The organism is Lentibacillus kimchii (genome assembly GCF_042666895.1).
GTDB lineage: Bacteria > Bacillota > Bacilli > Bacillales > Amphibacillaceae > Lentibacillus > Lentibacillus kimchii.
The window spans coordinates 55588-113258 of sequence record NZ_JBHTGR010000001.1 but is presented as its reverse complement, the minus strand read 5'-3'; the positions used below and the strand labels follow the sequence as shown (position 1 = coordinate 113258).

At 43.1% G+C, this 57671-nt stretch carries 57 protein-coding genes and 1 pseudogene (2 of these 58 only partly in view); 7 read left to right on the top strand and 51 right to left on the bottom strand.

Going from position 1 to position 57671, the window contains the following annotated elements; all coding sequences use genetic code 11:
* Positions 1–1595, top strand: partial view of an Rqc2 family fibronectin-binding protein gene (locus ACFQU8_RS00620; protein WP_382357215.1) — the 3' portion only. The gene continues 112 nt to the left of window position 1, outside the view; 1595 of the gene's 1707 nt are visible here — the last part of the coding sequence; its start codon lies beyond the left edge, outside the window; its stop codon occupies positions 1593–1595.
* Positions 1596–1701: 106 nt separating this feature from the next.
* Here ACFQU8_RS00620 and ACFQU8_RS00615 read toward each other — a convergent pair whose 3' ends face one another.
* From ACFQU8_RS00615 to ACFQU8_RS00465, 31 genes are all read right to left on the bottom strand, one after another.
* Positions 1702–2562: a LysR family transcriptional regulator gene (locus ACFQU8_RS00615; RefSeq protein WP_382357214.1), complete on the bottom strand. Its 861-nt coding sequence runs from the start codon at positions 2560–2562 to the stop codon at positions 1702–1704.
* Positions 2563–2637: 75 nt separating this feature from the next.
* Positions 2638–4026 (bottom strand): solute carrier family 23 protein, encoded by a 1389-nt coding sequence (locus ACFQU8_RS00610; protein ID WP_382357213.1) that lies wholly within the window; start codon positions 4024–4026, stop codon positions 2638–2640.
* Positions 4027–4163: 137 nt separating this feature from the next.
* Positions 4164–4706 carry a bifunctional pyr operon transcriptional regulator/uracil phosphoribosyltransferase PyrR gene (gene pyrR / locus ACFQU8_RS00605; protein ID WP_382357212.1) on the bottom strand — a complete coding sequence of 181 codons (543 nt, stop codon included), beginning with the start codon at positions 4704–4706 and terminating at the stop codon, positions 4164–4166.
* 171 nt (positions 4707–4877) lie between these two features.
* Positions 4878–5795: an RluA family pseudouridine synthase gene (locus ACFQU8_RS00600; protein ID WP_382357211.1), complete on the bottom strand. Its 918-nt coding sequence runs from the start codon at positions 5793–5795 to the stop codon at positions 4878–4880.
* Positions 5764–6258, bottom strand: a complete 495-nt coding sequence (lspA, locus tag ACFQU8_RS00595) for a signal peptidase II (RefSeq protein ID WP_382357210.1) — start codon at positions 6256–6258, stop codon at positions 5764–5766. Before lspA ends, ACFQU8_RS00600 begins: the two co-directional genes overlap by 32 nt.
* 124 nt (positions 6259–6382) lie before the next feature.
* Entirely contained in the window at positions 6383–9139 is a 2757-nt protein-coding gene (gene ileS / locus ACFQU8_RS00590; RefSeq protein WP_382357209.1) for an isoleucine--tRNA ligase, read from the bottom strand.
* A gap of 326 nt (positions 9140–9465) precedes the next feature.
* Positions 9466–9993 (bottom strand): DivIVA domain-containing protein, encoded by a 528-nt coding sequence (locus tag ACFQU8_RS00585; protein WP_382357208.1) that lies wholly within the window; start codon positions 9991–9993, stop codon positions 9466–9468.
* Between the two features lie 134 nt (positions 9994–10127).
* Positions 10128–10904, bottom strand: coding sequence for a YlmH family RNA-binding protein (locus ACFQU8_RS00580; RefSeq protein ID WP_382357207.1), 777 nt, complete (start codon positions 10902–10904; stop codon positions 10128–10130).
* Between the two features lie 12 nt (positions 10905–10916).
* Positions 10917–11180: a YggT family protein gene (locus ACFQU8_RS00575; RefSeq protein ID WP_382357363.1), complete on the bottom strand. Its 264-nt coding sequence runs from the start codon at positions 11178–11180 to the stop codon at positions 10917–10919.
* A 6-nt stretch (positions 11181–11186) separates the two neighbouring features.
* Complete coding sequence (locus tag ACFQU8_RS00570; RefSeq protein ID WP_382357206.1) at positions 11187–11621, bottom strand: cell division protein SepF; 435 nt, start codon at positions 11619–11621, stop codon at positions 11187–11189.
* 15 nt (positions 11622–11636) lie between these two features.
* Positions 11637–12308 carry a YggS family pyridoxal phosphate-dependent enzyme gene (locus ACFQU8_RS00565; protein WP_382357362.1) on the bottom strand — a complete coding sequence of 224 codons (672 nt, stop codon included), beginning with the start codon at positions 12306–12308 and terminating at the stop codon, positions 11637–11639.
* A gap of 23 nt (positions 12309–12331) precedes the next feature.
* Positions 12332–13126: a peptidoglycan editing factor PgeF gene (gene pgeF / locus ACFQU8_RS00560; protein ID WP_382357205.1), complete on the bottom strand. Its 795-nt coding sequence runs from the start codon at positions 13124–13126 to the stop codon at positions 12332–12334.
* A 50-nt stretch (positions 13127–13176) separates the two neighbouring features.
* Positions 13177–13449, bottom strand: coding sequence for a YlmC/YmxH family sporulation protein (locus ACFQU8_RS00555; RefSeq protein ID WP_382357204.1), 273 nt, complete (start codon positions 13447–13449; stop codon positions 13177–13179).
* A 197-nt stretch (positions 13450–13646) separates the two neighbouring features.
* Positions 13647–14426 carry an RNA polymerase sporulation sigma factor SigG gene (sigG, locus tag ACFQU8_RS00550; RefSeq protein ID WP_382357203.1) on the bottom strand — a complete coding sequence of 260 codons (780 nt, stop codon included), beginning with the start codon at positions 14424–14426 and terminating at the stop codon, positions 13647–13649.
* 120 nt (positions 14427–14546) lie between these two features.
* A complete protein-coding gene (sigE, locus tag ACFQU8_RS00545) occupies positions 14547–15266 on the bottom strand; it encodes an RNA polymerase sporulation sigma factor SigE (protein WP_382357202.1) in 720 nt (239 codons plus the stop codon).
* A gap of 78 nt (positions 15267–15344) precedes the next feature.
* Positions 15345–16265, bottom strand: coding sequence for a sigma-E processing peptidase SpoIIGA (gene spoIIGA / locus ACFQU8_RS00540; RefSeq protein WP_382357201.1), 921 nt, complete (start codon positions 16263–16265; stop codon positions 15345–15347).
* A gap of 305 nt (positions 16266–16570) precedes the next feature.
* Positions 16571–17725: a cell division protein FtsZ gene (gene ftsZ, locus ACFQU8_RS00535; RefSeq protein WP_382357200.1), complete on the bottom strand. Its 1155-nt coding sequence runs from the start codon at positions 17723–17725 to the stop codon at positions 16571–16573.
* A 103-nt stretch (positions 17726–17828) separates the two neighbouring features.
* Positions 17829–19112, bottom strand: coding sequence for a cell division protein FtsA (ftsA, locus tag ACFQU8_RS00530; RefSeq protein ID WP_382357199.1), 1284 nt, complete (start codon positions 19110–19112; stop codon positions 17829–17831).
* 223 nt (positions 19113–19335) lie between these two features.
* Positions 19336–20199, bottom strand: a complete 864-nt coding sequence (locus ACFQU8_RS00525; RefSeq protein WP_382357198.1) for a cell division protein FtsQ/DivIB — start codon at positions 20197–20199, stop codon at positions 19336–19338.
* 155 nt (positions 20200–20354) lie between these two features.
* The gene (gene spoVE / locus ACFQU8_RS00520; protein ID WP_382357197.1) at positions 20355–21467 is read right to left on the bottom strand and encodes a stage V sporulation protein E; all 1113 of its coding nucleotides are present in this window, start codon (positions 21465–21467) and stop codon (positions 20355–20357) included.
* 106 nt (positions 21468–21573) lie between these two features.
* Positions 21574–22923 carry a UDP-N-acetylmuramoyl-L-alanine--D-glutamate ligase gene (murD, locus tag ACFQU8_RS00515; RefSeq protein WP_382357196.1) on the bottom strand — a complete coding sequence of 450 codons (1350 nt, stop codon included), beginning with the start codon at positions 22921–22923 and terminating at the stop codon, positions 21574–21576.
* On the bottom strand, positions 22920–23885 hold the full coding sequence (gene mraY, locus ACFQU8_RS00510) for a phospho-N-acetylmuramoyl-pentapeptide-transferase (RefSeq protein WP_382357361.1): 966 nt from the start codon (positions 23883–23885) through the stop codon (positions 22920–22922). Before mraY ends, murD begins: the two co-directional genes overlap by 4 nt.
* 60 nt (positions 23886–23945) lie before the next feature.
* Positions 23946–25310 (bottom strand): UDP-N-acetylmuramoyl-tripeptide--D-alanyl-D-alanine ligase, encoded by a 1365-nt coding sequence (locus ACFQU8_RS00505; RefSeq protein WP_382357195.1) that lies wholly within the window; start codon positions 25308–25310, stop codon positions 23946–23948.
* Positions 25310–26791, bottom strand: coding sequence for a UDP-N-acetylmuramoyl-L-alanyl-D-glutamate--2,6-diaminopimelate ligase (locus tag ACFQU8_RS00500; protein WP_382357194.1), 1482 nt, complete (start codon positions 26789–26791; stop codon positions 25310–25312). Before ACFQU8_RS00500 ends, ACFQU8_RS00505 begins: the two co-directional genes overlap by 1 nt.
* Before the next feature lie 147 nt (positions 26792–26938).
* Complete coding sequence (locus tag ACFQU8_RS00495) at positions 26939–28873, bottom strand: stage V sporulation protein D (RefSeq protein WP_382357193.1); 1935 nt, start codon at positions 28871–28873, stop codon at positions 26939–26941.
* Between the two features lie 128 nt (positions 28874–29001).
* Positions 29002–31185: a penicillin-binding protein gene (locus ACFQU8_RS00490; protein ID WP_382357192.1), complete on the bottom strand. Its 2184-nt coding sequence runs from the start codon at positions 31183–31185 to the stop codon at positions 29002–29004.
* Between the two features lie 15 nt (positions 31186–31200).
* The gene (ftsL, locus tag ACFQU8_RS00485; protein ID WP_382357191.1) at positions 31201–31578 is read right to left on the bottom strand and encodes a cell division protein FtsL; all 378 of its coding nucleotides are present in this window, start codon (positions 31576–31578) and stop codon (positions 31201–31203) included.
* Complete coding sequence (gene rsmH, locus ACFQU8_RS00480) at positions 31575–32555, bottom strand: 16S rRNA (cytosine(1402)-N(4))-methyltransferase RsmH (protein WP_382357190.1); 981 nt, start codon at positions 32553–32555, stop codon at positions 31575–31577. The genes ftsL and rsmH overlap by 4 nt, the downstream gene beginning before the upstream one ends.
* Positions 32556–32586: 31 nt before the next feature.
* On the bottom strand, positions 32587–33018 hold the full coding sequence (gene mraZ, locus ACFQU8_RS00475) for a division/cell wall cluster transcriptional repressor MraZ (RefSeq protein ID WP_382357360.1): 432 nt from the start codon (positions 33016–33018) through the stop codon (positions 32587–32589).
* 239 nt (positions 33019–33257) lie between these two features.
* On the bottom strand, positions 33258–34883 hold the full coding sequence (gene bshC / locus ACFQU8_RS00470; protein ID WP_382357189.1) for a bacillithiol biosynthesis cysteine-adding enzyme BshC: 1626 nt from the start codon (positions 34881–34883) through the stop codon (positions 33258–33260).
* A gap of 118 nt (positions 34884–35001) precedes the next feature.
* The gene (locus ACFQU8_RS00465) at positions 35002–35382 is read right to left on the bottom strand and encodes a DUF3397 domain-containing protein (RefSeq protein ID WP_382357188.1); all 381 of its coding nucleotides are present in this window, start codon (positions 35380–35382) and stop codon (positions 35002–35004) included.
* Positions 35383–35542: 160 nt separating this feature from the next.
* Between ACFQU8_RS00465 and ACFQU8_RS00460 the strand changes: the two genes are divergently transcribed.
* Complete coding sequence (locus tag ACFQU8_RS00460) at positions 35543–36013, top strand: N-acetyltransferase (RefSeq protein ID WP_382357187.1); 471 nt, start codon at positions 35543–35545, stop codon at positions 36011–36013.
* A gap of 108 nt (positions 36014–36121) precedes the next feature.
* On the opposite strand, the gene ACFQU8_RS00455 is transcribed toward ACFQU8_RS00460, so the two are convergent.
* From ACFQU8_RS00455 to ACFQU8_RS00445, 3 genes are all read right to left on the bottom strand, one after another.
* Positions 36122–36607, bottom strand: a complete 486-nt coding sequence (locus ACFQU8_RS00455) for an RsfA family transcriptional regulator (RefSeq protein WP_382357186.1) — start codon at positions 36605–36607, stop codon at positions 36122–36124.
* Positions 36608–36799: 192 nt separating this feature from the next.
* Positions 36800–36976, bottom strand: coding sequence for a 50S ribosomal protein L32 (gene rpmF, locus ACFQU8_RS00450; protein ID WP_382357185.1), 177 nt, complete (start codon positions 36974–36976; stop codon positions 36800–36802).
* Between the two features lie 35 nt (positions 36977–37011).
* The gene (locus ACFQU8_RS00445) at positions 37012–37542 is read right to left on the bottom strand and encodes a YceD family protein (RefSeq protein ID WP_382357184.1); all 531 of its coding nucleotides are present in this window, start codon (positions 37540–37542) and stop codon (positions 37012–37014) included.
* 171 nt (positions 37543–37713) lie between these two features.
* On the opposite strand from ACFQU8_RS00445, the gene ACFQU8_RS00440 reads away from it, so the two are divergent.
* Positions 37714–38925, top strand: coding sequence for a nucleotidyltransferase (locus ACFQU8_RS00440; protein ID WP_382357183.1), 1212 nt, complete (start codon positions 37714–37716; stop codon positions 38923–38925).
* A gap of 42 nt (positions 38926–38967) precedes the next feature.
* Here ACFQU8_RS00440 and ACFQU8_RS00435 read toward each other — a convergent pair whose 3' ends face one another.
* Entirely contained in the window at positions 38968–39990 is a 1023-nt protein-coding gene (locus tag ACFQU8_RS00435) for a SepM family pheromone-processing serine protease (RefSeq protein WP_382357182.1), read from the bottom strand.
* 224 nt (positions 39991–40214) lie between these two features.
* On the opposite strand from ACFQU8_RS00435, the gene ylbJ reads away from it, so the two are divergent.
* Positions 40215–41423, top strand: coding sequence for a sporulation integral membrane protein YlbJ (gene ylbJ / locus ACFQU8_RS00430; protein ID WP_382357181.1), 1209 nt, complete (start codon positions 40215–40217; stop codon positions 41421–41423).
* Between the two features lie 44 nt (positions 41424–41467).
* Here the strand turns inward: ylbJ and coaD are convergent, their stop codons facing one another.
* The 8 genes from coaD to ACFQU8_RS00390 all read right to left on the bottom strand — a co-directional run bounded on the left by coaD (position 41468) and on the right by ACFQU8_RS00390 (position 45556).
* Entirely contained in the window at positions 41468–41947 is a 480-nt protein-coding gene (gene coaD, locus ACFQU8_RS00425) for a pantetheine-phosphate adenylyltransferase (protein WP_382357180.1), read from the bottom strand.
* A 15-nt stretch (positions 41948–41962) separates the two neighbouring features.
* Positions 41963–42517, bottom strand: a complete 555-nt coding sequence (rsmD, locus tag ACFQU8_RS00420) for a 16S rRNA (guanine(966)-N(2))-methyltransferase RsmD (RefSeq protein ID WP_382357179.1) — start codon at positions 42515–42517, stop codon at positions 41963–41965.
* Between the two features lie 52 nt (positions 42518–42569).
* Entirely contained in the window at positions 42570–42722 is a 153-nt protein-coding gene (locus tag ACFQU8_RS00415) for a hypothetical protein (RefSeq protein WP_382357178.1), read from the bottom strand.
* Between the two features lie 212 nt (positions 42723–42934).
* Entirely contained in the window at positions 42935–43195 is a 261-nt protein-coding gene (locus ACFQU8_RS00410) for a YlbG family protein (RefSeq protein ID WP_382357177.1), read from the bottom strand.
* Positions 43196–43240: 45 nt separating this feature from the next.
* On the bottom strand, positions 43241–43675 hold the full coding sequence (locus ACFQU8_RS00405) for a YlbF family regulator (RefSeq protein ID WP_382357176.1): 435 nt from the start codon (positions 43673–43675) through the stop codon (positions 43241–43243).
* A 55-nt stretch (positions 43676–43730) separates the two neighbouring features.
* A complete protein-coding gene (locus ACFQU8_RS00400) occupies positions 43731–43964 on the bottom strand; it encodes a YlbE-like family protein (RefSeq protein WP_382357175.1) in 234 nt (77 codons plus the stop codon).
* A 9-nt stretch (positions 43965–43973) separates the two neighbouring features.
* Positions 43974–44390, bottom strand: coding sequence for a YlbD family protein (gene ylbD, locus ACFQU8_RS00395; protein WP_382357174.1), 417 nt, complete (start codon positions 44388–44390; stop codon positions 43974–43976).
* A 101-nt stretch (positions 44391–44491) separates the two neighbouring features.
* On the bottom strand, positions 44492–45556 hold the full coding sequence (locus ACFQU8_RS00390) for a CAP domain-containing protein (RefSeq protein ID WP_382357173.1): 1065 nt from the start codon (positions 45554–45556) through the stop codon (positions 44492–44494).
* A 342-nt stretch (positions 45557–45898) separates the two neighbouring features.
* Here ACFQU8_RS00390 and ACFQU8_RS00385 point away from each other — a divergent pair, with 342 nt between their 5' ends.
* A complete protein-coding gene (locus ACFQU8_RS00385) occupies positions 45899–46264 on the top strand; it encodes a YugN family protein (protein ID WP_382357172.1) in 366 nt (121 codons plus the stop codon).
* Between the two features lie 197 nt (positions 46265–46461).
* On the top strand, positions 46462–47520 hold the full coding sequence (gene ytvI, locus ACFQU8_RS00380; RefSeq protein ID WP_382357171.1) for a sporulation integral membrane protein YtvI: 1059 nt from the start codon (positions 46462–46464) through the stop codon (positions 47518–47520).
* A gap of 26 nt (positions 47521–47546) precedes the next feature.
* Here ytvI and ACFQU8_RS00375 read toward each other — a convergent pair whose 3' ends face one another.
* From ACFQU8_RS00375 to cyoE, 7 genes and pseudogenes are all read right to left on the bottom strand, one after another.
* A complete protein-coding gene (locus ACFQU8_RS00375; protein WP_382357170.1) occupies positions 47547–48002 on the bottom strand; it encodes a DUF420 domain-containing protein in 456 nt (151 codons plus the stop codon).
* Positions 48003–48110: 108 nt separating this feature from the next.
* Positions 48111–49040 (bottom strand): cytochrome c oxidase assembly factor CtaG, encoded by a 930-nt coding sequence (gene ctaG, locus ACFQU8_RS00370; RefSeq protein WP_382357169.1) that lies wholly within the window; start codon positions 49038–49040, stop codon positions 48111–48113.
* Positions 49041–49229: 189 nt separating this feature from the next.
* Complete coding sequence (gene ctaF, locus ACFQU8_RS00365) at positions 49230–49553, bottom strand: cytochrome c oxidase subunit IVB (RefSeq protein WP_382357168.1); 324 nt, start codon at positions 49551–49553, stop codon at positions 49230–49232.
* Between the two features lie 3 nt (positions 49554–49556).
* Complete coding sequence (locus ACFQU8_RS00360) at positions 49557–50180, bottom strand: cytochrome (ubi)quinol oxidase subunit III (RefSeq protein WP_382357167.1); 624 nt, start codon at positions 50178–50180, stop codon at positions 49557–49559.
* Position 50181: 1 nt separating this feature from the next.
* Positions 50182–52035: a cytochrome c oxidase subunit I gene (gene ctaD / locus ACFQU8_RS00355; RefSeq protein ID WP_382357166.1), complete on the bottom strand. Its 1854-nt coding sequence runs from the start codon at positions 52033–52035 to the stop codon at positions 50182–50184.
* A 15-nt stretch (positions 52036–52050) separates the two neighbouring features.
* Complete coding sequence (gene coxB, locus ACFQU8_RS00350) at positions 52051–53118, bottom strand: cytochrome c oxidase subunit II (RefSeq protein ID WP_382357165.1); 1068 nt, start codon at positions 53116–53118, stop codon at positions 52051–52053.
* A 133-nt stretch (positions 53119–53251) separates the two neighbouring features.
* Positions 53252–53943: pseudogene (cyoE, locus tag ACFQU8_RS00345) on the bottom strand (heme o synthase).
* A gap of 631 nt (positions 53944–54574) precedes the next feature.
* Here cyoE and ACFQU8_RS00340 point away from each other — a divergent pair.
* Positions 54575–55498: a COX15/CtaA family protein gene (locus tag ACFQU8_RS00340; protein WP_382357164.1), complete on the top strand. Its 924-nt coding sequence runs from the start codon at positions 54575–54577 to the stop codon at positions 55496–55498.
* Between the two features lie 16 nt (positions 55499–55514).
* On the opposite strand, the gene pyc is transcribed toward ACFQU8_RS00340, so the two are convergent.
* On the bottom strand, positions 55515–57671 hold the 3' portion of the coding sequence (gene pyc, locus ACFQU8_RS00335; RefSeq protein ID WP_382357163.1) for a pyruvate carboxylase. The gene runs 1287 nt beyond the window's last position; 2157 of the gene's 3444 nt are visible here — the last part of the coding sequence; its start codon lies off the right edge, out of view — the gene reads right to left on this strand; the stop codon is at positions 55515–55517.

Here is a 57671-nt window from a genome sequence, read left to right as displayed (position 1 = left end):
CCATACGCAGTCAAGGGCAGAACCATTCACTTCTGTTGTCCGTTCATTCGGTATATGCCCGCATGCACGTGACACATGAGACCTATCAAAATCCAAAAGAACCTCCAATGTTCTGCATGCTGCTCCGGAAGCACCTGTCTGGTGCCGTCATTGAATCGCTTGAACAATATGGCATGGAGCGGATTATTACACTTTCAGTCCAGTCCCGGAATGAGATAGGGGATATGACGAGCAAGAAACTGGTTATCGAATTGATGGGCAAACACAGTAATATCACGCTTGTTGATGGTGATAGAGGGCATATTTTAGACAGTCTGAAACACGTGCCGGCCTCACAAAATCGTTACCGGACCATTTTGCCGGGGCATACCTATCGACTGCCGCCTAGCCAGAACAAAGCTGACCCATTGCAAATCAGCAGTGAAGCATTTATTCAAAAACTGGACTTCAACAGCGGGAAAGTAGGCAATCAGATTGTCGGAACAATCATGGGCTTCTCGCCTTTTCTCGCCGAGGAAATTGCTTATCAGGCAAAACTCGGGTCGATTGAGGCGTATCAGAACGCATTTGCCAATATGCAAGAAGCCATAAAGACGAACCGCTATTCACCCGGCATTTACAGGAACGGGAAAGAAGACTTTCATGTATTGCCGATCACACATGCAAACGGTGAAGCAGACGTGTTTAGCGATCCAAATTCAATGCTTGATGCTTTCTTTTCCGGTAAAGCTGAACGCGACCGGGTGAAGCAGCAGGCAAAAGATTTATACCAGTTCCTAAAAAATGAGAAAGACAAAAACAACCGGAAATTGAAAAAACACGAAAAAACATTAAAAAAAGCAGAACATGCCGCTACCTATCAGCGTCTGGGTGAGCTTTTGACCGCTCATATGCATCAGGTTAAACAAGGTGACAAGGACGCTCAGGTGATCGACTACTATGACCCGGAACAAAACACGATAACCATCGATTTGGATCCGAACAAAACGCCAAGTGAAAATGCCCAGAATTTCTTTAAAACGTATCAAAAATTAAAAACATCAAAAGACAAGGTGCAGCAGGAAATAGTTAAGGCCCAACAGGAGATCACTTACCTGGATCAGCTGCTGCAGCAAATTGATACCGCGCGTCTGGCTGATATAGAAGAAATCCGTGATGAACTAAGAGAAGAAGGCTATTTGAAGAAACAAAAGCAGGGAAAGCGCAAAAAGAAACCGGCAAAGCCCAGTCCGGAACGGTTCACCACATCCGACGGGACGCCCGTTTTGGTTGGTAAAAATAATAAACAGAACGACTATGTAACTATGAAGATGGCAAACCGTGATGACATCTGGCTGCATACTCAAAACATCCCTGGATCACATGTCGTTATCCGCGGCCAGGATCCTGCCGATGAGACATTACAGGAAGCAGCCCAGCTGGCAGCTTACTTCAGCAAATCATCCCAGTCATCATCTGTTCCTGTTGATTACACCAGAGTACGGCATGTATGGAAACCAAATGGCTCCAAACCAGGCTTTGTTACGTACAATAACCAGAAAACATTATTTGTCACACCGGAAAAACGGCTGATTGAAGCATTGAAAGATGGATGACCAGCTATCCATCTTTCAATGCTCCTGAAACGTCGTGCAAAACGCTATCCTCTGTCCTGACACAGAAAATCAGTCACAGCGCTTGAATAAGTCTCGTGATAGATGCTTAAATAAATGTTTCATTCGAGACTGCCTTCAAAAACTGATCAACTTGCGGTAAACGGCGCACTCCTTCCTGATAACAGACCCAAGTAGCGCGGGTAATGGTCTTACCATCCAGCATAAGCGGAATATGCGGATAATCATTCATTAACGAAGCCGAAACACTTCCGGGTAAAACAGCCATTCCCAGCCCCTGTTTCATAAATTGCTTACATGTTTCAATCTGGTCCACATGAAGCATCTTAATTGGCTGAATTTGCGCCTGGTGATGATAAAGCCAATTATCAACGAGTTCATGCATACTATCATCACTTTTGAATGAGATCAGCGGCCGTTCCTTTAGTTTATCTACAGGAAAGGGCTGGGTATCAAACATGTATAAGGGATCGTCAAACAATAAGTCATTAACGGTTTCCTTCAGCTTTTCTCCCCGTATAATACAGACATGATAGTTTTTATATTCCCGTTTAATCGACTCGCTGAGACCGGTTACCAAATCAACAGCCACTTTTGGATAGGCTGCTGTAAATTTACCCAGAATCGATGGAAGAAAACGCTGACTGACAAGTGATGAACAAGCAATTGACAAGCGTCCCTGGACATCGCCGCTTGATTCAGCAAGTGCATTCATGATGGTGTTTTCCTCATCCATTACTTTCCGGGCGTGCTGCAGAATCATTTCACCAGCCGGTGTCAGCAGTAGACTTTTGGATGTGCGGATAAAAATCGCCCCTCCAAAATAGTCCTCAATATATTTGAGTCGCTGCGTCACTGCCGGCTGGGAGATTAAGACAGCCTTTGCCGTCCCGCGAATTGTCCCGACTTCATTTAATTTCAGCAGTAAAGCATAATCATCTATCTTCATCATGAAACGCCCCAATTAATAAGGATAGTTAATATAACCATTATTATAACGCATTGGTTTCATAATGACTATGACTTACGCCGCACTGTCATCATGATCAGATTCGGCTGTGTCCATGTCAGCAAACATCGTGCCATTGCCATAACCTTTTTCTTTACCCGGCAGAACGAGATTGAGCAAGACCCCAATAATGGCTGACAAAGCCATGCCAGCAATTTGCAAGTTATCTGTCAGCTGAATGAAGGCACCACCTACACCAATAACGAGAATGACAGAAGCAATCACCAGATTTCGCTTATCACTTAAATCAACCTGATTATCAATCAGCATTCGCAGCCCATTTGACGCAATAATTCCGAATAAGAGAATCGAGATTCCGCCAATCACAGCAGAAGGGATGGAACTGATTAAAGCCGTAATGAGACCAATAAATCCAAAACAGATGGCAAAGACAGCAGCTCCTCCGACGACAAAAACACTGAACACGCGTGTTATCGACAAAACACCAATATTTTCACCGTATGTGGTATTGGGCGGTCCTCCCAAAAGAGATGCAATAATGGTTGCCGCACCATCACCCATAATGGAGCGGTGTAAGCCTGGTCTTTCCAGGAAGTTGCGGCCAGCTACTTTGGAAAGTACCATTTGATCACCGATATGCTCAGCAATGGTGACCAGAGCAACAGGTGCCATTAACAGGACGATGTCACCACTGATTATTTCAAACGGTGAATAGTCAACAAATGGTACGACGAATTCCGGTAATTTAAATAAAGCCTGGAAAAATTCACTTATCGATCCTGAAGAAGTGATAGCAGCCCACTCCGTTTCAACTTCTGCTGTATCGACAATTCCCTGAACAAGAGCAAAGCCATAGCCTGCCACAATGCCGATTAAAATCGGAATCAAACTGAAGAAGCCTTTAAAATAAATGGACGCGATAATCGTAACCGCCAGCGTAAAGAGTGCCACACTGAAATGCGTTATACTATAAACATCTTCATCCGGTCCTGGCAGGTACATGGACATATCAATCGCTGTTGACGCGAGTCCCAGACCAATAACGATAATAACAGGCCCAACAACGACCGGCGGTAACAGCCTCATCAGCCAGTTCATGCCTGACAAACGAATAAGCAGTGCGACAGCACCATAAACCACACCCGCCAGAAACGTTCCAATCATGGCACCAGCTGGGCCGCTTGCAGCACTTGCCCCAACAATTGGTGCGATAAACGCAAAACTTGATCCCAGATAAGCTGGAATCTTCCCTTTTGTAATCACCAGGTATGCCAGTGTCCCCAAGCCGCTTGAGATCAAGGCTACTGCGGGTGATAAACCAGTCAGAAACGGAACCAGAATGGTTGAACCAAACATAGCAAATAAATGCTGCAGACTGAGAATGATCCACCTTCGCAGTCTCGGTATTTCATGAACATCCATCACCATTTTTTGCTCGCTCATCTAATCGCCTCCTGTTTATGTTCAAGTCACAAAAAAACCTCTTTGCAAAAGGCTGCAAAGAGGTAAACGCATCCGTGACGACGCATCCTGTAAGCAACCTTTTAAATCTCTCGGGATTTAATTAAAGGTCAGCTGATTTAGTTTTCATATAGGCTGACATCATCCTGTCCGTCCACTTCCTGGAGCTGCACACTGACCACTTCTTCACGAGATGTCGGAATGTTTTTCCCGACATAGTCGGCTCGTATTGGCAACTCCCGGTGACCCCGGTCAACCAGTACGCCCAGCTGGATCTGTGAGGGCCTGTCAATATCCATAACAGCATCCAGCGCGGCCCGGACTGTCCTGCCCGTATAAAGCACATCATCGAGCAGGATTACTTTTTTATTATATAAGGATGTATTAATCAATGTTTCCTTTAAAGCTGGCTCCCGGTCGTCAGTCACTTCAGTCAAATCATCACGGTATAGCGTAATGTCCAGTTCACCTGTCGGCACCGTGACACCTTCAATCTGCTGGATCTTGCCCTGCAGCCGTTTTGTCAGCGGAATACCGCGTGTTTTGATACCGGTCAGCACAAGATCGCCGCCTCCCTTATTTTTTTCAAGAATTTCATGGGCTATCCGTGTTAGTGAACGATCCACGCCAGCCTGATCAAGCAAAACTGTTTTTTTCCGCAATTATCATCACTCCTCCCTAAAACTGAAAAATCCCTTTCACCAATGAGGTAAAAGGGATTTTGTGCGTCATCTGTGTCTGTTGAACAGACGGCACGCTACCGCTACCTTTTAAGCCTCACCGGACCAAAATTAAAGGTGCATTATGACATTAAGCATAGTTTGGCAGACCTTTCAGCTCCTGTCAACATCTTTTTTTAATTGGGCTAACAATTCCTGAAAGTATTCCGGTGCTGCGACATCGAAATAAAGCGGCTCGGCTGTTCTCGGATGATTAAACTGCAGCGATTTCGCATACAGCACCTGCCCACCGGTATCCAGAGTCTTTCGAGGCCCGTACTTCGGGTCTCCTGCAATCGGATAACCACTATATTTCATATGAACACGAATCTGATGTGTGCGGCCGGTTTCCAGCCGGCAGGATACATGCGTAAAACCATTAAACCGTGCCAGCACGCGAAAATGTGTAACAGCATCTTTGCCAGTCTCAACAATGCCCATCCTTTTCCGATCATTTGGATCCCGGCCAATTGGCGCATCAATCAAACCTGTTTCATGATTTATCACGCCATGAACAACGGCTTCATACTGCCGTTCCATTGTTTTCGTCGATAGCTGCTCTGCAAGATTGATATGAGCCTGATCATTTTTGGCCACAGCTACCAGCCCGCTTGTATCCTTATCGATACGGTGAACAATGCCCGGCCGATTGGGGCCATTAATCTCAGATAGATGATCACAATGATGCAACAGCGCATTTACCAGTGTGCCGTTGCTGTGTCCCGCTGATGGATGAATGACCATTCCCCTTGGCTTGTTAACAACGAGCAAATCGTCATCCTCATAAACAATTGACAGCGGAATGGCCTCCGGTTCAATCGCCGTTTCCTCCGTTTCAGGCAGGGACCATTCAATCATATCCTCCGCCTGACACTTATAATGTGCTTTAACACGGCCATTATTAACATGGACATGCCCATCCGCGAGCCAGGTTTGCACTTGAGAACGCGAGATGTCACCTATCAGCTCCGTAAGCAATTTATCGACGCGCTTATTCTGTTCATTTTCTGTCACCATGTGCTGATTTGTCATGTCGCTTTTTTTCCTTTCTTTCGTCATTAATAGTTATGATAATAACCAGAATAACACCAACGACCAGGGCTGAATCGGCAATGTTAAATATAGGATAGTCGTAGCTGAAGATTATAAAGTCAAAAAAGTCTACCACTTCATGCCGGAATAACCGGTCTATAAAATTCCCAATAGCCCCTCCGAGAATGACACTCAGCGCAATTGCCAGCAGCCTGCTATCTTTAGCATAGTGCTGCATAAAGTAAATGATGCCAGCAACAACGATGACGGTGATGATATAAAAAAGCCCCATTTGTCCTTGCAGAATGCCCCAGGCTGCCCCGCTATTACGATGTGACGTTAAATAGAAAAAATGCTCAATAACGGTTATCTGGTCACCCATTTCCATCGTTTTAACGACTGCCCATTTGGTCAGCTGATCAACGGCAATCACCACTAATGCCAATATGTAATATAAATACATGTAAGTTCCTCCGAGTCATGTCTTCGTTACTGCCAAACGATCTGCAGTTTATAACAATGCTGAAAAGGGTCTGACTTCTGGAACGGGATCGTAAAAGTCAGACACCTTTTCAGATTTTAATCAATTACACACTGTAATGCTCTTTTACAATACCGGCACACCGGGAGCATAAATCCGGATAATCCGTGTCGTTGCCAACAGATTCATCAGCTGTCCAGCAGCGTGCACATGTCTCACCAGGATGCTTTTCAACTTGAACATTAACAAATTGGTAATCGCCGGCCTCAGGGGCGTTGTCCGTTAAGACAGCCTCTGAAACAATGAACAGCTGGTGCAGATTGTTAATACTTTCAAGCACATGTTTAGTCTGATCATCTTTAGGGACAATGGTGATTCTGGCTTCCAATGGTTTACCGATAACTTTCTTTTCCCGAGCTTCCTCCAATGCCTTCAAAACGTCATCCCGGATGTCCATGAAGTGATCCCACTTCGCTTTTTGATCACCAAAACCGATAATTTCCCTTGGCTCTGGAATGTCCGTGAGCTGTACACTTTCTTCTGCAGCACCAGGGATATAATCCCACATCTCATCAGCTGTATGTGGAATGATCGGTGTCAGCAATTTCACCAGGGTTGTTATGATTTCATAATAGGCAGTCTGGATGCTCCGGCGCCGGGGACTATCTGCTGCTTCGATATACAGAATATCCTTGGCAAAATCGAGATAGAAAGAACTTAAGTCACCAGCACAGAAATTATGAATCGCCGAATACACCGGTGAAAACTCATAGATGTCATAGTTGTCGCGAGCCCGTTTCAGCATTGTTTGCAGACGGTGCAGCATATAACGGTCAGCTTCTTCCATTTCCGCTTCCGGAACGATGTCTTTTTGCGGGTCAAAGTCAGCTAAATTGCCCAGCATAAAGCGGACGGTATTACGGATTTTGCGGTAACCCTCGGACACTTGTTTCAAAATCTCCTGAGAAATACGCACATCGGACTGATAATCGACGGATGACACCCAGAGACGGAAGATGTCGATCCCCAATTGTTTCTGCAGTTTTAGCGGATCCATAACATTCCCGAGTGATTTGCTCATTTTTCGGCCATTGCCATCCAGTGTAAAACCGTGACTGATAACAGCTTCATATGGTGCTCTGCCAGTAACAGCCACAGCTGTGGAGATAGATGAATTGAACCAGCCGCGGTACTGATCACTGCCTTCAAGATAAACATCAGCTGGACGCTGCTGATCCGTTCGTTCGTTTAAGACAGCTTCATGGGAAGAACCTGAGTCAAACCAGACATCCATAATATCCGTTTCTTTGGTGAATATCCCATTTGGACTGTGTTCCGACGTAAATCCATCAGGCAGCAAATCGCCTGTTTCCCATTCAAACCAAATATTTGAGCCATGTTCCGCGAATAATTGTGAAACATGCTGGATGATATCATCCGTAATCAGTGGCGTTCCATCTTCAGCATAAAAGACAGGAATAGGTACGCCCCATGTGCGCTGACGGGAAATACACCAATCAGCACGGTCGCGAACCATATTATAAAGCCGTGCCTGACCCCATGATGGATACCATTGAATACGGTTAATCTCCTCAAGAATGTCCTGACGAAAATCTTTAATCGAGGCAAACCACTGTGACGTTGCACGGAAAATCGTCGGTTTTTTCGTACGCCAATCGTGCGGATACGAATGGGTGACAAACGCCAATTTGAGCAGCGAACCGGACGCCTCCAGTTTTTCAGTCACCAGTTTATTTGCTTTATCATAAAACACCCCTTCAAAACCAGGTGCTTCATCTGTGAAACAGCCTTTGTCATCAACAGGGGACAACGGTTCGATACCATAGGAGCGTGACATATAGAAGTCATCTCCCCCATGTCCCGGCGCTGTATGCACGCAACCAGTCCCGGCATCAGTTGTCACATGTTCGCCCAGCATGACCAGTGAATCACGGTCATAAAACGGATGCTTTGCTACAACACGCTCGGCGCGGTCGCCTTTAAATGTTTTAATGACGTCTGGTGTTTCCCATCCCAGTTCGTTTGCGATGGTTTCCAGCAGCGCCTCAGCGACTATATATTTTTCACCATTAACAGCAGCCACCACATATGTCAGTTCCGGGTTCAGTGCAATCCCAAGATTAGCCGGAATCGTCCATGGTGTTGTTGTCCAAACGATGAATTTTTCGTCACCATCAAGTACATCGTTGCCATCTTTGACGTCAAAAGCCACATAAATGGATGGCGAGCGTTTATCGTAATATTCAATTTCTGCTTCAGCCAATGCTGACTCAGATGATGGTGACCAGTAAACCGGTTTAAGTCCCCGATAAATATATCCTTTTTTGGCCATCTCACCGAACACCCTGATTTGTGCGGCCTCATAGTCATTTGTAAGCGTGATATACGGATTTTCCCAGTCACCCCGAACACCCAGCTTTTTGAACTGTTCACGCTGATTATCGAGCTGCTTCATGGCATAGTCGGCGCACTTTTGCCGAAATTCCGCGATACTCATTGTTTTATGGTCAACATTTTTCTTTTTCTTCAAAGCCGTTTCAATTGGCAGGCCATGTGTGTCCCAGCCAGGCACATAAGGAGCGTGATAGCCGCTCATGGACTTATAGCGGGTGATAAAATCTTTCAATACCTTATTAAGTGCATGTCCGATATGCAGATCGCCATTAGCAAATGGCGGACCATCGTGCAAAATAAACAACGGACGGTCTTTAGTACGTTCCATATCTTTTTCATAAATATGGTCGCTCTCCCACTTTTTTTGCCGTTCTGGTTCTTTATTAGGCAAGTTTCCGCGCATTGGGAACGCTGTATTTGGCATTAATAGCGTGTCTTTATAATCCATTTTGTCACTCCTTCGTGTAATTCGTTAAAAATAAAAAATCTTCTCATCCAAAAAGGAACGAGAAGACCCGCGGTACCACCCTTATAAACTTAAAAATGATTTATAGCTATTTTTAAATTCACTTGAGGATTCGTAACGTGAATAAGCCGTTCATTCCTACTTCGATTCAGAATAAATACTCGGGAGTGATGGTCAGGATACACCACTGCTTCAGGCTTCCACCATTTCCTGATTCGCTGGACAGATCAGTATCCCTCATGTCTCCGTCTTCATATGGCATATTAGTTTATAAGCATTATATGTAAAATAGCCGTAAACGTCAAGGTCTAGCTTTTGGTTTCTGCATATTTCGACGCGTCTTCGCTGTAGTCCGGATTTTCCTCGTCTTCTTTCTCAGTGAATAAATCATCCCAGTCACCTGAATCAATGACATCGAGCTGTGCTTGCACGAGCGATTTCAATCGCGTTCGGAAAACATTTGCCTGTTTTTTCAGTTCCTCTATATCCATTTCAATCCGTCGTGACTTATTCAACGATTCATTGACGATCCGGTCAGCGTTTTTCTCAGCTTCCTTAATGATAAGTTTGGATTCTTTCTGGGCATTGCCTTTCAAATCCTCCGCCGTTTCCTGGGCGGCCAGAATCGAATTATTAAGTGTGCTCTCAATACTCGTGAAATGACTCAGTTTTTCATTCAGTTCATCCACTTTTTCCTGCAATTCTTTCTTCTCGCGAATCGTAACTTCATAGTCTTTAATAACCTGGTCCAAAAATTCGTTCACTTCATCTTCATCATAGCCTCGAAAACCTCTTGTAAACTCTTTATTATGAATGTCCAGCGGTGTTAATGACACGCAGGGCACCTCCTTCAATGCTTCCCGATTATTAAAAGATGCGGGTTCATCCAACCATCCGGTTCCGTTTTACATTCGCCTTCTAAAGACAGTAATTTCGACAGAAACACTAAAAATCCTGCTATTTCAGCCAATTATTTTAAAATTGCAGCGGTAATACTGACCTTATCTTTTTTCGTATAACCGTTAAAGCTAACCAGCCTGCTCCGACCTTTCCCCCGGATCGAAATCATGTCACCTGCATCCACCGAAAATTTGCGGTCGTCAATCACTTGATAATTAACCTTTACATAGCCTTTTGCGATCATGTCGGCTGCCGTTTTTCGGGAGAGGCGATAAATAGCTGTTACCACTGTATCCAGCCGCAATGAGGTGACGATATGATCAGATGTCACCCAGTCTCCGCTTCCGGCCACCGCAGATGACAATGGCTTTTCCGAGAGACGTGTATGTGTATGCTTGATTTCTGTCAGATTGGTCAGAACGAAAGGGGCCATTTCCTGGGCCGTTATAATTTGAACCAAACCATTCTCAACTATAATATCGCCGAGTTTTTGGCGCTTAAGTCCGATAGACAGAAAAGCACCCATTACATCACGGTGAGTAAGACTGACAAATTTTGTGTGATAAGTTCCCTGCAGCAAGGTGAGCTGAAACGCGTCTTCTGTCACTTCTTCATACTCTGGGGCAATGATGACCCGCTGCCGCTCAGCATTTATGCTCCCGCCGTGTTTCAGAACCCTCAGATCCATCATGCTTGTCCCAGTAAGCATGTCAACAATTTTCTGTTCGCGCGGGTTAAGAAAATCCGTCAGTTTGCTTTGGTATGTTTTTTCCACCTGGTCCAGCCAGGACAGCACCTGATCAATAAAAGGCTGCTCTTCTTTTCGAAAATGCTGATAGATATCCATGACTACGAACCTCTAAAGCCAGCTAAACAGGACAGGCAGTCCAAGACTTCTGGCAAAAGACAGAACTAAAATGGCTACAATTGGGGAAATATCAATCATACCAATTGAAGGGATAATGCGCCGGAACGGTTCAAGATACGGTTCACAGATTTTGGTCAAAAAAGTGCCAATTGATGATTCGCGTGCCCCGGGGAACCAGGACATAAGTATATAGATTATTATAGCAAAACTGTACAGTTCCAACGCCACTGACAGCAGGCTGAATAGTGATTGCATCATTTGCTACCATCCTTTATTATGTTCTTCGTTTTCTTCAAGAAATGCCTCGGTAATGGAACCCGAAACGTCGACATTATCAGGTGCACACAGGAATGTTTCGTCACCAAGCTTTTGGATATCGCCATTAACAGCATACACGGTTCCACTGAGGAAATCGATGATACGTTTGGCTTGCTGGTAATCAACCCGCTGCAGGTTAATAATGACGGCTCGTTTGTTAACGACATTATCAGCTATTTCCTGTGCCTCATTGTAATTACGCGGTTCACATAACACAACTTTCGATGCCGGCCCTTCCATTGCCGTTAAGTTAACCACGTTGCTTTTTTTGGTCTGCTGTTGCTGAGGATCGTTCATATCCATTGATTCCTCTTCATCAACATACTCATAATCATCTTCCATTGTGAAAAAAGTCTTTATTTTATTTTTAATACTCATTTTGTCACCCCGTTTTCAAGCTCCTACAAGCTTGGACCCGATGCGTATATGTGTTGCCCCTTCTTCTATTGCAATCTGGTAATCATTGCTCATGCCCATGGACAAATACGGACAAGGAGCATGAGGAAGCTGCTCAGCCTTTACAGTATCCCTTAGAGAAACCATTTCCCTGAAAAAACGGCGCAGACGCTGTTCATCGTCTGTGTACGGCGCCATTGTCATAAGGCCAGCTATCCGCACATTTTCCAAGTTTTTCAGATCTTTAATAAACGCTAGTGTCTCATCAGGTTTAAGGCCATGCTTTGTTTCTTCGCCGCCCACATTCACTTGAACAAAACAGTCTGCCGGCTTTTCAGCACGTTTATTAATTTCTTTGGCCAGCGACATCCGGTCAAGCGAATGGATGGCATCGACTTTTGTGATCACGTCTTTGACTTTTTTTGACTGCAGTGTACCAATGAAATGCCAGGCAGCTCTGTCCTGTAGACGGGTCTGCTTCTCTCGCAGGCCTTCCAGGCGATTTTCACCAAGATGACGGACTCCTGCATTCACAGCTTCTTCTGCACGTTCTATTGTAACATATTTCGTCACACCAATGATGGTAATTTCATTGGGACTGCGATTACTATTAGCACAAGCTTGTTGAATATTAGCATTGATTTGGCGTAAATTAGCTGCAGCATCCATAATAGCCATGTCCTTCCCGGTAATCATTTTTCATATCCAATATAACCAAGCATTCTCCCAGTATTTCCACGGCTGCGCCGGTGCGAGAAAAATAGTGATTCATCTCGGAACGTGCAATAATTTGTTACGTCTATATTATGACGGAAAATACCTTGTTGTAAAAGGATTTCGATGTTTAATTGCTTCAAATCAACCAAAAAACGGTGATCATCCAGGGATGTTACGGTCTTTTCGCGCAGCGCACTGGGAATATGACGAATGACTTCTTCATCCACCTCATAAACATCGCGGGAAATACATGGTCCAATGGCAACAAGCATCGCTGCAGGATCAGCTCCTCTTGCCTGGAACGCTTCAACCATTTTTTGACCCATACGGGCAACAGTTCCTTTCCAGCCAGCGTGCGCCAAGCCGATATAACCTGTAACCGGATCCAGAAAGAAGAGCGGAACACAATCGGCAAATACGGCTGTACAGAGTATCCCCGTTTTATGTGTTATCAGACCGTCCGTTCCCTTTAATGACGCTGTATAGTCAGCTGCACCTTTGCCCTTGTCTTTTTCAGTTACAAAATGGGTCTTTGTCTGATGTATTTGTTCGCCGGCAACCCAGCTTTCCAGGGGGAATCCGACACGACTTGCCAGCTGTCGCCGATTATTTATGACTTTATCCGGCTGATCGTTTGTATATAATCCCATGTTGAGCCTTTCTTGCTCGCTGTTATGTGTTGTAAAACCAGCTTTCAGCCCTGGCACTCGATGCTCCCATTCCGTGAGCGCCAAATTTATATCTGTCTGCTGCTGAAACGGCTCTAGCATGTATAGCCTCCTTCTATCTACCTTGACCCTATTTTATCATACTTCTGTGATTATTCGAGCAATTGCTGGTCCGGATATAAAGAAGGAGACGTTATCTCGTGAACTAGAATCACATCGGTACCGATCACTTCAATATAATGCCAGGGTATAATCATTTCATCCGACTTAGCGAAAAAACCTGATGCTTTGTCTTTAATCGGGATCACGAGTGCTGTAATTTTTCCCAAATCGCCGTCTACTTCCAGATCAGATATGTGCCCAAGCCGTTTCCCGCTGGTCATCACAATAACTTCTTTTACTTGCAGTTCAGATAACGTTATCATCAAGTTCACCTGCCTTATTAAGGCATTATATGCATACATATGGGCAAAATATTATGCTGGCAGCTGCCCAAAAACGACTGAGCAGGAAAACAAGAAAAAGACCCCAAATTAATGTTGAGGTCGTATGCAGCCATTATTGAATTCTGCTCTGAAATGCTATAAGTGCAGCACTGCTATTTGCTGTTTACCGTTCTATATTATTCGAACATTTCTTTATTTACCTGGTCAATCGCCGACTTCTCCAGCCGGGAAACCTGAGCTTGTGATATGCCGATTTCATCAGCGACCTCCATTTGGGTTTTTCCTTGAAAAAACCGTTTATTGAGGATTGAATTTTCACGGTCATCAAGCTGATACATGCCCTCTTTCAAAGACAGTTTGTCAACCCATGCCGAATCTTTATCTTTATCATCACTCACCTGGTCCATGATATATATCGGATCGCCGCCATCATTGTAAATGGGCTCAAAAAGGGAAACAGGATCCTGTATAGCATCCATGGCAAATACAATTTCGGAATGATCAACCTCCATCTCTTTAGCGATTTCCATAGCGGACGGTTCTCTGGAGGTTTTATTAATGAGTGTTTCTCTGACTTGCAGTGCTTTGTAAGCGGTATCCCGCAAAGATCTTGACACCCGAATCGGATTATTATCCCGCAAATAGCGTCTGATTTCACCGATAATCATTGGGACAGCATACGTGGAAAACTTTACATTATGGCGCAAATCAAAATTATCGATTGATTTCATAAGTCCAATACAGCCAACCTGAAATAAATCATCACCATATTCACCGCGATTATTGAAACGCTGAATAACACTTAGCACGAGACGTAAGTTGCCATTCACCAGTTCCTCCCTTGCTGCTAAATCACCATCTTGTATTCGTTTAAATAATTCACGCATTTCACCATTCTTTAATACGGGTAACTTTGATGTATCAACTCCGCAAATTTCGACTTTATGTTTTGTCATGATTCACCCTCCTGATGGAAATGCTGTTCATGAGCAGTATCTCCGCGGAGGATGGTTTTTATGCAGTCAGGTATGATGACTGGAACGTGATAATTCGCCTGAAATCACGTCTCACGTAAGTCACACCATTTTATTAAATTCTTTTTGCAGACGCCGGATAATTTTTTTCTCCAGACGGGAAATATAAGATTGTGAAATGCCCAGCATATCTGCTACATCTTTTTGCGTTTTTTCTTCCTGACCAATCAGACCAAATCGAAGTTCCATAATCTCTTTTTCCCGGGGGTTTAACTGTGTCAGAGCATTTTTGAGCAGATTTTTATCGACATTGGTTTCAATATCCCGGGTAATGATATCTTCATCAGTGCCAAGCACATCTGACAGCAATAATTCATTGCCATCCAGATCAATATTCAAGGGCTCATCAAAGGAGATTTCAGACTTTAATTTATTATTTCGCCTTAAATACATTAATATCTCATTTTCAATACAACGGGAAGCGTAAGTAGCCAGTTTAATTTTCTTTTCAGGATTGAACGTATTGACTGCTTTAATCAGCCCGATAGTGCCAATACTGATCAGATCCTCTATGTTAATCCCGGTGTTTTCAAACTTTCGGGCAATATAGACAACCAGCCGCAGATTGTGTTCAATCAGCATAGCTCTGGCGGATTGGTCACCTTTCGGAAGCAATTCCAATAAACGTTTTTCTTCTTCTTTTGATAATGGCGGCGGGAGGGCTTCACTGCCGCCTATGTAATAAATCTCATCCGTTTTAAGTCCCAGCTTAAACAGCAGTTTGTACGCCCATAAGCGCAGACGAAGTTTTAAAAGTTTCAACTTGAGTCGCTCCTTTCCAGTTTTTTAAATCAATGTCAGTACCTGAGCATGCTTTCTGATCAAGACACAATCTAACCTTCAGGCTGAAATGGGTACAGCATTTTTAATGATTTGCGGATGCAATAAACAATGATAAGATTGGTCCTTTGTTAAATGAGCAAATTGAATACCGATCAGCACTTTTCGTGTTTGAATCTCATCGTCATTATAGACAAGCGTCACCTGTTCTGGTTTAAGTGCCAGCATGAACGTGCGGCTGCCGCCCACACCCTGGAACGGAACAATTTGCAAGCGATTTTCCCAGTCATTTGGAAGAACACTGAAATCTAATTGGTCATGAGCCGTTCTCAGCATATCCCACTCATAATCAGTGAACCATTGCTTTAGAAAAAAGCTGTCACATACAATCACTGGCTTTTTGGTCAAGGGATCCGACAGTTGATTTCCACTGTCAATATACCCTGTTGTCGTATAGCAGCTCTGGCCGATTTGAATCGTAACCGGACATAATTGATCATACCGGATTTTTTCCGCTGTATGCTTGTCCATACGGTTTTTTGTGAAATACCATACAAGCGGAAATCCTGTCAGTACAAATCCCCAGCTGACCGGATCACCATAACCGGCATTAAAGGTCAATGCACCACCTGCTGACAGTGAAACCGGGCTCTGAAGCAGAAAATGTATGGCGATTAATCCACCTCCTATGGAAAATGTTGTGAAATAAAATAGAAGCAACCGTTTTATTAGCTGATAAATGGTATGAATCCGAAAACTGCATACAATAATGATAATGGAGTACAGCAATTTACCTGGCAGTGTCGTAAAGAATGAGGACGGATAATACACCATTAAAGGCACCAGCAACGACGCAACAAAAGCACCGAACATGATCCGCAATTTCCTTGTGCTGTCCTTTGCCAGCATCTGTGTCAGCATAAGCAGCATCATATCCAGAAAAAAATTCAAAAGCCAGACGGCATCCAGATAAATGGTCACACAGATATCTTCCCTTCACGCGTCTTATTATTTCCACGAGCACCTATTCAATTTTCATAGATCTTCTACCAACTAGTATAGTAGTCTCTGACAGCAAAGTCTGTCAGATTATGTACAGAATGAAGGGCTAATTTTAACGACTTTTCACATAACATGTCGTTCAGGAAAAACGTTCGAAGTATTCTTTATAAAAGCAATCAGTAATTTCATTTCCAGGAGGTACTTTTAGAGATCAATAAAAAAGCAATCAGATCTGATCTGATTGCTTTTTTATCAGGGTATTCCTTTTCGGGACAGAAACGTTCCTATCTGTTACGATTCCGGTTGCGTAAGAAGGCAGGAATGTCCAATTCATCATCTTGGTTATTTGGACGGCTCTGCTGATTCTGCCGCTGATTATTTCCCTGCTCACGGGATGGCTGGGATGACTCATCAGAAGATTTTGTTGCGGCATGCTGATTATGGTTAATAACCGGACGCTGACGAGGCCTGTCATCCTCTTGCTGGTTTTCCTGAAAGCCCGTTGCCACAACGGTTACAATAAGTTCATCTTTTAGATTTTCGTTAATCACTGAACCGAAGATAACATTAACTTCATTATCTGCAGCTGATGTCACCAGGTCGGCAGCCTCCTGGACTTCATAAAGGCTTAAATTAACGCCGCCTGTAATGTTCATCAGAATGCCGCTGGCTCCATCGACGGATGTCTCCAAAAGCGGTGATGAAATAGCCTTCTTGGCAGCATCTTCAGCTCTATTTTCGCCTGTTGCAATTCCAATGCCCATCAATGCAGACCCTTTATCAAGCATAATCGTTTTCACGTCAGCAAAGTCAACATTGATGAGTCCAGGCTTGGCAATTAGATCCGATATACCCTGGACACCCTGGCGCAGTATGTTGTCAGCTTCACGGAACGCCTCCAGCATTGGCGTATTTTTATCAACAATTTCCAGCAGACGGTCATTCGGAATAACAATGAGTGTATCGACACTTGCCTTTAACGAATCGATACCAGAGCTTGCCTGTGTCGACCTTCTTTTGCCTTCAAACGTGAATGGCCGAGTGACCACACCTACTGTCAAAGCTCCAACTTCCTTGGCAATATTAGCAATGATAGGGGCAGCACCTGTACCTGTACCGCCGCCCATGCCAGCTGTTACGAAGACCATATCAGCACCCTGCAGCGCCTCTTCCAGCTGTTCTTTATTTTCTTCAGCAGCCTTTCTGCCCACTTCCGGATCAGCGCCGGCGCCTAACCCGCGTGTCAGTTTTCCGCCGACTTGTAATTTTGTTTCTGCTTTTGACAGATCTAAAGCCTGGGCGTCAGTATTAACGGCAATGAAATCAACGCCTTCTACACCATGTTCAATCATACGGTTAACAGCATTGCTTCCGCCACCGCCAGCACCTATAACTTTTATTGTTGCTAATTGATCCATATTCGTTTCAAACTCTAACATACATCCGTTCCTCCTAAATGCTGAATTGCATCACATTAAATACTGTCATTGCTGGATGAGCACACCTGAATACAGATTTTCATAGACTCATAACTTTCATTTGTTAATCAAAGAAATACTTAAATAGATTTGCAATACCCGATTTCTTTTTCTTCTTCGGTTCAGCTGGTGCATCTGAGCCACCTGTGTTTCGTGCCCGTTTTGGTTTAGGTTCATCCTGACTGGCCGCCACAGGAGGCAATAATTCTTTTCCTTGTATTTTCGCATTATGATACGCAAATTGCAAGATACCTACGCCTGCCGTGAATTGCGGTTCTCTTACACCTATATAGTCAGGAATAGCAACCCGGACATTAGCCTGAAACAAATCCTGAGCCAGTTCCATGACACCTGGCATTTTCATGGTATCACCTGTCAGAACATAGCCTCCAGGCAATTGCTGGTAACCCATGCGACGTATTTCGCGTTCAGCATAGGCATAGATTTCCTCCAGTCTGGCTTCAATCATATCGGCGATCTGCAGCTGGTTAAATGTCTCTTTATGATTACTGCCGATAATGGTCACATCAAACGTTTCATCTTCTCGGGCATCATCATAAAAAGCATGTCCATAGTTCAGTTTTATGTCTTCAGCATCTTCCGTCGATGTCTTTAGGCCAATAGACAAGTCTTTGGTAATGTTGTCGCCCCCCAAAGGAACGACACTTGTCCCTGCCAAATAGCCATTTTCAAAGATGGAAACTGTCGTAGAACCACCGCCCATATCAATTAAGGTGACACCGAGATTTTTCTCATCTTTGGACAAGGCCACTGTTCCCGCAGCGAGTGTCTGCAAGCAAATATCAGAAACATTCAGCCCTGCGCGTTCCACACATTTCAAGAGATTATGCAAGACGGTTTTGGAACAGGTGATTATAGTTCCTTCCATTTCCAGTCTGACACCAATCATCCCGCGCGGATCAGTTATTTCATCTAGTCCATCGACAATAAACTGTTTCGGGATCACATCAATAATTTCACGTTCCGGTGGTATTGAAACAACCTGGGCTCCATCGATCACCCGTTGAATGTCGTCATCACCTATTTCGCGATTTTCGCTCTGAACAGCTACAACACCATGGCATGACTGCAGTTGAATGTGACTGCCGCTGACACCAACGACCACACTGTCAATATGCATGCCAACCATTCGTTCTGCCTGTTCTATTGCACTGCGTATCGAATAAACTGTTTCATCAATGTCAACAATCGCACCTTTTTTCAGTCCATTTGATCCAGCTGTCCCCACACCAATAATATTCAGGGAATCATGCAGCACTTCACCAATAATCACTTTTATTTTTGATGTACCTATATCAAGACTCACTAGTATTTCACCGTTGTTCAAAGAAAGGCACCTCCTGGTTCAAAAGCATCTGACCTATCACTGCAATGACGTTGTTTAAAGCACACTTGCGTTTTAATCAGATGGTTTCTCAGTTTAGCTATATAAGCCTGTAGTCTATTATTTTAAACGAATACATGTGAAATGAAAATATATATTAATCATTTCTAGAGAAAAACAGCAAAAACCTTGTATTTTCTTGATTTTTATTCAGGATTCACACCTATTAAGTGCTGTTATCCGAATTATTATCGGATATCTCAGCATTATGCTCTGAATCAAACTTCTCAAAGTAGACACCTTCGCCTATATGTATAATTCCTTCATCACTGGCTGATTCCAGCTGCTGAACAATCGACGGATAAACGCGCATGTTGTCAGCAAAATGTCTGATCGTGCTGTCAACTGTGTAGCCATCATTCATAAACAGAGTAATTTTATCCTGATTGTTATCAGTTGGCTGCCAGTGGATTTCAGATATCAGGTTAAGAATCGCTGCGGGTAATTCGCCCAATTCTTTTGCCATTTGCTGTAAATGATCTTCTTCGGTAAAATCAATTAAAAACGGCACATTTCCACCGATAGACGTTTGGTCTGTATCCTGTAGAAGCTTGCCATTTCCTGAAATGGGAATCTGTTCATTATCGCGTTTGACAGAGCCAACAAAGTTTACTTCAGTAACCTTAATATCAACGGTCCATGGCAAATCGCGATTGACTTCAGCCTCTTGAATAACCGGATTTTCCTGGAGTTTTTCGCGGGCATCTGTCTTGTCAACCGTCCATATATTTGTTCCGGTTTGAATACCAGATATGTCAATCACCTTACTTTCTTCCACTATCGAATTGCCGGAAGCATTTATTGTTTTGATATCACTGAGCGGTGATTGCAAGTAGACAATGACGGCAATTAAAATAAAAAAAAGTGACAAATAGAAGATAAGACGGCGATTGGCTTTCTTTTTACGTTCCTGTTTCAATGTGGGAATACGATCTTCAATTGAAACGACATTTTTTTTGCCCATCCAGTTTCGTCCCTTATTTTCATAATCAAATTCTAATACCATAATCATGTTAAAATCCCAGTTCAAACGGGATTTGCTACAGTCATACACTATTCATAATAACCAGAAAAAAAGGCATCTGCTTGTGCCTTTTTATACGTGCATATCTGATTATATCATATATTTCGTTAATATAACCAATAAACTTTTTTCCAATTAAACTGTTTTTCTGCTGAATCCATCTACATTCTGGCGTGCCGGCTGATATTTAATAAAATGCCCGCTGAACAAAGGGTCAATACCAGTGATGACCCGCCGTAACTTAAGAAAGGAAGCGTAATACCAGTCACGGGAATCAGCCCGATAACAACGCTGATGTTAATCATAACCTGTATGGATAGCATCGAAACAATGCCAAGTGCCAAAAACTTCCCATGGGCATCTGGTGCTTCCAGTCCAGCTTTGATGCCACGCCAGAATAATAGAGCGAACAAAACAAGGACAAAGGTTCCACCCAGAAACCCTAATTCTTCGCCAATAATTGAGAAAATAAAATCCGTTTGGGGTTCGGGCAGATAAAAATACTTTTGAATACTGTCACCCAGACCAAGTCCCATTAAACCGCCGGGTCCGATGGCATATAATGATTGGATAATCTGGAACCCGTCCCCTAAAGGGTCCTCCCACGGATTGATAAAGGCTGTGACCCGGCTCAGCCGATAAGGGGCCGAGACAATCAGCAGAATAAAGCCAGCCAGTCCTATGAGACCAAGTCCCAAAAAATGCAGCAGCCTGGCACCAGCAGCATAAATCATGACCATGCATGTCCCGACCAGCACAATCCCTGTACCGAGATCCGGCTGCAGCATAATAAGGCCAAATGCTGTGAATACTAGAATTAGCGAAGGGAAAAAGCCTTTTTTAAACGATGTAATATACTTTTGCCGCGAAGATAAAAAAACAGCCAAATAAATAATCAGACCGAGTTTCATAAACTCTGCAGGCTGTATACTGAAAGCACCAACACCAATCCAGCTCCGCGCCCCGCCTCGTATCATACCAATTCCTGGGATCAGAACAGCCAGTAATAATATAAAACAAACAAGCAAAATAACGCTGCTATATTTTTTCCAGGTACTGTAAGGAATCATCATAAATACAAACATCCCGATAATGCCGACAGCTGAAAACAGAAGCTGGCGTTTAAGATAAAAATACGGGTCATCAAATTTATAATCTGTCCATACATAAGACGAACTGTAAACCATTACAATACCAATCAGCAACAATAAAAAAATAATCCCGAGCAGTGCGTAGTCAGGTTTGTTTTTGGAGGAAAAAAGTTGGCGAAACAAAAAAACACCCCGTTTCCACATAATTGGATGGAGGGGCTGTCTTAGCTGCTTATCATGTGATTGGCCACAAAAGGAAACTGGCCTTTCTATTTATGTAAACAAGCCCCTACACTAATGTATGCACGGCTTGTATAAACATGTTACCTCTTTCAGCAAATGTCTGATACTGATCCCAGCTGGCACAAGCTGGTGAAAGTAAAATAACGTCATTATCTTTTGACAGATTATAAGCTTGCTTAACGGCATCCGCCATTGTATAAACGTTTTCTATACTGTCTACACCCGCTTCTGCCGCAGTTCGCGCTAATTTATCCTGCGTCTCACCTATCAGGACCATCCCTTTGACATTTTTTAGGTAAGGCTTCAAATCATCAAATTCGTTGCCGCGGTCAAGACCGCCAGCAATCAGAATCACAGGCTGCGTAAAGGCGTTTAATGCCTTCTGTGTCGCAAGCAGATTCGTTGCCTTAGAGTCATTATAAAATAATCGGTTGTTTAGATTTGTCACAAACTGAAGCCGGTGTCTCACCCCAGCAAACGTTGTCAGGACATCCGCAATTGCCTCGTTAGAAGCACCGCTCAGCTTGGCAGCACAGATAGCAGCAAGAATGTTTTCCAGGTTATGATCACCCGCCAGGGCTATATGACGCTTTGCGATAATTTCTTCATTTTTGTAGTAAATACTTGTCTCATCGGCCCAAGCTCCTTCATTAAGCCGTTTAGTTAAAGAGAAAGGAATTTTGACCGATTCAGCAGACATGACAGCTTCTGCGACAACAGCGTTATCAGCATTATACACTAAATAATCATCAGTTGTCTGATTAATAAAAATCCTGCTCTTGGCATTTTTATAATTCTCAAATGTCTTATGGTAATCAAGATGCGCCTCAAAAATATTTAAAAGCACCGCTATTTTAGGTTTAAATCTGTTAATCCCCAGCAACTGAAACGATGATAATTCCAGAACCAATTTTTCATCTTTTTCAAGTGCTTGAGCTGCTTCTGAGGCAGCATACCCAATATTACCGGCAGCTTTAACAGGTTGATGGCCTTTTTGCAGCATCTCCGCTGTAAGCGTCGTGGTCGTTGTCTTGCCATTGGAACCAGTGATCCCGATGATATCAGTATCAGCCAGGCTTCCGGCAAGCTCAATTTCCGTCATGATCGGGATACCCCGGCTAGAGGCCTCCTGCAACAGTGGCATATCATAAGTGATCCCAGGATTTTTAATGATGGCATCAATACCATCCAGAACCTCTAGAGGATGTGAACCTGTTATAACCTCAGCTCCCATTGCTGTCAATTCCTGAACCACCGGATCATCCAGTGCTGTATGTTTATCGTTAACACGCACATGCTTTTCGTTTTGCAGTAATAGCCTGGCGGCAGCCGTTCCGCTCTTCGCCAAGCCCAATACAAGTATATGACTGTAAGGGAAATTTTTTAACTCTTTCAACCTATCCACACCTCAATATATATACCGAGCGCTGCAAAAATCAGACCAATCATCCAAAAAGTGGTCACAACGCGCCATTCTGACCACCCCAGTAACTCATAATGATGATGCAGCGGACTCATTTTAAAAATTCGCTTTCCAGTTATCTTAAACGACAGAACTTGAAGAATGACTGACAGCGTCTCGATAACAAACACGCCGCCTACAATCACTAAAATGATTTCCAGCTTCGTTAAAATCGCAATAGCGGCCAGACCACCGCCTAGGGCAAGTGAGCCTGTATCCCCCATAAATACTTTGGCAGGATGGGCGTTAAAGACTAAAAAGCCCAATAGAGCGCCAACTGCTGCTAATGCAAAGATGGCGATCTCGTTTTGCGGGATCCCATACCAGGCCAGTATCCCAAAAGCCCCAAACGCAATCGCTGCCGTACCTGCAAGCAGTCCATCGAGTCCATCCGTTAAATTAACGGCATTGGATGCCCCAACGAGCATCACTATGGTCAAGAGCGCATAGCCCCAGCCAAGATCCCACTGGACAGAGGTGCCCGGAATTTGAATGTAGGTAGCATAATCATTCATATGTAAAATAAAATAAAAGACAAGTGCTATCACAATTTGTCCTATCATTTTCTGTTTTGACGTCAGACCCAGGTTTCGCTTCATCGCGACTTTAATGAAATCATCCAGAAACCCGAGAAATCCGTAACCGGCCATCACAAAAATAAGCAGCCACGTTTCATAGCCAATCGAGCTACTGGATTTACCGACCATAATAAGCGATGTGACAGCAACACTGATAACAATCATAACACCGCCCATCGTAGGCGTACCGTCTTTCTTCAGATGTGACTGGGGTCCTTCGTCCCTAATGCTCTGACCAAACTTCAAACGCCGTAAAAAGGGAATGAAAATCGGTGACAGAAGGACGGTGATCAAAAATGATATCGCAATTGTCATCATTAATACATAGATACTCACTGTTTCTCCTCCTCTTGCAGCAACCGTCCATAGTTTTTTCGTTCATTCACTGAAATGGTCAACCAAAACTTCAAATTGCATGCCTCGTGACGCTTTGAACAAGATGAGCACACCATCTCTGGCATACGCCGCAACAGCATTCTCAAGCGTTTCTTTTGAAGCAGCATGCCGGCAATCAATTGATGGATAGCGCTGCTTGACAGCTGAGGAAATCTCACCGGCATGGTTTCCTATTGTAAAGACAGCAGTGACAGAAGAATCAATGCTGTCTGCCACTGAACGGTGCAGCTGTTTGGATCTGTCGCCAAGTTCAAACATATCACCCAGAATGAGCACTTTTTCATTGAAGCCTCTCAGATGTCTGACAACGTTGATACTTGCTCTCATAGACGTCGGTGAGGCATTATATGCATCGTTAATTAGAGAAGAACCATTTCTGCCGTTTATTAATTCAAACCGCATAGATGTCTTCTCCGGTGCCGACAGACCCTGTTTAATTTTCGCATGGTTTATGTTGAGCAGTTTGCCAATCGTAACCGCAAATGCTGCATTCAGCGCATGATGCCTGCCGAGCAGCGGGGTACTGTAGTCACAATCACCGGACAGCTGAAACCATGTCGAGTTGATTGTTACATTTACCGCTTTGATTATGACGTCATTGCTGTCACCAAAACCGCACGCCAGAACATGAGGCTTGTCGTGAACACTGTTTAACAGCTCCTCATCACCATCAATCAATAAACAACCTTGATCTGTCATGCCTTGAACAATTTCGAGCTTGGCTTCAGCAATGCCTTCTCTTGAACCTAAGTATTCAATATGTGACTCACCAATATTTGTGATGACAGCATAATCAGGTTTAGCTATGTGACTAAGTGCAGCGATTTCACCTGCATGATTCATACCCATTTCCGTCACGACTACTTCGGTATCGGCCGGCATGGATAAAATCGTCAGCGGGACACCAATCTGGTTGTTCAGGTTACCTTCCGTATAGTGGGTTTTAAACGATGTCCGGATAATTGAGGCAAGTAAATCTTTTGTTGTTGTCTTGCCATTTGACCCGGTTACAGCAATAACTTCAGGTTTCACCAGGTCCCGATATGCTGTTGCAAGCTGTTGCAGAGCAATCAAGGTGTTTTCCACGTAAAAAACAGGGAAATCATCCGGTAAAGCAATGGGCAGCTGTTTATTTTTTTGCCACAGTACTGCGACAGCGCCATTACTGACAGCCTGCTCCACATAATCATGGCCGTCAAAACGATCGCCGGTTAAAGGAACAAACAAAGCGTTCTCAGTTTGCTTTCGGCTGTCGGTCGTCACCTCCAGAATCGCAATTGCCGTCTTGAATGCTTCTTTGCCCTGGCCAGTCATAGTCTCTGCAAGCCACTCTGTTGTAAACAGCATCATTGATCCTCCTTCAGATTCCGGCTCTGAATCGCTTCCTGTGCCACTTCGCGGTCGTCGAAATGATGCTGAGTATGATGGATTTCCTGATACGTTTCATGCCCTTTTCCGGCAATCAAGATAATGTCGCCTGTTTCTCCCTGATTAACGGCGCGGGATATAGCTTCCCGCCGATTTTCGATTATGACATAATTATCTGTCTGACACCCGGCAGCCATGTCATCCAAAATCGCCAGTGGAGCTTCCGTACGCGGATTATCGGATGTGAAGATAGCCTGATCCGCGTACTTAAGGGCAATCGATGCCATTACTGGCCGTTTTGCCTTGTCACGATCACCGCCGCAGCCAACAACGGCATAGACGTTATGTTTAGTAAAGCCTCGAATCGTTTGCAGCACGTTCTCTAATGAATCAGGCGTATGAGCATAGTCGACAATAACGGCATAATCCTGATCCCCGTCAACTGGTTCAAATCGGCCACTCACACCTGACATTTGATCAAGTGCCTTTTTAATAACCGCAAGCGGTATTCCAGCACTTATGGCAGCAGCACTTGCCGCCAGCATATTATACACATTGAATTGACCGATCAGGCTGCTGTTAATTAGCACAGAACCAGCCGGTGTGTTTAAGGTAAATGTGGTTTTCATTACATCTAAATAAATATTGTCCGCTCTTACCTGTGCATCAACTCCGCAGCCGTACGTTAAAATATGCTGAGCTGTGCTTTTCTTCAAAAAGCCGCTGTGAGCATCATCCTCATTTATAACAGCAAACTTTTTTTGGTTGCTGTTATAAGTATTCCCTAACTGGGCAAACAAAAGACTTTTGGCATGTAAATAATCATTCATATCGTGGTGATAGTCCAGATGATCCTGTGAGAGGTTTGTAAACACAGCTATATCAAAATCGCAACCGTGAACCCTTCCCATATCCAAAGCATGGGAGGACACCTCCATGATAGCTGTTTCAACGTGTTCATCAACCATGTCCTGAAATGTTTTTTGTAACGAGAGCGCATCAGGCGTTGTATTATCGACAGGATAAGCATTATCTCCAATTTTCTTTTGAATGGTTCCAATGACACCTGTTTTCTTTTCAAATTCTTTAAAGATCGACTCCAGCAAATAAGTGACCGTCGTTTTGCCATTCGTTCCAGTAACACCAATAAGCGGGATTTGCTGTGTAGGATACCCATAAAATCTGACAGCCATTTTAGCCATTATCCGGGATGTATCGGCCACCTGGATAACCGGAACAGAGGCTGTCACTTCTTTTTCTGAAAGAATTGCAGAGGCCCCCTGCTTCACAGCTTCTTCCACAAAATCATGACCATCAACTGTATAGCCTGTGATACAAACAAACAGACTTCCTTCTGTAACCTGTCTGGAATCAGCCTTAACTGTATTAATGTCGATTTCGCTTATATCACCGTCTGCATAATAAAACGGCAATACCTCAAGTAAATCCTGTAATTTCATACCAAACACCCTATTCTGAACTGCATTCGTAAGCAGTAACCGGTACACACCGGTTACTGTCTTCTGAAGTTAACATTTCTCGTTATCAGCAGGATGAATACCTGCACTGAATAAGTTCCACCTTATTATAGCAAAAAAACGAGCGGTTCACGATGCATTTTTGTCAGATAGATAAATTCTAATTTTTTCTCCTTTTTCAACTTTTGTACCCGGGTTTGGTTCCTGATCGACAATATAGTCCCCCGAACCGCTCGTTTCAATCGATAAGTTTGTCTGGTATTCCATCAATTCATGTTTATCGATGCCTATCAGATCCGGCACTTCAACTTTGGGTTCATCCGGCCAAGTATACTCTTTTTCTGGTCCCTCATCACGTGGTTCTACATCCATCTCTCTTAAGCTGTCACCAATAATATTGCCCACGATCGGTGCTGAAACAACACCGCCAAATTGAGAGGTGTCTTTCGGATTATCCACCGCTACATAGACAACGATTTCCGGATCATCAGCTGGTGCGAATCCCATAAAGGAGACAATATAGTTATTTGCCAAGTAATTGCCATCAGGACCTACTTTCTGAGCAGTACCGGTTTTACCGCCAACACGGTAGTCATCAACATAGGCAGAACGGCCAGTTCCCTCAGCAACAACCGTTTCAAGTGTTTTTCGCACCTCTTTCGATGTATCCTTAGAAATAATATTTTCTTTTAATACAGGTTCCTCTTCCTCCACGACTTCTTCCGTTTGTGGATCGAGCCATTTTTCTGCTATATGGGGCTCATATAATTTACCGCCATTGACCGCTGCGGAAACAGCCATCACCTGCTGAATTGGCGTTACCGAAACGCCCTGACCAAATGACGTTGTAGCCAGTTCAATCTGCCCAATATTATCGGGGTCAAATAGAATGCCATTTCCCTCTCCTCGCAAATCAACGCCTGTTTTCTTTCCAAACCCGAAATCATCAATATAGCTGAATAATCTTTCCTTGCCAAGGTCGAGTCCCATTTGGACAAATCCGGGGTTACAGGAATTCTGTACAACTTCGAGATACGACTGGCGTCCGTGCCCGCCGCTTTTCCAGCAATGCAGCTGTGTCCCATCGACAGAAATAGCGCCATCATCATAGAATTCGTCTTCATCTAGGTCAACGACATTTTCTTCAAGCGCCGAGGCCAGCGTAATAATTTTAAATGTGGATCCTGGCTCGTAAGTTTTCCATATCGGCAAATTGCGGTCATATATTTCCGGATCAGTATTTTGATAATTCTCCGGGTCAAAATTAGGCCGTGTCGCCATTCCCAATACCCCGCCGTTATCAGGGTCCACTGCAATGGCCAGAGCACCATCCGGATCATATTCTGAGACAGCAAGATCCAGTTCCCGCTCCATAATCGTCTGGACGCTAGAGTCGATTGTTGTTTTCAGGTCCATACCATCTTCTGGCGCTTGATAATCATCTGCTATTTGATCGAGTTTCTGGCCTTTGGCATCTGAATAAAATGATAAACTGCCTGATTCACCATCAAGCTTGTCATTATAATACTGTTCCAGCCCCATCAATCCCTGGTTATCGATACCAGCAAATCCCAGCACATGAGATAAATAATCGTCATAAGGATAATGACGCTTCGAATCTTTTGCTAAGTAGATCCCGTCTAAATTCAATGTTCTGAAAGCTTCTTCCTGTTCATCGCTTATTTTTCTTCCGTCCGGGTGCACTCTTGTATAAACAGCATCCTTGGTTACATAGTCGTAGGCATCCTGTTCGGAGATACCAAGTATATCAGCCATTTCCTCTGCTGTGTTCTGTGGATGTTTGATTTGTTTCGGAACGACAATCACGGAAGGGGCGGTCACATTTTCCGCTAATACATCACCATGCCTGTCCAGGATGTTTCCGCGTTCCGGCTCAAACGTGATATCCCGGCTCCATGATTCATCGGCAAGTTCCATCAGGTCATCTCCCAAAACAAATTGCACATAGCCAAGACGGACAGAAATAATCGTGAACATTAGCAAACCAGCAAGAAAAACGAAAATCATACGTTTCCTTACCGTTACAGACGATACACGCTTCATGATCAAACCCCTTTTCGTATTCATAGGTAGGCTTGTATTACAGTATGAAGACGATAAAGGGAATAGAACTCACACTGGCTGTCATACATAAAAAAACATGCCATGTCCTCTAAAAGGACATGGCATATTTATGGCGAGCTGCTTGCATCATCGTTTTTTTCCGCCGGGGACTCATCAGGCGGCTTTAGTTCAACACCGAGATAGTCACCTTTTGTCAAATCTTGTCCTTCAGCAATACTTTGTTTAACGACATAACCATGCCCCATTGGTTCGAAATCCAAGTCCAGCAAGTCAGCAAGTTCTGAGATATCTCTGAGTGACCAGCCGGCTATATCCGGCATCTTCGGCTCATTCGTCACGAGAATGATTCGATCACCTGGCACCAGTTTATCACCTTTAACCGCACTGGCTTGTTTGATCTGATTGCCAGAGCCAATAACTGACACATTCAGCCCTGTATCAGCTAGTGCATCCTTAACAGCGCCGGTCTTGCGATTCATGATCTGCGGCAGCTTAACTGGCTCAATCTCTTTCGTCGTTTTCTTGTCTGGATCAATGTCCAAATAATGCAAGCTGCTCCGCATAACATTTTTAAAGATAAACGAGACTGGAGCTGAACCTGTTTCGTCACGGGCAATATCAGGCTGTTCAACCGATACATACACCATTAATTGCGGATCATCCTTGGGTGCCATGCCTAGAAAGGAAAACCGGCTGTTGCCATGACCCCTTAGCAAGGTGCCATTTTTATAGAGCTGTGACGTTCCGGTTTTGCCCACAACATTGTATTCTTTTAGCCGATATTCCTTGCCAGTCCCGTTCTCTGAACTGACTACTGATTGCATAAGATTAAGCATCTTGTGTGATGTGTCTTTGGAAATAGGTTTAGAAACAACGTTCGCTTTTTTATCATCTGCCTTATCACCAGAGGATCCATCAGAGGGTTTGGAAATCACATAGGGTTTCACCATTTTGCCCCCATTGGCAAAGGCGCTGGCTGCCTTCATTTGCTGAATCGGTGTGACAGTACTGGCCTGACCAAATGCTGTTACAATTTTATCACGCGGATAGTTATAAACGAGTTTACCAGTTTTTTCACCGGGTAGATCAATGCCTGTTTTGCTATCGAAGTCAAATGCCTTCCAATAATCCAGGAATTTCTCTGTACCAATCTTTTCCCACAAAAGCTTGGCTGCGGCAACGTTGGATGAGCGGGTAAATCCTTCATCATATGTAATGGATCCCCAGCCTTCACCGCCATTATGATCCCTGATCGGCGTAACGCGATCACTAACTTTATATGTTCCTGACTTAAACCATTCGTCACCCTGATAGACGCCTTCTTCAATGGCAGCTGACCATGTAAACATCTTCATAGTCGATCCGGGTTCAAATGGTGTGGCAATGGCATCATTATACCAATTTTCGACATCCGCGGGATTGTTGGGGTCATAGCTCGGCCGATTGCTCATAGCCAGTATCTCCCCGGTTTTTGGATCCATAACCGTTGCCGTCATGCTTTCAGGATCATATTTCTTGTCCATTTGCGTCATCGCATCTTCCAGTAATGTCTGTATTTTCTGGTCAATAGTCAGGTGAATATTGTTGCCGTCCTCAGCCGGTTGTACAACTTCGTTCGGATGTAATAACTTTGTGTTGTAAAAATCATGTTCATAGGAAATAGAGCCATCTTTACCAGTGAGTTTGTCATTCATTTGCTGCTCAATTCCGGTAACACCGTTAAATGTTTTATCGTCCTTTCGGGCAAAACCAATGATATGGGAGGCAAATTTGCCATTCGGATAATAACGTATAGGCTCTTCTTTAAACGTAATACCCGGCAAGTCCAGCTTCTCTATCTTTTCCTTTGTTTCCTGTGATAAATCTTTGCCAGCCGTCCCAAATTCCACTTGAAACCGGTCTTCTTTAATCCCTTTTTTTAGTTCCTGGAGCAGATATGATTTATCGGCATCCAGTATAGGGGCCAGTTTTCCAGCCGTTTTACCGGGATTTTGAACATGATGCGGGTTATCCTCATTCTGCGTACGTGAATCATCAACAATCGCCTGCATACGATAGGCAGGACGGTCATAAGCAAGGGTCATGCCATTCCGGTCATAAATTTTCCCTCGTTCAGCATCAAGCGTGTGAGATGCTGTTCGATTTTCTTTCGCCATTTTTTCCAATGAAACACCATCAATTTCACCCGTAGCTTGAATATAAAGAAACCTGCCGGCTATCAGCAAAAACAGCCCACTGAATAAAACCATTAATATACCGGACATGATGCGTGCATTCTTATTTTTTCTCATAAACATGCGCCTCGTTTACTTACTGTTGTACGCTGTTGCCTGTTTTACCTTAGCATCCTGTATTTTCAGACCATTTTCTTTAGCAATGCGAGTGATCCGCTCAGGGCGCCTCAATTGTTTTTCTTTATAAACGAGTTCTTCATTGGTCACTTTTTGCTGTTCGACGGTCTGTTCCAGCGATTCCACTTTCCTGTTTAACGTATCTGTCGAAGAGGCAAAAGAGACAATATAGATACAGGAAACGATCAGTATTGCTGCAGCTATCATATACAGCACCTTTTCTCCCTTTGTAATCCAGCGTTTTTTGGCGACCCGGACAACCGTCTGCTTGTCCTGGTCCGGTTCCGTTGATGTATAAGTTGATTCCCAGCGGCGGGCGAGATTATCATTCAAGATTTTTTCCACCCCTCTTCATATGTAAAGTCGTCATCCCAATCATCAATTTTTTCGGCAATCCGCAGTTTAGCTGAATGTGACCGCCTATTGTCATTTTGTTCTTTTTCCCCGGGTACAATCGGTTTTTTATTAACCAGTTCAAACGGCGGCTGATGGTCATCTGGTATAACGGGTAAGTTTTTTGGAACAGGTTTTGCTGTGCTCCATTTTTTGAACGCTTGTTTACAAGCCCTGTCCTCCAGTGAGTGAAAAGAAATCACGGCAATCCTGCCATTGATCGCAACTGACCTCGCTGCCTGATGCAGAGCATCACTGAAAGCGCCCAGTTCGTCGTTAACAGCAATCCGCAATGCCTGAAAAACACGTTTCGCAGGATGACCGCCTTTTCTGCGGGCCGGGGCGGGAATTGCCTCTTTAATCAGATCCACCAATTCATAAGTCGTTTCAATGGGGCTCGTTTGTCTTGCCGTTTCAATTTTACGCGCGATTTGTTTGGAAAATTTCTCTTCACCATAATGAAAAAATACCTTCACCAACTGCTGATAAGACCAGTTATTGACGAGCTCCTGAGCATCCAGTTCCTGGTTCTGGTCCATTCGCATATCCAGCCTGGCATTATGCTGGTAGCTAAAACCCCTCTCACCACGATCAAGCTGTGGAGAAGATACCCCGAGATCGAACAGGATGCCATCAACATGGTTAATGCTGTTGGCTGCCAAGTAATCTTCCAGTCTTCTGAAATTAGCATGAATGAACCGGACGCGATCCTTGTACGGATGCAGACGGGATTTGGCAGCTTCCAGAGCTTCCAAATCCTGGTCAAAGGCAAGTAATTTACCTCTATCACTCAGCCGAGCGGCGATTTGTTCGGCATGACCACCGCCGCCTGCCGTGCAGTCTACATATATACCGTCTGGTTTTATAGCCAGTCCATCGACAACTTCGGTTTCTAATACACTGTTGTGATCAAACATGCATGTCACCCGTCTTCTGTCTTAATAGGTTTTAGATGTCAAAATCAAGCAGGTTCTCAGCAATATCACTGAAAGATTCCTCCGAATTACTGAAATAATCATCCCAGTTTTCCTGTGCCCAAAATTCCACACGATCAGACACACCAATGACAACACATGCCTTATCAAGGGATGCATAGTCCCGAAGAGGCTGTGGAATGTTTATTCTTCCCTGTTTGTCTACCTCACATTCCACAGCTCCTGAGAAGAAAAATCTGGTAAAGGCACGAGCGTCTTTTTTTGTTAGCGGGAGTTTCTTCAATTTTTCTTCAAGTAATTTCCATTCATCCATAGGGTAGGCGAACAAGCATTTATCCAGTCCACGGGTGACAATAAAACTCTCTCCAAGCTTTTCACGAAACTTGGCTGGCACAATGATGCGTCCTTTCGTATCAATAGTGTGCTGGAATTCACCCATGAACACAGCAAGCCACCCCACCTTCTTACACACATGTTACCACATTCCCCCACAATTCACCACTGTATTTTGAAATTTTATTTATCAAAGCCTGAAATAAACCAAACGTCATGCACTGATTGGCCCAATACAGGTTCCATAAATACAGCATTTTGTTATAAAAAAGGGCTCTGGCGTTATATCGGCATAAAAAACCTTCCACCGCTTCATTTGCAGAAGTGGTGGAAGGTGGGGAAATAATAGGCTTATAAATAAACAAGGTGGTGATCGGCGTTGAATGAACATGTTTCTTTAGCCAAATCATTGATAAAACAGGGACCATATTCATTCAGCCACCATAATGGGTTCCAGATCCGTTCCTGAAGGCCGTTATGCGGACGAACAACCTGCTGAACAACATCAAATTCATTCAGCTGCTGTGCATATTGGTCTTCAATAGCACGGTTTATACGACTTTCCAAGTAGTCAATATGCTCATTCAGATAATAAAGATTTTTATCAGCTAGTTCCCCTATATCAGTACGTGTATCTCTTGCAATATCACGTATGGGTTTATGAGCCTGATCAACAGCTTCTTTAACTGAAGCTGTAAGCTGTTGCAGAGGCGGATTGCTCCGCGCAGCCAGCCACTGGATTTTAAACGATTCGGTACCTTGATTAACGGCACTTGCAGCATTGAGGTTGTGCTTCTGGATCACCTTTTCCACACGACGGTCAACGAATGTCAGCGACAAACGCGGAAGAACCGGTGGCATTTCCATATCAACCGCATCAAAGGCAGGCTTTAAAGCAGACCAGTAACCAACTTCACCAGGTCCTCCAATAAAGGCAAGCGTCGGAAATAGCCATTCCTGCATCAGCGGCCTGGTCACCACATTATTGCTGAGCTGTTCCGGATGGTAACTAGCAGTCGCACGCATCTCATCTGTTGTTAATAAAACGTCTCCCTGCTTGCCTATCCAGTTCCCTTCCTCATCTCTTAGCAACAATCGCCGATCCAGTCCGTCATGATAAAAAAGATGGGCATCATCCGGGTTTGTCTCCAGAGACACAGCATACCCCTTTTGGTTCAGTATATTTAATGCCTTGTTGACACCTGTGGCAATCGCGCTTTGCTTTTCAATCAGTTCAAGAAAATGATCCTGTTCTATCTTTCGCAGGCCGGGGTCAGCTGAATTTACAAGCACAAGACCTTCATCAGTAAACAATTGATAAAGGACTCTGGCAAAGAAGTCAACATACGTCACGGACTGCTGTAAACAGTTTTCAATGGACTGGTACAAATTTTGCGTATAACTTGTCTCACGCAACTGCTCGAACAGCTGATCAACCCAATCATTCGCAGCTGATTTATCAATAGCAATATCCGACACCGACGTATTCTCAGTAACCTGCTGTGCCAGTCTGTATTTGCTCAGCCCTTTATCTTCCGGCAGATAAATATGATCAATCTCAGCGAAATCATGGTCTTCCCCAGCAATCCAAAAGACAGGTATAACCGGTTTTCCAAGCTCCTCTTCCTGCTTTCTGGCAAATTGTATGATCGAGATGATTTTATTAACGGTATACATCGGCCCTGTCAAAAGGCCGGCCTGCTGACCGCCAATAGCGACAACACTATCATCACCCTTTAAGCGTTCTATATTGCGAAACGTTGCTTCAGGAGCATCCCACCGCTGATTCATCGTGATTAATGCATCAGCCAGGCGGCTGCGGTCGATTGATTTTTGCTGTAAGCTGTTGGCTCTCGAACGGTACGTGCCTTGAAGGTATGGGTCATATGTAAAATGTTCCATTATATTTTCGCGTTGCTGGCGATAATCATTAATGAGTGTACTCTGTTCCGTTAATGATATGGGTGTGATCCGCATAAATCGCATGCTCCTTTTAATCGTAGTCATTATCGCAGTCAAATCTGTCCATTATATATTGTACATAAACGCGCGACCAGATGCATTTAATCTGTTTTCATGGTTAAACTATAACGAGTTAGAACGAAAGAATCAATCCGGTCAAAACAAGCAGACAATACAATCCCAAAAACAGCAGGAAGCAAATTCGCCAGAAAAATGTAAAGACATTCCGAAAGACAATTTCCTGACGCAGCTTCCAATGCACAACCACAATAATTGTAAACAGCGTTAATAATAATGCTATCATAACACCTGTAAACGATTGGCCAAAAATAATGTTAAACATTACGAGAACCGCTATAAGATAAAACGCGGTTGTCCAGTCGACTGCCGTATGAACAGCTCGCGATTTATGTTTGTAAACATTTAGGCTGACAGCATAAACAAACAAGGTTGCGATAATGGGCAGAGTCACCACAAAAGCCAAGATATAAACAGCAGTATCCCAGATTATCATCAGTTTTGTAACCTCTTTTCCAAATGAACAGCCTCTAACAGACTGACAATTTTAGCGAAAATACACAATCTCACGTTTCTGCCATTCCATTTATAGCACTTATATATTATAATTAATTATAAAGTATTTCTAATACTTCTGACTCAGGGAGGCTGATAATTTGAACGTTGAGCGACTTTTAATTAATTACAAAACACTGGAGCAATTTAAGCGATTTAAAGAATATGGCAATCAGGAATTGTCCATGCTCGAGGATTTTCAGAATAATATTATTGAAAATGACAGTGAATCACCGTTTTACGGGATCTATATGGGACATAATCTGATTGCCCGGATGAGCTTGTACAAAGTTAAAGCCAAATATGATGCTTTCTTCCACCCGCCCCAGGATTATCTTGAACTGTGGAAGCTGGAAGTTTTACCGGATTACCGGGGCAGAGATTATGGAAAGGCCATGGTGGATTTTGCTAAACGTTTTCAGATGCCGATCAAGACAAATCCACGGATTAATTCGCACGGCTTTTGGGAAAAGATGGGCTTTCAAAAACCTAAGTATGAAATGGAAAGAGATCTTGGCGGAAATCCGCTTATCTGGATGCCCGAAGGTGTTCAGGAAAAACAGGATACATGATACAGACGTTCGCTATGTATTACAGTTTCAATAAACATTTGACTGATACTAGTGTTCTAATAGAGTCAAGACATGAATGAACCGTCTTTGCATTCATGTCTTGACTCATTATTTATAAGGTTTCCTGACCCAATTCCATAACTTGCCCATTTCTTCCCATGCCTGATCATAACGGCGCAATTGTTCCTTCAGGGCTGTATTTTCCTCTATCAGCTGTTTTTGTATAAAATCCTGTTCATGATGCATAAACTGTTCATCCCCAACAGGAAAATGGCGCATCCGTTTCAATAATGAAATAGCTTCTGCAATCGGATCGTTCCCACCCGGGATATCATTTTGACAATCCTCTTCCAAAGCTATTTTCTGGCTATTTTGTTTCCGCTCTTCCCGCGCTTTATCGATAGCATCCGCATATTCTTTTCGAATAGAGGCATTCCAGCGGAAACCGCATGCAGCAGATGTTCGTGATAACTGTCTCCCCACTTCATTAAAGGCTTCAAGTTGCGTTTTCCCTTCGCGTATATGACGAAGAACGGTATCCGCCAGCAAATTGTCTTCATCCTCTGTCCAGGCGTCCTGGCGTGTTGCATTCATAACATCCCTCCTCATGCACTCGCTAATAATGTATGCAAAAGGTAGGCATGATAGAATTCTACAATTAAAATCATCACAAAATAACCTGTGGCGCTATTGTCATAAACCAAGACCAGCAACACTGATTCAATGTGCTATTACACAAAAACAGATCACGTATGATGTGATCTGTTTACTGTCTTATTCATTCAATTAATTACTGGCGATAACTTCCCTGCCATCATAATGTCCGCAAGATTTGCACACATGATGCGGTTTTGTCAGCTCACCACAATTTGAACATTCATTAAGGCCCGGCACCTGCAAATTTTTATGCGTACGGCGCTGATTTTTCACCTTTTTCGATGTTTTTCTTTTTGGTACTGCCAAGTCTCACACCTCCTTCAAATGGATAAAGAAAGACACTACTTTTTCCCTTTATCTTCATCTTCCAGTAAAGAAGCCAATTTTTGCATACGTGGATCGATGGACGAATCCTCATCCTCTTCAGAAACCAGTTCCCATCCTTCTCCTTTTAACGGAGCTTGGCTAAGAACATTATCATCATCGGAAAATACGCGATAAGGAAGCGCCAATAAAATGTTTTCTTTGATCAATGGTGTTAAATCAAGAACATCCCCTTCAATTGGATGACTGTCACTATCTGAGTCCTCTTGTGTATCAGCAAATTCGTTAAAAACCTCAAAAGCACTGACACTCAACGGATAAGGAACATCAACCAACGTACGGGCACACGGCAAAATCACGTTGCCGTCAATGATGAATGTGAAGATGAAGTCGTCGCCCTGAACATCCACCTTTCCGCTGACATGAACCGATCCAATCGATCGAATGTCATTATTCATCGTTTCGAGTTCAGATACATCCACCTGATCATCAAAAGCAAAAGGCTCCTTATGGGTATTTTTTCTAATCTCTCCTACAGAGAATTTCATATGACCACCTCGAGGCAACAAGCATAATTTTAAAAGGAAAACACTGTTTTGTCAATATATTATCTTTATTCAGCTACTGCCATGATCATCCCAATCAAACCATATTACCATGCACTATAACACGTTTTTTGGTATAATACACACTAATTCGATATATGAGGAGCTGAAACGATGCAGGCTTGCGGTTTAATTGTTGAATACAATCCTTTTCACAATGGTCATAAGTTTCATATTCAGGCATCCAGGCAAGAATCCGGAGCGGACTGTATCATCGCTGTTATGAGCGGTCCATTCCTCCAGCGTGGCGAACCAGCCATTATTGATAAATTCCACCGAACGAAGGCAGCTTTAGCCGCTGGTGTGGATATTGTCGTAGAGCTCCCTTATTTATATGCCGTCCAAAGCAGTGACCTGTTTGCCCATGGGGCTGTGCAGACATTACATGAACTCGGTGTATCAAGTATCTGTTTTGGCAGTGAGTCCGGGGACATATCGCACTTCACCAGAGGATATGATCTGCTGAACCAGTATCAGACTTCCTATCAGACGATGCTGCAGACAAAATTAGACCAGGGGCTGGCCTTTCCGGAAGCTAGCCGTCTCGCTTATGAAACAATTGGTTTAACAACTGGCGGAATCGACCTGGCCAAGCCGAACAATATCCTTGGTTTCAGTTATGTTAAGGCGATTTTTAACAATCACTTGTCAATTGAACCCTTAACCATCAGCCGGTTAAACAGCGATTATCATGATGAGCACATGACTGGCTCTGTTGCCAGTGCCACAAGCATCCGACATGAACTGTTAAAAAAAGGCCATATATCAGCAGATGCCGCAAATAGTCTCCCTGAAGAAACTGTCAGTCAGCTCCAGACCTATCAGGCAGAAGCGACCAGTTGGCATACATGGGAGAATTACTTTGACCTTGTCCATTATCGGGTCATGACAATGACTGAAGAGGAACTCGCAGCCATTTACGGTGTGGACGAAGGCCTTGAACACCGGATTAAAAAAACAGGGAACAAGGCGACGTCCTTTCAGGGCTGGATCGGGATGATTAAAACAAAACGCTACACTTGGACAAGACTGCAGCGTATATTCACACATATTCTAACCAATACACGAAAAACGGATGCAGCATCTGTTAAACATAGTCAATCGGTCCCCCATGTCAGATTGCTGGGGATGACCAAAACGGGGCAAACTTACTTGCACAATTGGAAAAAAGCCATGAATGTCCCGCTCATTTCAACATTAGCACGTCAGGATAACCTGATAGCAGCCACAGATGAACGAGCGAGCCATGCCTACTACAGCAGTCTCCCTGCTGCAAGGAAACGGGCGTTTCAGCACCAGGAGCTTGAGCCGCCCATTATCCTCTGAGAGTATCAGCCATCGGCCAGAGAGAGCTGCTACGTCTTATGATCAGGCAGAATCAAGATCTTCGAGATACTCTAATGCATCTTGAAATGTGTCGACGGGGACGATGTCCATATCTGTATTAATTTCCTCAGCTGTTTTAACGGCTGCATGATAGTTGGAATCCTCAGCCCCATCATTGCTGTTGGCAAAAAAGATTTGACAGCCTTTATCATCTGCGGCGATCACTTTTTTGTCAACCCCGCCAATAGGGTGCACATTTCCTTGATAGTCAATTTCCCCAGTTCCGGCAACTTCATAACCCTTCGTCAAGTCTTCTTCAGTCAGCTGATCATACATTTCCAGAGAAAACATTAAGCCAGCACTTGGTCCGCCAATCTCGCCACTGGAAAAGTTAACTTCCGGATCAACCGCCACACTTCGATCTGTCACAAGCCGAATGCCAATGCCAGCTTTTGTGTCTTCATCCGAGAATTTTTCCAGACTAATATCTTCAGTCATTGTTTCCTTATCACGTTTGAATGTCACAGTGACCGTGTCGCCAGGATTTTTCGTTTTCATGTAGTCAAGTAAATCATTGGTTTCTTCGACGTTGTTTCCATCAACCTTTTTAATGTGGTCACCTGCCTGTAATTTATTATCGGCTGGCATGTTGTCAACAACCGATACAACATAAACCCCATTGTAATTGATCGTAATAGTCTTATCAGCCGCTTTATAAGCAACAACTTTGGCTGCCTGCTGCGAACTTTCCATCATCTGCAGCTGGGCATGAAAATATTCATCCTCTGATACCCCTTCCGGTCTCACGTCTTCAAGAGGCATAACTTCTTGATTTGGAAGAAGTTTCGCCCATACATACTGTACAGGGGTTGCCTGTCCGCCGCGAACGGTCACAAGGTGCATGTCCCCCTTGCTTTCATGGCCATTTTCCACCTTCACAATCGGGTCAAGCGAATCTGCACCACCCGGCTTGTAAATATAATAAGGAAGTTTATACGTTGAAATAAAAAATGCAATGCCTATAACAATCACGAGGGCAATAATATGTTTTTTTGTGATCCTCACAATTAAGCTCCTTTCAATTCCGCGTCATCCTGACTAGTCAAAAGTGTATGTCATAAAACAGCACGGTATGTGCGTATATTGGTAGAGACTTGAACAAGTTGTTAAGGCTTCTGACAGATCTGAACAACCAAACAAACATACAACTATAAAACTAAAGCTAGCGTTATTTTACTACTAACAAATAGAGAAGTACAGCAATTATCAATTCGACAGGAGGCTGACCCTTGAAACAAAAATTCAAAACCATTGCCCTGTCCGGAATAACTGTGTTCCTGGCCTTATCCCTGATTATATACCCTGATCAGTCGCTGGAAGCCAGTGTCCGCGGGCTGAACATATGGTGGGAAGTTGTTTTCCCTTCACTGCTCCCTTTTTTCATCACTGCTGAATTACTAATTGGCTTCGGATTCGTAAAATTTATAGGCGTCCTGTTCGAGCCCATTATGCGTCCATTATTTAATGTACCTGGTTCTGGAAGCTTTGCCTGGGCTATGGGAATGGCCAGTGGCTACCCTACCGGTGCCAAAATATCAGCCCGGCTTCGTGAGGAAGGACAGCTGACAAGAATTGAGGCGGAACGGCTTGTATCCTTCACGAATGCCTCCAGTCCTTTATTTATATTTGGTGCTGTTTCGGTCGGTTTTTTTTACGACGCAAAACTTGGGGCTGTTTTGGCGGCGTCACATTATATTGGTAACGCGCTGGTTGGCGTCTGCATGCGATTTTACGGACGGAAAAAGGAAATGAATAAAACGAAAACAACAAAACAGAAAACGTCACTCAGGCGAGCATTCAGAGAAATGCATCAGACCAGACTGGCCGATTCACGACCATTTGGCAGGGTTTTCGGTGATGCGGTCCTGAATTCAATCCAAACATTAGTAATGGTTGGCGGTTTTATTATTCTCTTTTCGGTTTTCACAAAATTAATCTATATTGCCGGCGTCTCGCCGCTTATCGCAACAATCCTGCAACAACTATTACAATTGCTGTCATTACCAGTCGACCTGGCCATGCCCATATTCTCCGGCTTGTTTGAAATTACACTCGGAGCAGACATGATTTCGCAGACTGAGACAGCAGCATTAATGGAAAAAATAATTGTCGTCAGTTTCATATTAGGATTTAACGGGCTATCTGTACAAGCTCAAGTTGCCAGCATTCTGGCAACGACAGACATCCGATTCGCACCATACTTTTTTGCAAGAATACTGCACGGATTATTTGCTGCTGTACTCGCTGTATTATTTTACACACCTCTATATTTAAATCGGCCATCGTTTAATTTTAGAGATGTACCCGTTTCCAATAACCCTTACAGTGAGCCATGGTTCAATCTTCTACATTATCTGGCTGAAATTGGTCCAATCGTCTCCTTCAGCGGATTACTGCTGGCTATTTTGATTCTGATCAAACGAATGAGGCCTTCATAAAAAAAGATGTTGACCCAGTGCGGCAACATCTTTTCCAGCTAATGCTATTGATATTTTTCTTTTAACGCTTTTTCAACAGACTGCGGGACCAGATCACTAACTTCGCCCTGATATTTGGCCACTTCTTTAACGATACTTGAACTTAAAAAAGAATAACGATTATTTGTCATCATAAACAATGTCTCAATCGTATCATCAAGCTTCCGATTCATGGATGTGATCTGCAGCTCATATTCAAAATCACTGACAGCCCGCAGACCCCGCAGAATCGTATCCGCCTGATGTTTTCTGGCATAATCAATCAATAGCCCTTTACTGGTATCTACTGACACATTACCTAAATGCGCCGTCGATTCTTCCAGCAGAGAAATCTTCTCCTGATCCGAGAAAAGAGAGGATTTAGACTGATTCGTAAAAACCGCTACAATGACATGGTCGAATATCCTCGAACCGCGTTCAATAATATCCAGATGACCGTATGTCACTGGATCAAAACTTCCCGGACAGATCGCTAATTGCCCCATCGGAAATCTCCCCCTTTAGTTGCCTTGAAAAATGGTGACGCCTGTCGTGCCGTTATACGTTTCCTGTTTCATCGTTGCCAAGTGATTAACCTGGCCGGATAAAAGCTTAGAAGCATCATGCTCACAGTACAGAAAACCATTTGGCTTTAACAGCTGCAAACTGCTGATGCGATCCAGCAATTTTTCGTAGTTGACTTTCTGATAAGGCGGATCAAGCAGTATAAGGTCAAATTGAAGATCTCGTTTTGCAATAGCATTCAGTGCCCGAAAAGCATCAGTCCGAAAAATTTCAGTCCGGTCATCCAGTTTCAGCTTACGCATATTGTTATGTATAGTACGTATAGCTTTCGGATAGGCATCGACGAAGAGAGCATTGCTCACACCTCTGCTCAATGCTTCAATCCCCAGAGCACCACTGCCCGCAAACAGGTCAAGACACAATCCGCCTTCAAAAAAGGGACCCATAACCTGAAAGACAGACTCCTTAATTTTATCTGAAGTCGGCCTTGTAACGCTCCCCGGCACAGACTCCAATGAACGTCCCTTATGTGAACCAGAAATTACCCGCATGCAACCACCTCAATGATTTATCATAATCGTATTCGGAAAAATTCGCAAGCATCTAAGCAAAAATCCCCAGATTATCGCCAGATGTTTTTACTTTTACAAACAGATAAGCCATTACGCCAGCAAAAAATATAAAAACAGGGTATAAATAACAAATTCTTGTCCATAATAATAAATGAAACAGCCCATATTTGCTTGGCTGTTTCAAAAACACGGAGAAGACTTACACTTCCCCATAAGTTCTTCCTCCGGTTTCTCCTCTCCCTTTGCCTTTTTGTTTTCTGAGGAGAAAACAAAGGGACCTGCAGAGTTATTTCTGCAGGTTTTTTTATGCCGAAGCCTTTCTATTTAGTTGCCAGTCCAAGCAAAAGACCTTTGCAGCTTGATTATGTAATAAGCAGCAAAGGTCTTGTTAATCTATTAATTATTCTGTTTAGCCTCATCTGGTTTAACGTTTTCGAAATTCGTCCGCAAAAAAGGCTTATATGAGTACTGCACTTCAGTAATGAATGGAAATTGCAACAGCTTAGCCTCGACCTGTTCAATCGTGTCCTGATTCACATAAATGACAGCATACTTCTGTCTCTTGGACACATAAAGCAAATGGCCGAAACGTTTGATATGTTTAATATTTTTCATATGCTGAAACCAAATCATTAGTCCTTGACGATTCACTCTCATTAATTATCCTCACCATCGCAATATTTACCCAGCTCAAAGCATGAATCAGGATGCACTGCAGCCGCAGCTTCCTCCGCTGCCGCATCCGGCATCCGTCAGAGCAGCACCGTCCTTGGGCGCCTTGATGCCATCACTGACGCTAAAAGCAATGTATTCACTGATGTCATCAAGCATCTTCTGTAAATTCCGCTCAGCAATCTTAAATTGCGCCACTTTCTCATGCATATCCATTTCGCGTTTAGCAGTCCGCACTTCTTTCATGATCTTATTAAAATCCGGATGGTACCTGCCAAAACGCTGCACCTCATCGTACTGTTCCTTCATATCGTTAAAAGCCTTGATCAGCTGTTGAGCTTCTGCATCGTTATTAAGTGCTTCACGGGCATCTTGATAGGATTCCATAACATCTGACTTCAGAACCATGTTACTAACCACATCAGAATAATCAAGAATGTCTGCGTACTCCATTGTCCCTATCATGATTTCACCTCCACTATTATCGTATCACGTCTTGTGGAAGAAAAAAACAGGTAACCTACTCTTTCAGCGCTTGAGCCAGATGAATCAGCATGTTCGCATTTTGCAGCTGGTTCTCGATTCGATTAACCTGCTGTGAAAACGTTTGGCCATGAAACTGCTTTGAAGCTTTTTCGAGATCTTGCATTCGCTGTGGATCTTTGGTTAAATAGCGATACCAAACAGGATTAAAACGAACAAATTGATGCAATTCAGGATTCTGTCTTAAATAGTTATAAATAGCTGGCTGCATAAAGCACCTCTAATCCTTGAAGATACTGAAGAGATTTTGGTTGCTGGAGGGATCCTGATTATTGGTCGGCTGTTGCTGGGATTCATTTTCCGACGGCTGAAACTGACTCAAAAGCCCCTGAACAGTTGAAATCGTTTCGTTGAGATTCTGTACCTGGCTTTGCACTTTATCCATATCGACTTTCTCCGACATTTGGATAAGCTTATCCATCCATTCGGCTTTCCCCTGTTTGGTCCGCGCCGATTGTTTACCGTCCGTCCTTTCTTTAAACTGATCCCAAAATGGGTCATCTTCCCCAAGTAAAGCCCATTTTTCATAATAGGTTTGCAAACTTTGGCCGTTTTTTCGCACTTCTTTCACTAACTTTGGGTTCTTTTGTAAAAAGGCTTTAAACTCCCTTACACTCGGATGCAGGTTATTACTCATCACACTCACCTCTTACAATAGCTGTTACGCATAGTTTATGAGTCATCAGCCGTCAATGTGCAAGATGACACAGAGAAAAAAGCTGCGTATGCGTTGGACCATTAGTCTTTATTAAGGAAGTTTTGCGTATAATAAGACCGATGAACCCCAGCACCCAGATGAGTAAAATCGTCATTCAATAATGCTTTACGGTGATCCTCACTGTTCATCCATCCATGAAGAGCACTCTCAGCATCAGGATACTGTGCTGCAATATTTTCACCAGCTGTCTGATAAAAGACTTCTTTCGCCGCTAATCGCTCTTTCAGCCCGTCTCCATCCTGGCTGTAATGAGAAAAATAATGATTTTCTGCCATATCACGGCTATGCTCATAGGCGACATCGCTAACCGATTCATCCCACTTCAGAGGTGATTTTTCGTGCTGGTAACGAACAACATTTGTTAAATAAAAGATTTGCTGTTCAGCTCCCTCTTCAATTTGTGTCCACTGGTCATCGGTAAATTCCGGATCCTCCGGCATATCACCGCGATACTTAATTTCATAAGGCTGGTGCAATAGCAGAATATCAGCTGACAGCAGCCGGACAGCAGATAATTCATTCATAGAGGTGTCAAAATAAAGTTGTAAAAACACATTATCGGACACTTTCACAAGCGGCCTTTCCTGTATATCTGCGTCGTTCAGCCGGAATGTGTAGCTGGACATATCTTTGTCATAAGTGATCTCCCGGGAAAAATTGAAAGCATCATCTGCCGCCTCATAAGTTTGTCCAATTGTCACCGGTTCGACGGCCAGATCATTGCCCAGCGCGTAAACAGACGCAACGTGATGCTCTTTAATCCCAAATTGAACATACTGATCCTCGCCATCTGTATAAAGCCAACGTTCATACCCGTAAGCACTTAAATCTTTTCGCAAAGGCTCACCCAACTTTTTTTCCAGTTCATCGGCAGATTTAGTCATCCATTGATAAATGTCACCTTCCAGCGGTACAGCAGAACGTTTTTCAGGTACTTCTTTCGATTCAATTTTCGTCTTGTTTTGTTCCAGAACATGAGGATGGCCCGTAGTTGTGCTATCCTCGCCGATACTACTTTGTGCTGAAACATAATAACCAACGGCAGCAAGAACCACCAGCAGAACAATCACTCGTATAAATCGCAAGGTATTTCTCCTTTTATAAATTGATTGCTGTTACAATAATTTGTATGTACAAGCACCCGCACATATGCCCGGAAACCTGAAAAACAGCTAAATACCTGACGCTCAGGCAACTATGTATTTGGAAAGCAAGCTTCGTCAGAACGATTTTCGCCATGTAACTATTTTCATAATACTATATCATGAACCTGAAATCATATAATTAAACAAATTTGTAAGCTATGTTGATCTGTTTGGTGAAAAGAAAAAACAGAAGTACTTATTCACCACTTCCCTTTTTGATTGCAAGCAGCGGCTATTTTTATTATGATTAAAGTGATTAGGATAATTTTGCGAGGTGGTAAAATGAATCTGGAGAATACAGGGATTGAGGAGAAAACCGTTAATATTAAACCGCTGGACCGTCTGATGGGGCATCATGCTTTCATTCGTGCTGGACAATGGGACTACGAACGTGTCACATACGATTATAAGATTGGGTCCAAAGAGAATAACATTACATACTATATCCGTATACAGGGCTATGCCATCGAAGGCGATGTGGATCTTGGCAATGCTGTTATTCAGCTTAAAACACCACTTCTCGGAAAGCATTATTATCCGCATGGTGTGGAATATGGTGAAGAGGAAAATTTTCCAGAGAATCTGGTTGACCGGGCTCACAGTCTGGTCACTAGAGTTAAGGAAGCTATTGACCAACAAGAAAAATAAACAGAGAATCTTACCAAACCAACTGCTTTAATCATCAGAGTAAGCGGTTGGTTTTTCTTAAGTGATCCATACGGCTGCAGCCTGTTTTGCAGATTACATACCAAATACAGTTGTCATGGCAATACGATACTGCTTATCACTCTCACTAATAATACACGTTTCGATGAGGCAAGAATGAAAGGAGATTTCCGTTTATTTTGTTTGGATCTATTACAAAACGCCAATGGACACTTATTTTCCTGGCGATCATTCTATTGCTCACCCTGGTTTTTATACTGCCAATCGCTATCCCTTTAGTTATAGCATTTATAACAGCCTTAATTCTTAATCCTTTCATCCGTTTTATGCAGAGAAAAATAAAAACTGGAAGAAAAACAGCTGTTATAATGGCTTTTTTAATATTTTTAGTGTTTTTGGGGATCAGTGGCGCCTTTATAGTGACAACAGCTGTTACACATGTCGTCAATTTTGTTGAAGACATCCCTTCTTACATTACAGAGTTAAATCAAATTTATGATACATGGGAAGCAAGCTTTAAAAATTATACAAAAAACCTTCCCGATGAGTTTTATGAACAAGTTACCGGTACCATCGAAACACAGCTCATTTCAATCAATGAAACCTTAAAAGAAACGATTACCATTGACCGGCTTGCACAATTCGTCGCAAGCATCCCTCAATATCTGATCAGCTTTATCGTTTATTTAATTGCCTTGTTTCTATTTATGCTTGAAATGCCGGCACTTAAATCGAAATTCTATAATTTACTGAGGGACGAAACAGCTGAAAAAGTATCTTTCATGAATAGAAGACTTATTGATGTCGTGACAGGATTCATCAAAGCACAATTCCTTGTGAGTCTTCTCATCTTTGCCGTCGCATTGGCTGGACTGTTCTTAATAACACCAGATGTTGCCATCTTAATGTCTGTCATCATATGGATCGTCGACTTCGTTCCTATTATCGGTTCAATTGCTATTCTTGGCCCTTGGGCGCTGCTTGCTTTCGTAGCAGGTAATATATCGCTGGGAATTCAATTGACTGTCCTGGCAATTATACTGCTGGTCATCCGCAGAACCGTCGAACCAAAAGTCATGGGCCAGCGTATTGGCTTGTCACCACTTGCTACATTGATTGCGATGTTTTTAGGAATCAAACTGCTAGGTCTGCTTGGGTTTATTATCGGTCCTCTAATCCTTATCGCCTTTAATTCCGCCAGAGAAGCCGGTATAATCAAATGGCAAACCAAAATTTAAAAGTGTGCGGATAACCGCACACTTGTTTAACCTCCCAATATAGCTTTAAGCATACTTGTTGTCTCCCCGCTATCATAAATGATGTAGAGCAAAAGATAGACCATAACACCAGTAATGGCACTTAAAAACCAAATGACACTTGTCACTGGGCCAACTTTTTTATGAATATGAAACTTCCGTTTAAATGCCAGGGTCAGCGTAACCACTCCAAATATGGCACTTACTGTCGCAAGCGTTATATGGAAGATTAAAAAGATGGTGTAATAGATCTCAACATCCTCAGGCCCGCCAAAACTGGTATTTCCGATAAAGGCTGTTCGGGATACATATATTGTAAAAAAGAGTAATGCACTGATGGCTGCTGAAATCATTGTGCGCTTATGTGCCTTCACTTTTCTTTTAGCAATAAACACCCATCCGATTGCAACCAACACAGCGCTTATGACAATAAATGTTGTACTGAGGGTCGGTAATAATGGCATATATTTTAAGTCACCCTTTCTAAGCGGAATTCATCTGCGAAACAATCATCATGATCGCATATCCTTCTATACCGCTGATTAACTTAACAGCAGAACATTGCTGCTTCGCTATGTTTGCGTTTGTCCCTTTCCTTGTTCATACGGCTGATCTGGCAGTGAATCCACTTTTTCAGGATATTGAGCAAATCCTTTAAAAAATACAATTGCCAATAGAATGCCATATGTGATTTCCTGCATAAGTTTCATAACAATACCGCCCAATTGCTGATCTTCCCTTATTGTAAACGGAGAAAACATTTCTGGACCTGAAATAGCAGGATTTAACCCCTGCAGCACATCAGGTGGTACACATAGAGCCAAGGCCTGTATCCACGAACCTTCTGATGTGTAAGTTGCGTAAATGGGATCCGTCGCAAAAATCAGCAGTGCACAAGCAGGCGTTATCAAAACGCCATTGGCAAAGATATAAAATATTTTACCTAAAGGTGACATATAATTGAATTCTTTAAACGGAGCTAATATTGGCCACCAGACAATAAATGCCGCTGCTAAAATAATGAGAGATATAGATGAGTGCACCATTTGTGATGTCTGCGAAAACTCAAATATAGCCGGAAAATGATAAAGCGAAAACAGGACATTAAATAATAACAACGAAATAACAGGTTTGGTCAGGACTTTAAGCACAGGTTTGACGCCCCGGCGGTTAACAACTTTGTCCCATAACCAAGTTGGAATACCTTCGATGATAAATATCGGAAATACAAGATAGTAAATAGCCATTTGCACCATATGGCCTGTCAGCATGATATGGCCCAATAAATCAACAGGTGCTCCCTTAACCGCATATAATAGCAGCAATCCGCCATAAAAAAAGAGCTGCTGTTTCATTGACGGCCGGTCCTGCCCTGCTCCGCCAAATTTATGACGATATGGGCCGGTCACAAAATAATACAACAAGGCAATCCCCAAAACAAATGAGAGAAAATAAGGGCTCCATAACGCACGAAAACCAAATATTTGTAAATCCAGCCACATTTAAATTCACTCCGTTTAGTACCTAGGATACGGTACTGTTTAGTATAACGCATTTAACCGTCAGACAAGCGACGGATATGTGACAATTTCCTAAAGAATAATACAGGACCGGGGCCGCCCCGATCCTGTATTAGGCAAGCGGCAATTGAGAGTCTAAGAAGCAGAAATGTCTCTTTAATCAGCTCTCCATCACCACCATGTAATGACACTTAGTGCCGCAAGGGTCAAAGCAGCAGCAAACATACCTCCGTACATCATAACAGCCGGCATCGTATGATCTTTATCCTTCAGGTGCATAAAATAATACAATTGAAAGCCCACCTGCACGACTGCCAGGAACAAGATCAATGGGATGGCAACCATCGCATCCATGGCATCGGTTGCCACGACAGCGAAGGCAATGATCGTAAACAAAATCATAATCACAAATGAGATCAGCTGTTTTTGCATCTCTTCTTTTTTCTTTTGCTTTTCAAATGGTGTGGATTGATTGGAATTTGAGTTCTTTGTCATACATTAACCCACCTTTCCCATGAGATACACAACGGTGAAAATAAATACCCAGATAACGTCAATAAAATGCCAATATAGACTGAATGTGTAATATTTAGGCGCATTGTACAAGTTCAAACCGCGTTTGGCATTACGAAGCATAATGGCAATAAGCCAAGCGATTCCAAATGTGACGTGTCCGCCATGAAAACCAACTAATGCATAAAAAGCTGACCCAAAAGCTGATGTCTGAAACGTAAAATCGTACTCAGTAATATAGTGGGTGAACTCGTAAATTTCGCATCCCAAAAAGGCTATACCAAGAAGTGCTGTAATGCCCAGCCATAGCTGCATTTTTTTAAACGCATTATTTTTCATATGATACATCGCGTAGACACTTGTCAATGAACTGGTTAAAAGAAGCATTGTCATAATAAAGACAAGCCCCAGTCCAAACAGCTCGTCGGCTGCCGGACCGTCAGCAGTTGAATGTCTCAAAGCAATAAATGTACCAAATAAACAGGCAAAAAGAACAGTCTCACCACCCAGGAAAAACCAAAAACCTAAAAATTTGTTTTTGCCCTCCTGAGTAGCTTTTTCTGGTTCACTCGGCATCGTTTCCGGGTTCAAGGAATGATCATGACTCATATTAGTCAGCCTCCCTTTCAAGTTCTTCTTTTGGTATATGGTGACCATGATCATCTTTAAGTGATCTGATTAGCATACTGCCCAGTGCAACGGCCATTCCGCCAAATAACAAAATGTATGCCCAGTTATAATCAGTCTGATAAATGAACCCAAAGCCGGCAATAAACAGACCCAGAGACATTATGAAAGGCAAAAAGGATGAATTTGGCATGTGAATACTTCCCAGTGGTTCAGCTGGTGTCGGCGTTCCATTTCCTTCCATTTTTTCGATCCACAATGCATCTAACCCGCGAACGAGCGGTGTCTGTTTAAAGTTATACTCAGGCGCCGGAGAAGCCACTGTCCACTCAAGTGTTCGGCCATCCCACGGATCAGCCTCAGCCCGCTCATGTTTCACAGCAGAATAAATGGCGTTTATCAGAAAGACAATGACGCCAAAGGCCATAAAGAATGCTCCTATCGTACTGATTAAGTTACCTAAATCAAGCTGCTGGTCTTCGAAATATGTCCAGTAACGACGCGGCATTCCCATTAGACCAAGGAAGTGCTGAACCATAAAGGTTAAATGGAAACCGATGAAAAATGTCCAAAATGTCAGTTTGTTCATTCCTTCGTGCAAAACACGTCCAAACAGTTTCGGCCACCAGTAGATAAGTCCGGCAAACAGACCAAATATCGTACCGCCGACAATAACATAGTGGAAGTGTGCTACGACAAAATAGGTATCATGATACTGATAGTCTGCCACAACAGTCGCTACCATAACACCAGTCATACCACCGATCGTGAATGACGGAATAAAACCTAAAGCCCAGAGCATCGGACTTTTCAGTGATATGCTGCCGCCCCACATTGTTGCAAGCCAGTTGAAAATTTTAATCCCTGTTGGCACCGCAATCGCCATTGTCGCAAGAGCAAAGATCGAGTTCGCTACAGGTCCCAGTCCAACTGTAAACATGTGGTGTGCCCAAACCATAAAGCCGAAAAAGGCAATCAAGATCGTAGCAAACACCATCGCCGTATAACCAAACAGCCGTTTTTTGGAAAAGGTCGAGAATATTTCACTGAACACGCCAAATAGCGGCAAAATCAAAATGTAAACTTCCGGGTGGCCAAATATCCAGAAGAGATGCTGCCAGACAATCGCATTACCACCGAGACCGACATCAAAAAAAGCAGTCCCGAACATGCGGTCAAACATCAAAAGGAACAATCCAACTGTTAAAGCCGGAAAGGCAAATAAAATTAGAACACTTGCTACAAACACTGTCCATGTAAACAAAGGCATGCGCATATAGGTCATACCCGGTGCACGCATGTTAATAATGGTTACCAGAAAGTTAATCCCGGCCATTAGTGTTCCAGCCCCAGCTATTTGCAGACCAAGAACATAGAAGTCAACACCATGTCCCGGTGAGGTGACTGAAAATGGTGCATATGCCGTCCAGCCTGCATCAGGTGCTCCTCCTAAGAACCAGCTGAAGTTTAGCAAGAGACCACCAAAGATAAACAGCCAGAGCCCTAAAGAGTTCAAAAATGGGAAAGCTACGTCTCTAGCTCCAATTTGTAAAGGAACAATGGCATTCATTAACGCAAAAATCAGTGGCATGGCAGCTAAAAAGATCATCGTTGTACCGTGCATTGTCATCAATTGATCATAAAAACCTGCACTGACAAAATCATTTTCAGGTTTAATTAACTGAATACGGATAGCCATGGCTTCAAGCCCACCAAGCAGGAAAAAGAAACCTCCGCCGAACAAATATAAATGTGCTATTTTTTTATGGTCGACTGTTGTTAAATAATCCCACAGGACAGCTCCGAAACCCCTCTTTTGAGCAGTTGCTACACTCACAGTTTAATACCTCCTTTAGTCATCGTCTTCACTGTCACTCACGGTATCTGGTGTGACGTCAGTTGGCTTCAATTGCAATAGATACTCTGCAATCTTACCTGCCTCGTCTTTAGATACGTCCGGGTATTGCCCTGTCATCTTATTACCCGGTTTTATCGCCTCTGGATCCATAATCCAATCAACGACATTTTCTTTATTTAAGTCTTTGATGCCAGCAAGACGCGTCCGATTACCAAAATCAGTCAGGTTTGGACCAATTTGTGTTGGTGACGATCCAATCGCGTGGCAAGCTGTACAGTTCTTTTGTTCAAACAGCGATTTACCTTCCCGAGCCACAGCTTTATCAGGTTCCGCGTCCGGATCCGCATTTTCCATGTCATCTGTCCATTGGTCAAATTTATCCGGACTCACAGCAATGACTTTAAAGTCCATCAATGAGTGAGAAGGTCCGCAGAATTCGGCACATTTACCGTAGTAAACGCCTTCTTCTTCAGCTTTCAGATACATGGTATTCTCATTATCCGGATTGACGTCCATTTTACCCGAAAGAGCAGGAACCCAGAACGAGTGAATAACATCAGATGACATCATATTCAAATATACTTTCTCTCCAACCGGGATATATAAATCCTGACTTGTCTGGATTTCTTTACCTTCATAATTGAAATGCCACCAGAACTGATTGCCTGTTACTTCTACATTCAAGTGGTCACTTGCATCTGATTCATCAGCCAGATCAAAGGTAGCCATTATTGTTGGCACAGCTATAATCAGCAACAGAATAATTGGAATAACGGTCCATATTGTTTCCAGCGTCTTATTGCCTTCTACCTGCTTTGGAATATAGTCTTCCTGGCCTTTCTTTCTGCGGAAGCGGATCAGAACAATTGTAAACACAATCACAACAACAGCCAGAACGAACAGCATAACGACCGTCGTTAGAATAATTAAGTTAAATGAAATATTTGATCCATAACCTTTTGGATCAAGCGCAGTCAGGTTCTCTTTGCCGCAACCCGATAAGATCAGCGAGGTTAACGCTAACAGAGAAAACGCCCGGAGTTTACCCATCCAACCTTTCATGTATTCATACCTCTCTTTCTCCTTGTAACTTTCCATTTAATGAAATTTGCACACACAAACGCTGTTAATTGAAAGGGAGTTCCATAGTAACGACAACCATTAATAAACACAGGACCACTAAATAGTTTAATGACTAAACAAATATTTTATTAGCCCACTTCAAATCATTTTTTGTAAAAAATCCACTGAATCCTAATGCCAGCCACCCGATATTAAGAACAGTCGCGATTATTATAAATGCAGGGCCCAAAAAGCCCATTAAAAATGGGAGCGGCAATAAACAGGTAATATATACCATAATTTGCCGTTTGGTTATGGCAAAATCGTGTACAGCGGGCAGCATTGGTATAGACGCAGTCTTGTAGTCCTTCGTTTTTTCATGGCTAATGCTAAAAAATGCGGTGTCTGCCAAATAAACATAATAAGAAATAATACAAAGGCTATTATATCCAGGCCAGGATCAACAGCGCCCCAGCCGATCAATGGCGGAACAGCACCTGAGACACAACCGATAATAGTGTTAAGCGTGTACCTGCGTTTGGACCACATGGTATACAAAAACACGTATACAAACCAGCCAGCAAAAGCTATCAAAGCAGCCATTTCAGTTGTAAACAAAAGAAGCACCAGTCCCAGGACACTTGCTGAAATTCCCAACCAGAGAACATAATTGAGCGAAATACTGCCTGTAACTGTGGAACGTGTTTTTGTCCGGGACATAACGGGATCAATATCAGCGTCATACCAGTTATTTAGCATATACCCACCAGCAATGACGAATGCACTCCCAGCCATTGTCAGCACCAAAACAGGCCAGTTTGCCATAAAAGAAACATTTGTAATGTAACTGGCCAGCCAGAAACCGACGATTGCTGTGATTAAATTCGAGATGACAATACCAGTCTTTGTCAGAGCTTTAAACTCTGATAAGAATGCTGCGGGATTTTGTTGCCACATAACGGGCTTCTTGTCTGATAAAGAAACCGTTTTATCGTTATTCATTAATAATCATCCCCCCCTTTTCAAACTAATCACCATAAACATTTTGGCTATGTGCATTCTTTATTATGCCTGATCATCCCAAAATTATCCTCCAAACCAACCATATTATATCATGAAATGCCGTTGCGATCTATTAGACATTTCACACAACTGATTGATTATGACGAATTTGTGAAAAAATGGCGCACTTAAAACGAAAGGCTTGAACAGCCTTGAACAATTCAACCAGCTAACTATGTAGTTCAGGCAAATTCTGCCTATATTATTTATAGCAAACAACAGTCAACATTGCAACTTTCTTCTAAATTTCTGTCATAAAACAGACAAAATCGTGTCAAAATGGAAGATATCACACTAAAATGACAACCGTCACATAAATTTCAGTTGTCCCTATAAGGATCACATATTATGATGTAATAAGACTTGTTCATATTATGTAAAGTGAGGCAAACTTATGGTTAAAATATTAAAGTGGCTTTCAATCATTGCGTCATTGGGAATGATGTTTGTTCTAATCGGCGGATCACTTGTTACCAAGACCGACTCAGGTATGGGCTGTGGCAGCAGCTGGCCGCTCTGTGAAGGACAACTGCTTCCTTCTGATATTACTCCGAAACTTATTATTGAGCTTGCTCACCGTTTCATTTCCGGTATTATGGGATTTGTTGTATTGGCATTATCTATCCTGTCATGGATTTATCTTGGCCATATACGAGAAGTTAAGTTCCTTTCATTTATGTCGTCGTTTTTCCTTGTTTTGCAAGCTCTTCTCGGTGCGGCAGCTGTTATCTGGAATCAATCCGACTTTGTAATGGCAACACATTTTGGGATTTCACTCATATCCTTTACAGCTGTATTTCTTCTGATGCTTTTGATCTTTGAAATCGACACAAAATTCGATGCTAAGACATTAATCATTCAGAAAAAACACAGAGTTGAACTTTACTTGCTAACTATATATACAATCGCCGTTGTCTATACCGGGGCATTAGTACGGCATGTTCAAGCGAGTATGGTATGCGGCAGCTGGCCGTTCTGCAACAATCAGAATCCGCTGGCGTTTGGCGATTACAATTTCTACCAATGGATACAAATGGGCCACAGAACCGCTGCAGGTATCCTGTTTATATGGACAATTGTTTTTGCTGTCCGCATGATCAGACAGTACCGGTCACATCGCATTATGAATTACGGATGGATTGTGACGGCATCTTTGATTATATTGCAAGTGTTTTTTGGTGCCATGAATATTTTCACCAATATAAACCTGGTCGTTTCCTTAGTGCATTCATTTGTCATCTCTGTCTATTTCGCCATGCTTTGTTACTTTATAATCCTCTCAACAAGAAGTGCCAAACACGAAAAAGGCAACGGCTAAAACCGCTGCCTTTTTTCTATTCAAATTCAATCAGTAAGTCATTAACGGCTATAGCATCCCCGTCACTGACATAAATGTCCTTGATCACACCGGAGAATGGTGCCTGAACGGTTGTTTCCATCTTCATAGCCTCGTTTATCAGCAAATGGTCGCCTTTCTGTACTTCGTCGCCTTTGTCGCAAACCACTTTAACAACAGTTCCAGGCATTGTAGCACCTATCTGTTTCTCATTGCTGTCATCAGCCTGAGGCCGTACAGCAACCTTTGATTGAACATTTTCATCTTTAATGATCACCTGTCTTGGTTGGCCATTCAATTCAAAATAGATAACTCGAGTGCCATCTGAGCGCGGCTCGGAAATCGAGACAAGTTTCACAAACAATGTTTTTCCCTGCTCAATTTCCACTTCGATTTCCTCATCCAGTTCCATCCCATAAAAAAATGTCAGCGTATCAAGTACAGAAACATCACCGTATTTTTCCTGGAATTTATTATAATCCATAAACACTTTAGGATAGAGTGCATTGGATACCAAATCAAATTCAGTAACCTGCCGATCCAATGTTTTGAATAACGCATCACGTTCCTGCTTAAAGTCAATCGGATCAAGCAAGGCACCTGGACGATCGTTAATAGGCTCTCTTCCTTTTAGAATGATACGCTGCAGCTCTTTGGGAAATCCCTGATACGGCTGTCCAATATAGCCCTGAAAAAATTCGATAACCGACTCAGGAAAATCAATTGATTCACCCTGTTCATAAATATCATCTTCGGTCAGATTATTTTGCACCATGAATAAAGCCATATCCCCCACTATTTTGGAAGACGGCGTCACTTTAATAATATCGCCGAACATATCATTAACACGCCGGAACATTTTTTTAACCTCGTTCCAGCGATCTTCAAGACCAACTGCCCTGGCCTGCTGTTTCAGGTTACTGTATTGCCCGCCAGGCATTTCATGAAAATAAACTTCTGTATGCGGGGCTTTTAAGCCGCTTTCAAAATCCTGATAATGCGTCCGGACACCTTCCCAGTAATGGGATAATGTTTCAAGTGAATCAAGATCAATGTCTGGCTGTTTAGTTGTTCCATCAAGTGCATGATATAACGATTGGGCACTCGGCTGAGATGTCAGTCCAGCCATTGGCGCATTGGCCACATCAACGGCATCAACACCCGCATCAATGGCACGTGCATACGTATAAATACCATTGCCGCTTGTATCGTGGGTATGCAAATGAATAGGCAGATCGACCGTATTCTTCAATGTATTAACAAGCTGATAAGCTGCCTCCGGTTTTAATAATCCAGCCATATCCTTAATACCCAGGATATGCGCGCCTGCATGTTCAAGCTCTTTAGCCAGATGTTTATAATAGTCAAGATCGTATTTGCGGCGTCCAGTATCCAAAATATCAGCTGTATAGCACATCGAGGCTTCAGCTATTTTGTCATTTTCTCTGACGGACTGAATAGCCGGTGTCATACCCTCAAGCCAATTCAAGCTGTCGAAAATGCGAAAAACGTCGATTCCGGCATCAGAACTTTTCTCCACAAATTCATGAATGAGATTATCGGGATAATTTTTGTAGCCAACGGCATTACTTGCCCTCAGCAGCATTTGCAATAGAACATTCGGCATTTTTTCCCGCAATGTTAATAGACGCTGCCACGGATCTTCTTTAAGAAAGCGGTAAGCCACATCAAATGTGGCACCTCCCCACATTTCAACAGAAAATAATTCAGGCAGCATACGTGCCGTTGGCTCTGCAATCTGTGTTAAATCTTTTGTTCTGATCCTTGTCGCCAGAAGTGATTGATGAGCATCACGAAATGTCGTGTCTGTCAATTTCACTTTCTTTTGTCCCTTTAGCCAAGACGCGAGACCATCAGGGCCATACTGATCCAATAGCTGCTTTGTCCCTTCCGGCATAGCTGCATCATGATTAATCGCCGGTACAGGCGGCGGTGTCAATAATGGCTTTTTCTTATCCGGTATGCCTTCAAACCCATTCACAGTTGTCTCAGCAATATACGTTAACATTTTCGTCCCACGGTCTTTTCGTCTTGGGAAAACAAATAATTCCGGTGTCTGGTCAATGAATGTTGTGTTGTATTCACCCGTCAGAAATTGTTCATGAGAGATGACATTTTCTAAAAAAGGAATATT

Excerpts from the sequence above, each read along its gene's own strand:
- ACFQU8_RS00615 (WP_382357214.1), bottom strand. The coding sequence starts at position 2,562 with ATGAAGATAGATGATTATGCTTTACTGCTGAAATTAAATGAAGTCGGG.
- ACFQU8_RS00610 (WP_382357213.1), bottom strand. The coding sequence starts at position 4,026 with ATGAGCGAGCAAAAAATGGTGATGGATGTTCATGAAATACCGAGACTG.
- ACFQU8_RS00600 (WP_382357211.1), bottom strand. The coding sequence starts at position 5,795 with ATGACAAATCAGCACATGGTGACAGAAAATGAACAGAATAAGCGCGTC.
- lspA (WP_382357210.1), bottom strand. The coding sequence starts at position 6,258 with ATGTATTTATATTACATATTGGCATTAGTGGTGATTGCCGTTGATCAG.
- ileS (WP_382357209.1), bottom strand. The coding sequence starts at position 9,139 with ATGGATTATAAAGACACGCTATTAATGCCAAATACAGCGTTCCCAATG.
- ACFQU8_RS00580 (WP_382357207.1), bottom strand. The coding sequence starts at position 10,904 with ATGGATATCTATCAGCATTTTCGAAAAGAAGAGCAGCCTTTTATTGAT.
- ACFQU8_RS00575 (WP_382357363.1), bottom strand. The coding sequence starts at position 11,180 with ATGCAATCACTATTCAGCCTGCTGTCAGTGGCGTTGGAACTGTACAGT.
- ACFQU8_RS00570 (WP_382357206.1), bottom strand. The coding sequence starts at position 11,621 with ATGAGTATTAAAAATAAAATAAAGACTTTTTTCACAATGGAAGATGAT.
- ACFQU8_RS00565 (WP_382357362.1), bottom strand. The coding sequence starts at position 12,308 with ATGGATGCTGCAGCTAATTTACGCCAAATCAATGCTAATATTCAACAA.
- pgeF (WP_382357205.1), bottom strand. The coding sequence starts at position 13,126 with ATGCTAGAGCCGTTTCAGCAGCAGACAGATATAAATTTGGCGCTCACG.
- ACFQU8_RS00555 (WP_382357204.1), bottom strand. The coding sequence starts at position 13,449 with ATGATAACGTTATCTGAACTGCAAGTAAAAGAAGTTATTGTGATGACC.
- sigG (WP_382357203.1), bottom strand. The coding sequence starts at position 14,426 with ATGACAAAACATAAAGTCGAAATTTGCGGAGTTGATACATCAAAGTTA.
- ftsZ (WP_382357200.1), bottom strand. The coding sequence starts at position 17,725 with ATGTTAGAGTTTGAAACGAATATGGATCAATTAGCAACAATAAAAGTT.
- mraY (WP_382357361.1), bottom strand. The coding sequence starts at position 23,885 with ATGATGACAATTGCGATATCATTTTTGATCACCGTCCTTCTGTCACCG.
- ACFQU8_RS00505 (WP_382357195.1), bottom strand. The coding sequence starts at position 25,310 with ATGCTGTTTACAACAGAGTGGCTTGCAGAGACTATGACTGGCCAGGGC.
- ACFQU8_RS00500 (WP_382357194.1), bottom strand. The coding sequence starts at position 26,791 with ATGAAATTACAGGATTTACTTGAGGTATTGCCGTTTTATTATGCAGAC.
- ACFQU8_RS00495 (WP_382357193.1), bottom strand. The coding sequence starts at position 28,873 with ATGAAGCGTGTATCGTCTGTAACGGTAAGGAAACGTATGATTTTCGTT.
- ACFQU8_RS00490 (WP_382357192.1), bottom strand. The coding sequence starts at position 31,185 with ATGAGAAAAAATAAGAATGCACGCATCATGTCCGGTATATTAATGGTT.
- rsmH (WP_382357190.1), bottom strand. The coding sequence starts at position 32,555 with ATGTTTGATCACAACAGTGTATTAGAAACCGAAGTTGTCGATGGACTG.
- bshC (WP_382357189.1), bottom strand. The coding sequence starts at position 34,883 with ATGCGGATCACACCCATATCATTAACGGAACAGAGTACACTCATTAAT.
- ACFQU8_RS00465 (WP_382357188.1), bottom strand. The coding sequence starts at position 35,382 with ATGATAATCTGGGATACTGCTGTTTATATCTTGGCTTTTGTGGTGACT.
- ACFQU8_RS00455 (WP_382357186.1), bottom strand. The coding sequence starts at position 36,607 with ATGAATGCAACACGCCAGGACGCCTGGACAGAGGATGAAGACAATTTG.
- ACFQU8_RS00445 (WP_382357184.1), bottom strand. The coding sequence starts at position 37,542 with ATGAAATTCTCTGTAGGAGAGATTAGAAAAAATACCCATAAGGAGCCT.
- ACFQU8_RS00440 (WP_382357183.1), top strand. The coding sequence starts at position 37,714 with ATGCAGGCTTGCGGTTTAATTGTTGAATACAATCCTTTTCACAATGGT.
- coaD (WP_382357180.1), bottom strand. The coding sequence starts at position 41,947 with ATGGGGCAATTAGCGATCTGTCCGGGAAGTTTTGATCCAGTGACATAC.
- rsmD (WP_382357179.1), bottom strand. The coding sequence starts at position 42,517 with ATGCGGGTAATTTCTGGTTCACATAAGGGACGTTCATTGGAGTCTGTG.
- ACFQU8_RS00410 (WP_382357177.1), bottom strand. The coding sequence starts at position 43,195 with ATGAGAGTGAATCGTCAAGGACTAATGATTTGGTTTCAGCATATGAAA.
- ACFQU8_RS00405 (WP_382357176.1), bottom strand. The coding sequence starts at position 43,675 with ATGATAGGGACAATGGAGTACGCAGACATTCTTGATTATTCTGATGTG.
- ACFQU8_RS00400 (WP_382357175.1), bottom strand. The coding sequence starts at position 43,964 with ATGCAGCCAGCTATTTATAACTATTTAAGACAGAATCCTGAATTGCAT.
- ylbD (WP_382357174.1), bottom strand. The coding sequence starts at position 44,390 with ATGAGTAATAACCTGCATCCGAGTGTAAGGGAGTTTAAAGCCTTTTTA.
- ACFQU8_RS00385 (WP_382357172.1), top strand. The coding sequence starts at position 45,899 with ATGAATCTGGAGAATACAGGGATTGAGGAGAAAACCGTTAATATTAAA.
- ACFQU8_RS00375 (WP_382357170.1), bottom strand. The coding sequence starts at position 48,002 with ATGCCATTATTACCGACCCTCAGTACAACATTTATTGTCATAAGCGCT.
- ctaG (WP_382357169.1), bottom strand. The coding sequence starts at position 49,040 with ATGTGGCTGGATTTACAAATATTTGGTTTTCGTGCGTTATGGAGCCCT.
- ctaF (WP_382357168.1), bottom strand. The coding sequence starts at position 49,553 with ATGACAAAGAACTCAAATTCCAATCAATCCACACCATTTGAAAAGCAA.
- ACFQU8_RS00360 (WP_382357167.1), bottom strand. The coding sequence starts at position 50,180 with ATGAGTCATGATCATTCCTTGAACCCGGAAACGATGCCGAGTGAACCA.
- coxB (WP_382357165.1), bottom strand. The coding sequence starts at position 53,118 with ATGAAAGGTTGGATGGGTAAACTCCGGGCGTTTTCTCTGTTAGCGTTA.
- ACFQU8_RS00340 (WP_382357164.1), top strand. The coding sequence starts at position 54,575 with ATGGTTAAAATATTAAAGTGGCTTTCAATCATTGCGTCATTGGGAATG.